Origin of the sequence: Massilia sp. 2TAF26, assembly GCF_052115005.1 — a bacterium.
Classification (GTDB): domain Bacteria; phylum Pseudomonadota; class Gammaproteobacteria; order Burkholderiales; family Burkholderiaceae_D; genus Telluria.
Genome location: NZ_JBFRFV010000020.1, coordinates 1 through 54,597 on the forward strand (window position 1 = coordinate 1; position 54,597 = coordinate 54,597).

The 54,597-nt window shown below is 65.6% G+C and carries 54 protein-coding genes and 1 pseudogene (1 of these 55 only partly in view); 30 read left to right on the forward strand and 25 right to left on the reverse strand.

Features of this window, described 5'->3' with window-relative positions:
- From AB4Z32_RS19095 to AB4Z32_RS19105, 3 genes and pseudogenes are all read left to right on the forward strand, one after another.
- Positions 1 to 258, forward strand: a pseudogene (locus tag AB4Z32_RS19095) (hypothetical protein); the annotation flags it as partial.
- 83 nt (positions 259 to 341) lie between these two features.
- The gene (locus AB4Z32_RS19100; RefSeq protein WP_442123444.1) at positions 342 to 977 is read left to right on the forward strand and encodes an SAM-dependent methyltransferase; all 636 of its coding nucleotides are present in this window, start codon (positions 342 to 344) and stop codon (positions 975 to 977) included.
- Between the two features lie 184 nt (positions 978 to 1,161).
- Entirely contained in the window at positions 1,162 to 1,416 is a 255-nt protein-coding gene (locus AB4Z32_RS19105) for a hypothetical protein (protein ID WP_442123445.1), read from the forward strand.
- A gap of 35 nt (positions 1,417 to 1,451) precedes the next feature.
- Here the strand turns inward: AB4Z32_RS19105 and trhA are convergent, their stop codons facing one another.
- Positions 1,452 to 2,069 (reverse strand): PAQR family membrane homeostasis protein TrhA, encoded by a 618-nt coding sequence (gene trhA, locus AB4Z32_RS19110; protein ID WP_442123446.1) that lies wholly within the window; start codon positions 2,067 to 2,069, stop codon positions 1,452 to 1,454.
- Positions 2,070 to 2,336: 267 nt separating this feature from the next.
- Between trhA and imuA the strand changes: the two genes are divergently transcribed.
- From imuA to AB4Z32_RS19135, 5 genes are all read left to right on the forward strand, one after another.
- Positions 2,337 to 3,077 (forward strand): translesion DNA synthesis-associated protein ImuA, encoded by a 741-nt coding sequence (gene imuA, locus AB4Z32_RS19115; RefSeq protein WP_442123447.1) that lies wholly within the window; start codon positions 2,337 to 2,339, stop codon positions 3,075 to 3,077.
- On the forward strand, positions 3,007 to 4,494 hold the full coding sequence (locus AB4Z32_RS19120) for a Y-family DNA polymerase (RefSeq protein WP_442123448.1): 1,488 nt from the start codon (positions 3,007 to 3,009) through the stop codon (positions 4,492 to 4,494). Before imuA ends, AB4Z32_RS19120 begins: the two co-directional genes overlap by 71 nt.
- A gap of 102 nt (positions 4,495 to 4,596) precedes the next feature.
- Positions 4,597 to 4,947, forward strand: coding sequence for a hypothetical protein (locus tag AB4Z32_RS19125; RefSeq protein WP_442123449.1), 351 nt, complete (start codon positions 4,597 to 4,599; stop codon positions 4,945 to 4,947).
- A gap of 255 nt (positions 4,948 to 5,202) precedes the next feature.
- Positions 5,203 to 5,835 (forward strand): phasin family protein, encoded by a 633-nt coding sequence (locus tag AB4Z32_RS19130; protein ID WP_442123450.1) that lies wholly within the window; start codon positions 5,203 to 5,205, stop codon positions 5,833 to 5,835.
- Between the two features lie 119 nt (positions 5,836 to 5,954).
- On the forward strand, positions 5,955 to 6,911 hold the full coding sequence (locus tag AB4Z32_RS19135) for an extracellular catalytic domain type 1 short-chain-length polyhydroxyalkanoate depolymerase (protein WP_442123451.1): 957 nt from the start codon (positions 5,955 to 5,957) through the stop codon (positions 6,909 to 6,911).
- On the opposite strand, the gene AB4Z32_RS19140 is transcribed toward AB4Z32_RS19135, so the two are convergent.
- Genes AB4Z32_RS19140 through AB4Z32_RS19155 form a run of 4 tightly spaced genes read right to left on the reverse strand, consistent with a single transcriptional unit; the run spans position 6,908 to position 9,440 of the window.
- Positions 6,908 to 8,074 (reverse strand): SGNH/GDSL hydrolase family protein, encoded by a 1,167-nt coding sequence (locus AB4Z32_RS19140; protein ID WP_442123452.1) that lies wholly within the window; start codon positions 8,072 to 8,074, stop codon positions 6,908 to 6,910. The genes AB4Z32_RS19135 and AB4Z32_RS19140 overlap by 4 nt on opposite strands.
- Before the next feature lie 42 nt (positions 8,075 to 8,116).
- Positions 8,117 to 8,467, reverse strand: coding sequence for a DUF3147 family protein (locus tag AB4Z32_RS19145; protein ID WP_442123453.1), 351 nt, complete (start codon positions 8,465 to 8,467; stop codon positions 8,117 to 8,119).
- On the reverse strand, positions 8,464 to 9,231 hold the full coding sequence (map, locus tag AB4Z32_RS19150; protein ID WP_442123454.1) for a type I methionyl aminopeptidase: 768 nt from the start codon (positions 9,229 to 9,231) through the stop codon (positions 8,464 to 8,466). Before map ends, AB4Z32_RS19145 begins: the two co-directional genes overlap by 4 nt.
- The gene (locus tag AB4Z32_RS19155; protein WP_442123455.1) at positions 9,228 to 9,440 is read right to left on the reverse strand and encodes a ParD-like family protein; all 213 of its coding nucleotides are present in this window, start codon (positions 9,438 to 9,440) and stop codon (positions 9,228 to 9,230) included. The genes map and AB4Z32_RS19155 overlap by 4 nt, the downstream gene beginning before the upstream one ends.
- A 111-nt stretch (positions 9,441 to 9,551) precedes the next feature.
- Here AB4Z32_RS19155 and AB4Z32_RS19160 point away from each other — a divergent pair, with 111 nt between their 5' ends.
- A complete protein-coding gene (locus AB4Z32_RS19160) occupies positions 9,552 to 10,307 on the forward strand; it encodes an alpha/beta hydrolase family protein (RefSeq protein ID WP_442123456.1) in 756 nt (251 codons plus the stop codon).
- Positions 10,308 to 10,331: 24 nt separating this feature from the next.
- Positions 10,332 to 10,973, forward strand: a complete 642-nt coding sequence (locus AB4Z32_RS19165; protein WP_442123457.1) for a CatA-like O-acetyltransferase — start codon at positions 10,332 to 10,334, stop codon at positions 10,971 to 10,973.
- On the opposite strand, the gene AB4Z32_RS19170 is transcribed toward AB4Z32_RS19165, so the two are convergent.
- Positions 10,970 to 11,491 (reverse strand): hypothetical protein, encoded by a 522-nt coding sequence (locus AB4Z32_RS19170; RefSeq protein ID WP_442123458.1) that lies wholly within the window; start codon positions 11,489 to 11,491, stop codon positions 10,970 to 10,972. The two genes, AB4Z32_RS19165 and AB4Z32_RS19170, sit on opposite strands and share 4 nt — an antisense overlap.
- 26 nt (positions 11,492 to 11,517) lie before the next feature.
- Positions 11,518 to 13,455, reverse strand: a complete 1,938-nt coding sequence (locus AB4Z32_RS19175) for a M61 family metallopeptidase (protein WP_442123459.1) — start codon at positions 13,453 to 13,455, stop codon at positions 11,518 to 11,520.
- Positions 13,456 to 13,686: 231 nt separating this feature from the next.
- On the opposite strand from AB4Z32_RS19175, the gene AB4Z32_RS19180 reads away from it, so the two are divergent.
- The 6 genes from AB4Z32_RS19180 (at position 13,687) to AB4Z32_RS19205 (ending at position 19,580) form a co-directional block, all read left to right on the forward strand.
- Positions 13,687 to 14,157: an Hsp20 family protein gene (locus AB4Z32_RS19180; RefSeq protein ID WP_442123460.1), complete on the forward strand. Its 471-nt coding sequence runs from the start codon at positions 13,687 to 13,689 to the stop codon at positions 14,155 to 14,157.
- Positions 14,158 to 14,340: 183 nt separating this feature from the next.
- Positions 14,341 to 15,867, forward strand: coding sequence for a Do family serine endopeptidase (locus AB4Z32_RS19185; RefSeq protein WP_442123461.1), 1,527 nt, complete (start codon positions 14,341 to 14,343; stop codon positions 15,865 to 15,867).
- 93 nt (positions 15,868 to 15,960) lie between these two features.
- Positions 15,961 to 16,623 carry a response regulator gene (locus tag AB4Z32_RS19190; RefSeq protein WP_442123462.1) on the forward strand — a complete coding sequence of 221 codons (663 nt, stop codon included), beginning with the start codon at positions 15,961 to 15,963 and terminating at the stop codon, positions 16,621 to 16,623.
- Positions 16,620 to 17,981 carry an ATP-binding protein gene (locus AB4Z32_RS19195; RefSeq protein ID WP_442123463.1) on the forward strand — a complete coding sequence of 454 codons (1,362 nt, stop codon included), beginning with the start codon at positions 16,620 to 16,622 and terminating at the stop codon, positions 17,979 to 17,981. Before AB4Z32_RS19190 ends, AB4Z32_RS19195 begins: the two co-directional genes overlap by 4 nt.
- A complete protein-coding gene (locus AB4Z32_RS19200; RefSeq protein ID WP_442123464.1) occupies positions 17,978 to 19,003 on the forward strand; it encodes an MBL fold metallo-hydrolase in 1,026 nt (341 codons plus the stop codon). The genes AB4Z32_RS19195 and AB4Z32_RS19200 overlap by 4 nt, the downstream gene beginning before the upstream one ends.
- A 103-nt stretch (positions 19,004 to 19,106) precedes the next feature.
- Entirely contained in the window at positions 19,107 to 19,580 is a 474-nt protein-coding gene (locus tag AB4Z32_RS19205; RefSeq protein WP_442123465.1) for a GNAT family N-acetyltransferase, read from the forward strand.
- Here AB4Z32_RS19205 and AB4Z32_RS19210 read toward each other — a convergent pair whose 3' ends face one another.
- The 4 genes from AB4Z32_RS19210 to AB4Z32_RS19225 form a co-directional block, all read right to left on the reverse strand.
- The gene (locus AB4Z32_RS19210; RefSeq protein ID WP_442123466.1) at positions 19,581 to 20,456 is read right to left on the reverse strand and encodes a class I SAM-dependent methyltransferase; all 876 of its coding nucleotides are present in this window, start codon (positions 20,454 to 20,456) and stop codon (positions 19,581 to 19,583) included.
- Complete coding sequence (locus tag AB4Z32_RS19215; RefSeq protein WP_442123467.1) at positions 20,453 to 21,877, reverse strand: FAD-binding oxidoreductase; 1,425 nt, start codon at positions 21,875 to 21,877, stop codon at positions 20,453 to 20,455. The genes AB4Z32_RS19210 and AB4Z32_RS19215 overlap by 4 nt, the downstream gene beginning before the upstream one ends.
- A gap of 126 nt (positions 21,878 to 22,003) precedes the next feature.
- Positions 22,004 to 22,270: a hypothetical protein gene (locus AB4Z32_RS19220; protein ID WP_442123468.1), complete on the reverse strand. Its 267-nt coding sequence runs from the start codon at positions 22,268 to 22,270 to the stop codon at positions 22,004 to 22,006.
- Between the two features lie 167 nt (positions 22,271 to 22,437).
- Complete coding sequence (locus tag AB4Z32_RS19225) at positions 22,438 to 24,765, reverse strand: TonB-dependent receptor plug domain-containing protein (protein WP_442123539.1); 2,328 nt, start codon at positions 24,763 to 24,765, stop codon at positions 22,438 to 22,440.
- A gap of 250 nt (positions 24,766 to 25,015) precedes the next feature.
- On the opposite strand from AB4Z32_RS19225, the gene AB4Z32_RS19230 reads away from it, so the two are divergent.
- The 3 genes from AB4Z32_RS19230 to AB4Z32_RS19240 all read left to right on the forward strand — a co-directional run bounded on the left by AB4Z32_RS19230 (position 25,016) and on the right by AB4Z32_RS19240 (position 26,532).
- Positions 25,016 to 25,411 carry a hypothetical protein gene (locus tag AB4Z32_RS19230; RefSeq protein WP_442123469.1) on the forward strand — a complete coding sequence of 132 codons (396 nt, stop codon included), beginning with the start codon at positions 25,016 to 25,018 and terminating at the stop codon, positions 25,409 to 25,411.
- A complete protein-coding gene (locus AB4Z32_RS19235) occupies positions 25,404 to 25,664 on the forward strand; it encodes a hypothetical protein (RefSeq protein WP_442123470.1) in 261 nt (86 codons plus the stop codon). Before AB4Z32_RS19230 ends, AB4Z32_RS19235 begins: the two co-directional genes overlap by 8 nt.
- Before the next feature lie 277 nt (positions 25,665 to 25,941).
- Positions 25,942 to 26,532: a PEP-CTERM sorting domain-containing protein gene (locus AB4Z32_RS19240; protein ID WP_442123471.1), complete on the forward strand. Its 591-nt coding sequence runs from the start codon at positions 25,942 to 25,944 to the stop codon at positions 26,530 to 26,532.
- Positions 26,533 to 26,899: 367 nt separating this feature from the next.
- On the opposite strand, the gene AB4Z32_RS19245 is transcribed toward AB4Z32_RS19240, so the two are convergent.
- From AB4Z32_RS19245 to AB4Z32_RS19255, 3 genes are all read right to left on the reverse strand, one after another.
- A complete protein-coding gene (locus AB4Z32_RS19245) occupies positions 26,900 to 27,970 on the reverse strand; it encodes an AI-2E family transporter (RefSeq protein ID WP_442123472.1) in 1,071 nt (356 codons plus the stop codon).
- A gap of 4 nt (positions 27,971 to 27,974) precedes the next feature.
- A complete protein-coding gene (locus AB4Z32_RS19250) occupies positions 27,975 to 31,241 on the reverse strand; it encodes an EAL domain-containing protein (RefSeq protein WP_442123473.1) in 3,267 nt (1,088 codons plus the stop codon).
- Positions 31,242 to 31,359: 118 nt separating this feature from the next.
- A complete protein-coding gene (locus AB4Z32_RS19255; RefSeq protein WP_442123474.1) occupies positions 31,360 to 32,136 on the reverse strand; it encodes a type 1 glutamine amidotransferase domain-containing protein in 777 nt (258 codons plus the stop codon).
- A gap of 124 nt (positions 32,137 to 32,260) precedes the next feature.
- Between AB4Z32_RS19255 and AB4Z32_RS19260 the strand changes: the two genes are divergently transcribed.
- The 3 genes from AB4Z32_RS19260 to AB4Z32_RS19270 are packed head-to-tail and all read left to right on the forward strand — an operon-like array spanning position 32,261 to position 33,428.
- On the forward strand, positions 32,261 to 32,593 hold the full coding sequence (locus AB4Z32_RS19260) for an ArsR/SmtB family transcription factor (RefSeq protein ID WP_442123475.1): 333 nt from the start codon (positions 32,261 to 32,263) through the stop codon (positions 32,591 to 32,593).
- Positions 32,593 to 33,021, forward strand: a complete 429-nt coding sequence (locus AB4Z32_RS19265; protein ID WP_442123540.1) for an SRPBCC family protein — start codon at positions 32,593 to 32,595, stop codon at positions 33,019 to 33,021. The genes AB4Z32_RS19260 and AB4Z32_RS19265 overlap by 1 nt, the downstream gene beginning before the upstream one ends.
- Positions 33,018 to 33,428: a DUF1801 domain-containing protein gene (locus AB4Z32_RS19270; protein WP_442123476.1), complete on the forward strand. Its 411-nt coding sequence runs from the start codon at positions 33,018 to 33,020 to the stop codon at positions 33,426 to 33,428. The genes AB4Z32_RS19265 and AB4Z32_RS19270 overlap by 4 nt, the downstream gene beginning before the upstream one ends.
- Here AB4Z32_RS19270 and AB4Z32_RS19275 read toward each other — a convergent pair.
- Entirely contained in the window at positions 33,367 to 33,915 is a 549-nt protein-coding gene (locus AB4Z32_RS19275) for a hypothetical protein (RefSeq protein ID WP_442123477.1), read from the reverse strand. The two genes, AB4Z32_RS19270 and AB4Z32_RS19275, sit on opposite strands and share 62 nt — an antisense overlap.
- Before the next feature lies 1 nt (position 33,916).
- Positions 33,917 to 34,684, reverse strand: coding sequence for a PhzF family phenazine biosynthesis protein (locus tag AB4Z32_RS19280; RefSeq protein WP_442123478.1), 768 nt, complete (start codon positions 34,682 to 34,684; stop codon positions 33,917 to 33,919).
- A gap of 93 nt (positions 34,685 to 34,777) precedes the next feature.
- Here AB4Z32_RS19280 and AB4Z32_RS19285 point away from each other — a divergent pair, with 93 nt between their 5' ends.
- Complete coding sequence (locus AB4Z32_RS19285) at positions 34,778 to 37,939, forward strand: error-prone DNA polymerase (RefSeq protein WP_442123479.1); 3,162 nt, start codon at positions 34,778 to 34,780, stop codon at positions 37,937 to 37,939.
- Between the two features lie 133 nt (positions 37,940 to 38,072).
- Here AB4Z32_RS19285 and AB4Z32_RS19290 read toward each other — a convergent pair whose 3' ends face one another.
- Positions 38,073 to 39,779: a methyl-accepting chemotaxis protein gene (locus AB4Z32_RS19290; protein ID WP_442123480.1), complete on the reverse strand. Its 1,707-nt coding sequence runs from the start codon at positions 39,777 to 39,779 to the stop codon at positions 38,073 to 38,075.
- 305 nt (positions 39,780 to 40,084) lie between these two features.
- Here AB4Z32_RS19290 and AB4Z32_RS19295 point away from each other — a divergent pair, with 305 nt between their 5' ends.
- A complete protein-coding gene (locus AB4Z32_RS19295; protein ID WP_442123481.1) occupies positions 40,085 to 41,410 on the forward strand; it encodes an amidohydrolase in 1,326 nt (441 codons plus the stop codon).
- 70 nt (positions 41,411 to 41,480) lie between these two features.
- On the opposite strand, the gene AB4Z32_RS19300 is transcribed toward AB4Z32_RS19295, so the two are convergent.
- The 3 genes from AB4Z32_RS19300 to AB4Z32_RS19310 form a co-directional block, all read right to left on the reverse strand.
- A complete protein-coding gene (locus AB4Z32_RS19300) occupies positions 41,481 to 41,894 on the reverse strand; it encodes a PRC-barrel domain-containing protein (protein WP_442123482.1) in 414 nt (137 codons plus the stop codon).
- A gap of 114 nt (positions 41,895 to 42,008) precedes the next feature.
- A complete protein-coding gene (locus AB4Z32_RS19305) occupies positions 42,009 to 43,697 on the reverse strand; it encodes a methyl-accepting chemotaxis protein (protein WP_442123483.1) in 1,689 nt (562 codons plus the stop codon).
- Between the two features lie 150 nt (positions 43,698 to 43,847).
- Positions 43,848 to 45,452, reverse strand: a complete 1,605-nt coding sequence (locus AB4Z32_RS19310) for a methyl-accepting chemotaxis protein (protein WP_442123484.1) — start codon at positions 45,450 to 45,452, stop codon at positions 43,848 to 43,850.
- A gap of 235 nt (positions 45,453 to 45,687) precedes the next feature.
- Here AB4Z32_RS19310 and AB4Z32_RS19315 point away from each other — a divergent pair, with 235 nt between their 5' ends.
- The 6 genes from AB4Z32_RS19315 to AB4Z32_RS19340 all read left to right on the forward strand — a co-directional run bounded on the left by AB4Z32_RS19315 (position 45,688) and on the right by AB4Z32_RS19340 (position 51,269).
- Complete coding sequence (locus tag AB4Z32_RS19315) at positions 45,688 to 47,361, forward strand: CTP synthase (RefSeq protein WP_442123485.1); 1,674 nt, start codon at positions 45,688 to 45,690, stop codon at positions 47,359 to 47,361.
- The gene (kdsA, locus tag AB4Z32_RS19320; RefSeq protein WP_442123486.1) at positions 47,358 to 48,209 is read left to right on the forward strand and encodes a 3-deoxy-8-phosphooctulonate synthase; all 852 of its coding nucleotides are present in this window, start codon (positions 47,358 to 47,360) and stop codon (positions 48,207 to 48,209) included. Before AB4Z32_RS19315 ends, kdsA begins: the two co-directional genes overlap by 4 nt.
- Before the next feature lie 161 nt (positions 48,210 to 48,370).
- The gene (gene eno / locus AB4Z32_RS19325) at positions 48,371 to 49,657 is read left to right on the forward strand and encodes a phosphopyruvate hydratase (protein ID WP_442123487.1); all 1,287 of its coding nucleotides are present in this window, start codon (positions 48,371 to 48,373) and stop codon (positions 49,655 to 49,657) included.
- A gap of 91 nt (positions 49,658 to 49,748) precedes the next feature.
- On the forward strand, positions 49,749 to 50,114 hold the full coding sequence (ftsB, locus tag AB4Z32_RS19330; RefSeq protein ID WP_442123488.1) for a cell division protein FtsB: 366 nt from the start codon (positions 49,749 to 49,751) through the stop codon (positions 50,112 to 50,114).
- 4 nt (positions 50,115 to 50,118) lie between these two features.
- Complete coding sequence (locus AB4Z32_RS19335; protein ID WP_442123489.1) at positions 50,119 to 50,361, forward strand: hypothetical protein; 243 nt, start codon at positions 50,119 to 50,121, stop codon at positions 50,359 to 50,361.
- Between the two features lie 104 nt (positions 50,362 to 50,465).
- The gene (locus AB4Z32_RS19340; RefSeq protein WP_442123490.1) at positions 50,466 to 51,269 is read left to right on the forward strand and encodes a hypothetical protein; all 804 of its coding nucleotides are present in this window, start codon (positions 50,466 to 50,468) and stop codon (positions 51,267 to 51,269) included.
- Positions 51,270 to 51,313: 44 nt separating this feature from the next.
- Here AB4Z32_RS19340 and AB4Z32_RS19345 read toward each other — a convergent pair whose 3' ends face one another.
- From AB4Z32_RS19345 to AB4Z32_RS19365, 5 genes are all read right to left on the reverse strand, one after another.
- The gene (locus AB4Z32_RS19345) at positions 51,314 to 51,739 is read right to left on the reverse strand and encodes a PAAR domain-containing protein (protein WP_442123491.1); all 426 of its coding nucleotides are present in this window, start codon (positions 51,737 to 51,739) and stop codon (positions 51,314 to 51,316) included.
- A 362-nt stretch (positions 51,740 to 52,101) separates the two neighbouring features.
- On the reverse strand, positions 52,102 to 52,875 hold the full coding sequence (locus tag AB4Z32_RS19350) for a DUF3108 domain-containing protein (RefSeq protein WP_442123492.1): 774 nt from the start codon (positions 52,873 to 52,875) through the stop codon (positions 52,102 to 52,104).
- A gap of 105 nt (positions 52,876 to 52,980) precedes the next feature.
- Positions 52,981 to 53,403 carry an acyl-CoA thioesterase gene (locus AB4Z32_RS19355; protein ID WP_442123493.1) on the reverse strand — a complete coding sequence of 141 codons (423 nt, stop codon included), beginning with the start codon at positions 53,401 to 53,403 and terminating at the stop codon, positions 52,981 to 52,983.
- A 9-nt stretch (positions 53,404 to 53,412) separates the two neighbouring features.
- The gene (gene hslO, locus AB4Z32_RS19360; RefSeq protein ID WP_442123494.1) at positions 53,413 to 54,369 is read right to left on the reverse strand and encodes an Hsp33 family molecular chaperone HslO; all 957 of its coding nucleotides are present in this window, start codon (positions 54,367 to 54,369) and stop codon (positions 53,413 to 53,415) included.
- A gap of 3 nt (positions 54,370 to 54,372) precedes the next feature.
- Positions 54,373 to 54,597, reverse strand: partial view of a gamma carbonic anhydrase family protein gene (locus AB4Z32_RS19365; RefSeq protein WP_442123495.1) — the 3' portion only. It continues 300 nt past the right edge of the window; only the last 225 of its 525 coding nucleotides appear in the window; the start codon falls outside the window, past its right edge — the gene reads right to left on this strand; its stop codon occupies positions 54,373 to 54,375.

The following is a 54,597-nucleotide window of genomic DNA, read 5'->3' on the forward strand; positions in this document are numbered from 1 at the left end:
TACCCGGCATTCGCGCGGGAGGTCGGGATTTCGCATGAAGCCATCAACGCGAGCGCCGGCGAACGAAAGCGCGGTGCGCTGCACATCCAGAACGTGAACGCCTATCACAGCCGGATGCGCACCTGGCTGCTGCCTTTCCGCGGCGTCGCGAGCCGATACCTGGACCACTACTTCGGCTGGCGCTGGGCGCTGGATGGCCAGCGCATTGCCAGTCCAGACGCCTTTTTGAGAGCGGCGCTCGGCAGATTCAACACTTAGCGCGAACAGCGCCAATTGATTGGCCGGCCTGGGGGCGACAAAGCCTTGCTGTATCATTCGGCTTCTGAAAACGAAGCCTTCATATGCTCATCATCACCATCAAACAAGGCAAGGAAACAGGCCTGCTGTCCGGCGATCCGTGGATTTACCTTTCGGCCATCGCCAAGGTCGAGGGGCGGCCCCAGGAACGCAACAAGGCCGGCGCCACGGCGCTCGTGCAGTCGTCGTCGCGCCGGTTTCTGGCGCGCGCGGCGTACAACGCCAGGTCGCAGATCGCAGCCCGCGTCTGGACCCTGCGCGAGGACGAGCCGGTCGACCACGCAATGATCAAGCGTCGGGTGCAGGCCGCGGTCTCGCGGCGCGCCGCTGCCGTGCAGGGCGCCGATCCACAAGCCTTGGCGCTGGTGATCGATGGCGAAAAAGACGGCTTGCCGGGCCTGCTGGTGCACAGCTATGGCGGGACCGGCGGTTACCTGGTATGCCAGTTCAATGCTGCCGGTGTCGACTTGTGGAAGGTGACCATCGTGCAGGCGCTGCTGGCCGCCACGGGTTGTCTCAACGTATTCGAACGCAGCGACGAGCTGTTGCGCAAGGGCGAAGGGCTGCCCGTGATATGGCGTGCGCTGGCCGGCGACGAGCCGCCCCAGCGCCTGATGGTACGCGATGGCAAGCGCCTGCTGCCGACCGATATCCGCACCGGCTTCGTGTATCCGCGCTGAGATTCGTGCGTGAATTCATAAGGCGCGTAAAATCGTCCTGCGTGTGAAACTACTTCATTGTTTTTCTGATGATCCACGGCAGGTAAGCCGGCCGCCTCGACGACCGGCGCAAGATTCGAAACAAGTCGCCTGAGACAGCCTGCCACGACCCGACTGCGATGAAGCATGGAAAAGTGGGAGTCATATGATGGAATATGTGGAAGTGGTCGAGCCCTTGCTGCTCTCCAAAATGCCGGCCGGAAAATCGAATATCCGTCTCCATGCGGGTCGGGCTGGTGAAACACGATGTGCGTCGTCGAACCGGTTTCACGAAGTCGATGAAACAAGTCCGAAGCACAAGAATGAATTGCTGGATGAAGGACTGGAAGAATCGTTTCCGGCAAGCGATCCGCCTGCCATCAGCATCACACGGATCGTCAAGGACATGGAAGGCTGCTGAGTAGAAGAGCGCCGGAGTACGTGGCAGGCCGGGTTTCAGGCGACGTAAAAGAAAACGGCGATGTAGTGGCAAATGCTGCCGCCGAGGACGAACAAGTGCCAGATGCCGTGGCCATGGCGCACTTTGTGGTCGGTAGCGTAAAAGACGATGCCGATTGTGTAAAACAAGCCTCCACCTGCCAGCCAGGCAAAGCCCTGCCAGCCCAGGACTCTAATCAGGGGCATGATGCCAAACGCAGCAAGCCAGCCCATCATCAAATAGATGACGAGCGACAGAATACGCGCGCCCTTGGCATACCAGATTTCCTGGACAATACCGAATACAGCCAATCCCCAGACCACGCCGAACATCGACCAACCGTAGATTCCACGCAGCGTGACTAAAGTGAATGGCGTATAGCTGCCTGCGATTAAGAGATAGATGGCGCAATGGTCCATCTTTCGCAGTACGTTCTTGGCTGCGCCCCGAGTGCTGTGATATAGGGTGGACGTCAGGTACAGGATCAGCAGCATGGCGGCGTAGATGCTGAAGCTGGCGATTTTCCAGGGATCGCCGCCACGCGCCGCCACCACGATCAACAGCGCGCCGCTGGCCGCAGCCAGGACCGCGCCAATGGTATGCGTGACACTGTTGAGGCGTTCGCCGTAATACATAAGTCAGCACTCGCGAAATTCCTGCCGGCCAGCAGCGAAATAGTGATGATCCGACCAGGCGGTCGCTGATTCGTCACTGTGCCGAAGTTCAGCTCTTCGCACAGTATCGCATGCAGTAAAACTGAAACGCTTGGATTGTCGCGCGTGGGCGGGTTTGGTTTACAACAATGGCTTTTGAAGCCGGCAGCGCGTTCCAAAAGATAAACCTTGCCAAAACCTGAAGAGAATAGTACTGTATAAACATACAGTATTTCTTCGCATCACCCTATGATCAACTGCTCAGATTCCACCTCAGCAGCGCCGGAATCCTTGCATCCGTCGCTCTGGCGCGCCTCGCAGCTGGCGCGTTCTTCAAGCCGCTGCGTGGATACCGGCCACGCGGCCCTGTCGGCGCAGCTGCCGGGCGGCGGCTGGCCGGCCGGCGCCCTGGTCGACCTGCTGCTGCAGCAGCCCGGCATCGGCGAGATGCGCCTGCTGCGTCCGGCCCTGGCGGAGGTGGCGGCGCGCCGCATCGTGCTGCTGCAGCCGCCCCATCCGCCGCAGGCGCTGGCCCTGGCCGCGCTGGGCGTGCCGCCTTCGCAGCTGATCTGGCTGCGCACCAGCCGCATGGCCGATGCGCTATGGGCGGCCGAACAGGTGCTGCGCAGCGGCAGTTGCGGCGCGCTGCTGTTCTGGCCGGGCTTCGAGCGGCAGAGCCAGGTGCGCGGCGACAGCCTGCGCCGCCTGCACCTGGCGGCGCAGGGCGGCGAGACCCTGTTCTTCATGATGCGCCCGCTGGCCTCCCGGCAGGACGCCTCGCCCGCGCCGCTGCGCCTGGCGCTGCGGCCCCAGGCCGGCGGCCTCGAGATCGACTTCGTCAAGCGCCGGGGACCGCAGCGCGATGCGCCGCTGTTCCTGCCGCTTTCCTCCCACCTGGTACAAACTCAACCGCAACGTCATGCGCCTGTGGATCGGCCTGTCCCTGCCCCGGCTGCCGCTCGAGGTCTTCAGCCCCAGCTGGTGCACTGACGCCGGCAGCGTCGTGCTCGAGCAGGAGCGCGTGCTGGCGTTGTCCGCCACGGCGCGCGCCGCCGGCGTCCAGCCCGGCATGCGCCGTGGCGGCGTGCTGATGCTGATGCCCGATGCCAGGGTCCACGAGCGCTCGCCGCCGCGTGAAGCCGAGGCCCTGTATGCGGTGGCGCTGGCGATGTTGCAGTACACGCCGCAGGTGGCCGAGGCCGAGGAGGGGACCTTGCTGATGGACGTCGGCGCCAGCCTGCGCCTGTTCGGCGGCGTGCGCGCACTGTGCCGGCGCGTGCGCGCGGACGTGCGCGCGCTGGGCTTCACGGCCTCGCTCGCCTGCGCCCCGACCGCGCGCGGCGCCTGGCTGCTGGCGCGCGCCGGCGGTCACAGGAGCATGCGGCGCACGCTCAAGATGCCGACCCTGGTGCGCCGCCTCGACCTGCTGGACCTGCTGCTGGCGCCGCCGGCGCGGCCCTTCGCGGCCTGGTTCGAAGGCATCGGCTGCGCCAGCCTGGGCGAGCTGCGGCGCCTGCCGCGTCCCGGCCTGCAGCGGCGCTGCGGGCGCGCATTGCTCGACCTGCTGGACGCCGCCTACGGCCTGAGTCCGGAACTGTACGAGTGGATCGCCGCCCCCGAAACCTTTGCCGCGCGTATCGAACTGTTCGACCGCATCGACGATGCCGAGCTGCTGCTGGCGGGCGCCCGCCGCCTGCTGCTGCAGCTGACCGGCTGGCTGTGCGCGCGCCAGCTGGCGGTCGAGCGCATCGTGCTCAGGCTCGAACACGAGCGGGGCAGGGAAGCGCGGCCGCCGACCTGCGTCGAGGTGGCGCTGGCCGAGCCGGCCTGGCGCGACGAGCATCTGGTGCGCCTGCTGAAGGAACGCCTGGCCAAGCTGGTGCTGGAGGCGCCGGTGATCGGCCTCGGCCTGGAGGCGAAGCAGCTGCAGCCGATGGCGCCCTTGAGCGACTCCCTGTTCCCGGAGCCGGGCGGCAGCGAGGAAGACCGCATGCGCATGCTGGAGCTGCTGGTGGCGCGCCTGGGCGCGGACAACGTGCTGCAGGCGCGGCCGATGGCCGATTACCGTCCGGAGCAGGCGAATGTCTGGGTGCCGGTGCAGCAGAAGGTCAGCGACCGCGCGCGCAATGCGCAGATGCCGCCCGACGTGATGAGCCTGCCGCGTCCGACCTGGCTGCTGGCCAAGCCGATCGCGCTGCTGATGCGCGAACACCGGCCCTTCTATGGATCGCCGCTGCGCATGGCCTCGAACCCGGAGCGGATCGAGGCAGGCTGGTGGAATGGACCCGAGACCCGCGACTACTTCATCGCCGAGGGGCAGGATCACGCTCTGTACTGGGTGTACCGGGAAAGGATCGGGGCAGACGAGTCCGAGCCGCGCTGGTTCCTGCACGGCCTGTTCGGATAAGTCCGCGGTGGCAGTCCAAAAATGCTAGGTGAAGCAAGGGCCGCGGGTGTATTGTTATTTTCCCCGCCAGCTTCGTGCGCGACGACTTCCTGTGAGGACATCGTGGACTCATCATCTGTTCTGCCACCGGCCGCGGCCGCTGTCGGCATCTGCTTCGACGGACGGACGTACCACTACCGGGAGTACAGCTACGACCGGCTCGAGGACGCGTTCGGCTACGCAAAGCTGGACCGGGCCAGACCCGGTTTCCGCGAAGACCAGACGCCGCGCCACTGGAAGCAATGGGTCGGACCGACGCCGCAAGATCGGCTGCAAATGGCGGCGCATGGCATCGTGTACGAGCGCGGCCACTACTTGTACGGTCCTTACCGCTACGATCTGCTGTCTGCCGCACTCGAGTATGCAAAGCACGAACCGGGACTCGTAGGGACGGAAGGCAGGCAGGAAAGCTAGAAGCGCCGCTGCCTGACCGTCGCCGGAAGGCGCGCCCGGAGCCTGCTTTTTCCGGCAACCAATACACAAAAATACTCCTGCACGTTTTCGGCACACGTGTCGAAAAGAGCGCATAGTATGTCTTCTGCACGCGGTCTTCAGGATCGCGATCCCTCCAGGCAGTCTGTGCTGCCCTGTCCATGAATCCCCCAGGCGCATCGGCCCATCCCATCCGGGATGTTCCGTACTCCATGTATGTTTTTCTAAAGGTACTCCATGTATCCATTCCCGCAATCCGTCAATCCCGCCCTCCGCTTGCACATCGATGCCCAGGTCGCATTCTTCAACGAGCTGTCCCAGGCCATGTCGCGCTCTTTCCAGCAGATCGGCCAACTGAACATGCAGCTGACCCAGTCTCTGTTCGAGCAAGCCACCAAGGCCGGCCAGCATTTGCTGACGACCGAGCATCCGACCGAAGCGATGTCGTTGGCGGCAGCGCGCGCCCAGCCGGCCACCGAAACGCTGCGCGTCTACCAGCAGCATCTTTCCCAGATCGCTTCCGCCACCCAGGTCGACCTGACCCAAGTCTCCGAACGGCATGTGCCGGAGACGTCGCGTACCGCCCGCGCGCTGGCGGACGACGTGACGCGTGCCGCCGTCGAAGAAACGAGCAAGAGCATGCGCCAGCAAGAAGAAGCCGCGAAAGACTTTCGCGACCTTTTCAAGCAGGAAGGCAAGCGCGGTGAAAGGGCTGGCGCTCAGTTCCAGGGCAATCTGCAAAGCGGCGGACGCGATGCCGGTGTCCGCGTAGAGGCCGAGGGACCGGCCGGCAAAGTCAGCGCCCAGGGCAATATGCAGGGCAACCAGGCGCACGAATCCGTCAACAAGAATCCCGCCAAGCCGCGCTGACCTCCTTTTCCGGCCCTGCTTTTGCAGGGCCATCCCTCGCGGCGTCGATGACCACGCAGTCTCGCCGCCGCTTTTCATTTCTACAGGAGACTCGTATCAGCTCACCCAGGAATCAGCCCATGTTCAATACAGTATTCGACGCTTGGCCACCGTTCGCCATTTTCTCGGGGAACGGTCATGCGGCCCCGTCCCCGCCGGCCGGAGAATTCGCGTCCGGATACCACGAGGAGGAAGGGCAAACCCTCCGCTACCGACTGTTTATTCCCAGCGACGCGCGCAGCGAGCCGATGCCGCTGGTCGTGATGCTGCACGGCTGTGGGCAGGACGCCGCCGACTTCGCCCGCGGCACGGGCATGAACACGCTGGCCGAGGAATACGGTTGCCTGGTCCTGTATCCCGAGCAGTCCTGCAGCGCGCACTGGAACAGGTGCTGGAACTGGTACGATCAGGACCACCAGCGGCGCGGCGAAGGCGAGCCGGCGCTGATCGCAGGACTCACCCGGCGCATCATGGTCGAGCATGCGGTCGATGCCAGGCGCGTCGCGGTCGCCGGACTGTCATCGGGGGGCGCGATGGCTGTGATCCTGGGACGCACTTATCCCGATCTGTTCAGCGCGGTCGGCTGCCACTCCGGCCTGGCGCACGGCAGCGCGACCAGCGGCATCGGCGCGATGCTGGCCATGCGCGACGGTCACGATCCGGCCGCGCTGGCGCCGACCGTCCCGCACGCCAATCCGCCGGTGATCGTCTTTCACGGCGATGCCGACGCCACGGTGAATCGAAAGAACAGCAACGGCGTGGTGCGACAATCCGTCGACAGCGATCCGGCGCACAGGCGGGGCAAGCATGCCGACATCGCGATCGTGGAAGAAACCGGCTGCAGCGGCGGACGCAAGTTCACTCGCCAGATTCACCGCAAAAAAAACGGTAGCGTGCTGGCTGAGCAATGGACCGTGCACGGTACCGGTCACGTCTGGTCGGGCGGCAACCCGCATGGCAGCTACACCGATATCCAGGGCCCCAACGCCAGCGAGGAAATGCTGCGCTTCTTCATGAATCATCCGGCGGCTGCCTAGCGCAGCGAGGCGGACCGCAGCAGCCCGGCGAAGCGCTCGCCGATGAGCCGGTGGCTGGCCGCATCCGGATGCAGTTCGTCCGGCAGCGGCAGCCGCAGGTTGTCGTTCGGGCCGTACAGCTCGAGGCCATCGACGTAATGAAGATTCGGATCGCCGGCGCGGCGCTGCCCGACGATCGCGCGCAGCTGCTCGCGGATGACGCCGAGGGTCAGCTTGCCCTGCCGGCCCTCGTCGGCGCTGCCGCCCGCCTTGAACAGCAGGCGGCCTTCGGCCAGCGCATCCATGTCGTACACCGATGGCCCTGGCAGGGTTTCGTGGATGGGGCAGAAGATCGGCGAAACTACCAGCAGCGGCGTGTCCGGATGGCCTTCGCGTATCGTGTCGAGGAAGCCGTGCATGGCCGGGCCGAAGGCGCGCAGGCGCATCAGGTCCTTGTTGACCAGGTTGATGCCGATCTTGAGGCTGATGACGTCGGCCGGCAGCTCGCGGATGGCGCGGGCAACGAAAGGATCCAGCAGGGCATTGCCGCTGTAGCCGAGATTCAGCAGGTCGAAGCCGGTGCGCACGGCGGCGACCGCAGGCCAGGTGCCGGAAGGGTGGGTGGTATTCGAACCCTGGCTGATCGAGCTGCCGTGATGCACCCAGCGGCGCCTGCCCACGGCCGGCACCGGATCCAGCGGCGCGTCGGAACGCAGCGACACCAGCTCGGTCATCTCGTCGTGCGGCAGCCAGATCTCGATCGTCTTCTGCCCGGGAGGCAGGCCGCCGAAAAGCAGGGTCCGCGCCTCGCCGCCGGTGACGGTCGTCGCGCCGGTGCTCATGTCGATGTGCAGGATCCGGCCTCCCTGCACGCTGCCCTGGCGCGCCAGCTGGCCGCCGATGAACAGGTCGAAGATGCCGTCCGGGCGCGGGCCCAGGCCGCTGTAGACGCGCTTGGTCGCGAGCACGTCCAGCTCCACCGCGGTGGCCGCGGTCTGGAACACCAGGCGCACGCCGGACGGCTGCGATTCCGCCATCGCCAGCTGCGCGTCCGGGCATTGCACGCGCGCCCAGGCGGGCAGGCGGTGCGGCAGGATGCCGGCTTCGGTCTGCTCGACGTCGAGCGCGCCGTGGATGAAGTCGCGGGTCAGCGGGGTGCGGATCGGAAGAGTGGTTTCATGCATGAGCTGCATTCTACGCCGCATTCGGCGCCGCACTTCGCACGCTTACATGAGCGTGATGCCGAAGCGCCTGACGAACATCGCAAACAGCGCGAAGCAGACGATCGTGAGCACCACGCAGACCGCGAGCGTGGGCCAGAACCCAAGCCTGGCGAGCAGCGCGGGAAACGCCAGGAACATGGGCAGGGTCGGCACCACGTACCAGAAGGTGTACCAGGCATGGTTGGCGACCTTCGATGCCGGCTGCTTTTCCACGTGCAGCCAGATCAGGGTCAGCACCGTCACCATCGGCAGGGCGGCAATCAGGGCGCCCAGCTTGTCGCTGCGCTTTGCGAATTCCGATACCGCGACGACCACGGCGGCCGTGACCAGGTATTTCGTGACGATCCAGATCATGCGGGCATCTTCTCCCCGGCGCGCAAGGTCAGCACCCGCACGCCTTGCCGCGTCACGGCCACCGTATGCTCGAACTGCGCGGACAGCTTGCCGTCGCGCGTGACGACGGTCCAGCCATCGTCCTCGGTGAACACGTCGTCGCGGCCCTGGTTCAGCATCGGCTCGATGGTGAACACCATGCCTTCGCGCAGCATCAGGCCGGTTTGCGGCTTCCCCCAATGCAGCACCTGGGGCGGCTCATGCATTTCGCGGCCGATCCCGTGGCCGCAATATTCCCTGACCACCGAGTAGCCGTTGCGGCGCGCGTGGCGCTCGATCGCATGGCCGACGTCGCCGAGGCGGGCGCCCGGACGCACGGCCCTGATCCCCTTCCACATCGCCTCGTACGTCACCTGCACCAGCCGCCTGGCCGCCGGCGCCACCTCGCCGACCAGGTAGGTCTTGCTGGAATCGGCGATGTAGCCGTCCTTCTCCAGCGTGATATCGAAATTCACGATATCCCCGCTTTGCAGGATCTCGGCGGCCGAGGGCACGCCGTGGCACACCACGTTGTTGCGCGAGGAGTTCAGGGCGTAGGCATAGCCGTACTGGCCCTTGCTGGCCGGGCGCGCCGCGAGCGTCTCGACGATGAAGCGCTCGGCCAGATCGTTGACTTCCATCGTCGACATGCCGATCAGGTCCAGCTTGTCCAGGTGGCCGAACACTTCCGCCAGCAGCTTGCCCGCCGCCGCCATCAGGACGATTTCTTCGGGGCGCTTGGTCATGACACGGCCATTCTGGGCGCCATGGCCTCGACTCCCGCTTCGCGCAACTCCCGCACCACGATCTCGTTGAAGCTCTGGGTCGGGTGCATTTCGCACAGCATGCCGATCTTGATCCAGAATGCTGCCTGCGCATTGATCGAGCGGCACGAGACCGAGGTGGCCTTGCGTATCTGGTCGTGCAGCTCGTCGTCGATGTTTACGATGCCCATTGTATGTTCCATATATAGTCCATATACGAAGTATATACAAATACTCAGGCGCGTTGCAAGCATGGCCAATCCCGTGCACAGTGGCGCCATCTTCAGCAAGGACAGGAAGGTATGCTTACCGAACGTATGGATTTTCAGGGGCCGCACGGCAAGATCTCGGCCAAGCTCGATGCGCCCGACGGCACGCCGCGCGCCTATGGGCTGTTCGCCCACTGCTTCACCTGCAGCAAGGACGTGCTGGCGGCGACCCGCATCTCGCAGGGGCTGGCCGACCTCGGCGTGGCCGTGCTGCGCTTCGACTTCGCCGGCCTTGGCAACAGTCATGGCAAATTCGCCGACACCAATTTTTCGTCCAACGTGGAAGACCTGGTGGCCGCGGCGGATTTCCTGCGCCAGAAATTCGCCGCACCCAAACTACTGATCGGCCACAGCCTGGGCGGCACCGCGGTGCTGGCGGCCGCCCACCGCATTCCCGAATCGACCGCCGTGGTGACGATCGCGTCGCCCAGCGATCCGCACTACGTGGTCGACAAGCTGCTGTCCGAGCACGTCGACACCATCGAGCAGCTCGGTGAGGCGCGCGTGAAGCTGGCGGGGCGCGATTTCAATATCCGCCGCCATTTCGTCGAGGATGCGAGCCGGCACCAGCTGCATGAAAGGATCGCCAACCTGGGCCGCGCGCTGATGGTGATGCATGCGCCGCAGGATTCGACCGTCGACGTCGACAATGCCGGCCGCATCTTCGGCATCGCCCAGCATCCGAAGAGCTTCATCTCGCTCGACGGCATCGACCACCTGGTGACGGGCAGGATTGATGCGGCCTATGTGGCGGGCATCATCGCGGCCTGGAGCGCGCGTTACATCTGATCACTCATCATCATCATGATAGCTATGCAAGAGTTTGAACGGCGGCGCGACCGCTTCGAGTTTTTCGACCACATGGAGAGCCCGGCGGTCAACATCTGCTTCCGCATGGACCTGCCGGATTTCCGGCCCTGGTGCAAGGAGCAGGGCCTGGCGCCCTTCCACGTGCTGCTGTGCGCCGTGCTGCGCTCCATCCTGAAGGTCGAGAACTTCCGCTACCGCGTGCATGAGGGCGAGGTGATCCGCATCGAGCGCCTGCATCCCTCGTTCACGGTGGTCAACCAGCACTTCGACCTGAATTTCGCCCAGTTCGACTGGTCCGACGACGTGCGCGAATTCGTCGCCAACGGCCTGGCGGCGCGCGAGGAAGCGGGCAATATGCTGGAGCTGAACCGGAAGTACCGCGGCATGTCCCCGCGCGACGCCAAGGACCAGGTCTTCGTGACCTGCATGCCCTGGCTGGACTTCACCTCGATCCAGCATCCGATGGCCGCCCTGGCCACGCCGGACATTCCGTCGCTGGCCTGGGGCAGGTTCCGCGACGGCCAGGACGGCCGCCTGGAGCTGCCGTTCTCGGTGCAGGCCCACCACGGTTTCGTCGACGGCTACCACATCCACCTGCTGGCCCGGCAGATCGCCGCCGAGCTGCGGGAGATCATGGGCGCCTAGACGGTGTCGCCTTCGCAGCCGCTGACCGATCGACGACCCGGATCGACCCGGTACAGGTCCGTCAGCGCGCAGAACTCCTCGGCCAGGTCCTCGGCTTCGACGACGCGGGCCGCGAACCCGGCGAGGGTATAGCGGACCTCGTCCTGCTCCGGGTTGCAGGGCAGGGTGGAGGCATGGACGATCTCCTGCTGCATGTTGCGGAAGCCCCAGCAGCCTTCCGCGAAAGCCTTCCTCAGCTTGCGCAGGCCATGCGCCGCCGCGAACCAGCGCTGCCAGCGCGCCAGCAGCGCGGCATCGCCGGCATGGCGGCGCGCGACCTCGGCCTCGCATTCGCGCAGCTTCTCGTCGAAGGACAGACGCTCGATCCTGGCGGACGCTCGCCCGACTTCATCCGCCGGTCCCGTATGCACCAGGGCCAGCCCCAGGTTCAACTCCAGGCGGCCGAACACGAACAGCAGGCGCCCCAGGTGCAGGGCGGCTGTCGCTTCGACCTCGGTTTCCGGCAGAATCGGCATCATGTCCATCTCTGTCTCCTTTTTTACTTTTACTTCAGTGCGGAATAGATTCCCTCCAGACGGTCCTTGGTGCCCGGGATGCGCTCCAGGCGCGGATAACGCAGGCCGCCGTGGTAGTCGAGCGAAATCGTGCGCAGCACGTTGCCCTTCTTGACCAGCAGCTGGATCGGCTCCTTGCCGTCCTTGGCTTCCTTGATCGCCTTCTTCAGCAGCTCCGGCTTGAACACGCGGTTGTTGACGGCGACGATGCTGGTGTTGGCGGCCAGGCCGGCGCGGAAGCCCGGGCCGTCCCAGATCACGTTGCGCACGCTGCCGTCCGAGGTCACGGTGAAGCCCACCGAGTAGCTCAGGTCCGCGCCTTTCAGGCGGTCGTCGTAGCTCTTGATGGTGTCGGTCGGGGTGTCGGTGTAGACCAGCTTCCAGCCGGCGCGCGCCAGGCCGTCCAGCGGGGCGCCCGGACCGTGGCCGTCCACGCGTGCGCGCAGGAAGGCGGCCCAGTCGTAGGGCACGACCTTGTTCAGGGCCGCCACCACGTCGTCGAAGGTATAGAAGGCCGGCAGGAAGCTGCCGTCGTCGATGCCGTAGAAGAGGCGGGCGAAGTCGTCCAGCGATTTCTTGTCGCCCGATTTTTCGCGGATCAGGGTGTCGACGTCCAGCCAGATCAGCTGGCCTTCCGAATAGTAGTCCTCGCTGCGCTGCCAGTTGGCCCAGCCGAGCGGGCGGCGCGCGTTCAGGATCGGGTCGTTGACCGTGTCCTGCATGGCGCGCCAGGCGCGGCCGGCGACGTGGTCGTAGCGCGCGGCGGTGGCCGCCAGCGCATCGCGTGCGCCGGCCATCGACACCAGGGTGGAGCGGGCGCCCAGCACATTGCCCCAGTACTGGGTCTGGCCTTCGTAGACCCACAGCAGCTCGTTCTGCAGCGGGGTGTTGAAGTTGGGGACGTCCTGGCCGGCCGGGCGGCGGAACTTGCCGTCCCACGAGTGGGTGTACTCGTGCGGCAGCAGGTCGCGGCCGGCTTCGCCCTTGGCCCATTCCGTGAAGTAGCCCGGCTTGACGCCGTTCTCGCTCGACTGGTGGTGTTCGCGGCCGATGCCGCCGAATTCGTCCGACAGCGCGAACAGGAAATCGTAGTGCTTGTAGTGGTGCGAGCGGAACAGCTTATAGGCCTGCTGCACCAGCTTGCGGTGGGCTTCGATCTGTTCCGGCTTGGCTTCCAGGCTTTCCGGATTGTCGGCGAAGACGTTCAGGCGCACCGGCACCTTGGCGCCCGGATCGAGGTCGAACTGCTTGTAGTAGCGGCCGGCGAACAGCGGCGAGTCGATCAGGGTTTCGAGGTCGTGCGGCTCGAAGTGGACTTCGTCGCCCTGGCGGTTCGCGGTCTCCAGCGCGGTGGCGTACTGCCAGCCGGCGGGCAGCTTCAGGTTCGGCTGCACGGTGATGCGGCGCGCCACGTAGCCGGCCGGGTACAGGGTCATCGACACCCATTGCACGCCGAGGATCTCGTCGGTCATGGTGATGCGGCCCTGCGAGGTGTCGAGCGGCGACAGGTACTGGTACTCGGCTTCCAGTACGCTGGCGCCCTCGGGCACGTTCAGGTGGAAGGCGAACACCTGCACCGGATCGCGGGTCCATTCGACCGGCTTGCCGTTGGCCGTGAACTTCAGGCCGGCCAGCTGGGTGATCGGGCCGTTGGGGCCGTGGTTGGCCGGCAGCCATTGCGGGTACAGCAGGGTCAGCGGACCTGGCTTGACCGGGATGCTCATGCGCATGCGGAAGATCTGTTGCGACAGATTGGTCGCATCGACGTTCAGGACGATGGTGCCGGGATAGGGCTGGTCGACGGGCGCGGGGACGTCGGCGCGGGCCGGGCCGGCGAGTGTGAGCGCCAGGGCAGCAGTAGAGAGAAGCGCGGTGGCGGAACGGCTGGCCAGCGTCTTGAAACGGCGATGCGGATGGTGTGCGGTCATGGCTGAGAAAACGGTCGTGGGTGAATCAAAAATGCAACAAATGGCCGAGTGTAGCATCGCTCGCCAGGGGTAGATGCTCAGCCGCATCGATGCAAATAAAATTCGAAAAACAATATTAAAAACGATATTTTGTATGCCTTGAAAACGCATGCAGTGGGCATTAGATTGGTCCCAACGGATGCTCACGATGAGGTCCGGAAACTTATCGCTTACTTGAAAAGGATACTTGCCATGCGTACTTTTGACCTGACCCCCCTGTATCGTTCCGCCATCGGTTTCGACCGCCTGGTCAATATGCTCGAGCAGCGCGCCGAAGCCGCGCCGAGCTACCCGCCGTACAACGTCGAACTGGTCAGCGAAGACAAATACCGCATCGTGATGGCGCTCGCCGGCTTCAGCCGCAGCGAGATCGAGATCGTCTCCGAACGCGACACCCTGCACGTGACCGGCCGCAAGCAGAAGGACGAGGTCCAGCGCCACTACCTGCACCGCGGTATCGCCCAGCGCGATTTCGAGCAGCGCTTCCAGCTGGCCAACCACGTGAAGGTCGTCAGCGCCGCCTTCGACAATGGCATCCTCACCATCGAACTGGTGCGTGAAGTGCCCGAGGCCCTGAAGCCGCGCAAGATCGCGATCGCCGATGCGAACGGCAACACCGACAACGTGCAAGTGCTGGAGCAGCCGCAACAGCAAGCCGCATAAGCGTAAGGTGGGCACGGTGTGCCCACCATGAAAAATCGAGGCGCCACGAGCGCCTCTTTTTACGTCCGTCGATTTAAGCCCGTCCTAAGCTCAAGCTTAAGAGTGATTTAAGGGTATTGCGAGAAACTACTCGCATCAAAACAGCAGTCTCCACAAACCTCTTTTCCAATCCAGGAGTACGTAATGGCTAACGAAGGTGCAGTCACCGCCATCACCGCAAAACGTCTCACCCTGGCCCTGTGCGCGGCCGGTGTCATTGGCGGAGCGGTGGGCGCGGTCGCAGTCAACCATAACAATGCCACCGCCGCCGCGGAAGCCGCGGCCCTGGCGCAAAACCAGGCAGCCCCGGTGGCGGCCGCACCGGCGCCTGTCGCAGGCAATTCGTCGGCAGTGGGCCTGCCCGACTTTACCAGGATCGTCGCCCACAACGGCCCGGCCGTCGTGAACGTGCGCGTCGTCGGCACCACCAAGGTGGCCCAGCGCCAGATGCCGCAGTTCGACGAGGACGATCCTTTCTTTGAATTCTTCCGCCGCTTCCAGCCTACGCCTCCTCACGGCGGCAACGGAGGCGGACGCGAACTCGTTTACGGCGCCGGATCGGGCTTCATTGTGAGCCCGGACGGCGTCATCCTGACCAATGCGCACGTGGTGCGCGATGCCGACGAGGTCACGGTCAAGCTGCAGGACCGCCGCGAATACCGCGCCAAGGTCCTGGGCTCGGACCCGAAGACCGACGTCGCCGTGCTGAAGATCGATGCGAAGAACCTGCCGGTGGTCCCGCTCGGCAATACCCGTAACCTGCAGGTCGGCGAATGGGTGCTGGCGATCGGTTCGCCCTACGGCCTGGAAAGCAGCGTGACCGCCGGCGTGGTGAGCGCGAAAGGCCGCAACATCGATACCAACGGCGTGCAGTTCATCCAGACCGACGTCGCGGTCAACCCCGGCAACTCGGGCGGCCCGCTGTTCAACACGCGCGGCGAGGTGGTCGGCATCAACTCGCAGATCTACAGCCAGACCGGCGGCTACCAGGGCCTGTCGTTTGCGATCCCGATCGACGTCGCGGTCCGCATCAAGGACCAGATCGTCGCCACCGGCAAGGTGCAGCATGCGAAGCTGGGCATCGGCCTGCAGGACGTCGGCCAGGACTTCGCCGATTCCTTCAAGCTGGACTCGCCGGACGGCGCGCTGGTGCGGAACGTCGAGCGCGGCAGCGCGGCCGACAAGGCCGGGCTCAAGTCGGGCGACGTGATCCGCAAGGTCAACGGCCAGCCTATCGTCGGCGGCGGCGACCTGAGCTCCATCGTGGCGGTCGCCAAGCCGGGCGACAAGCTGGCGCTGGACGTCTGGCGCGACGGCCACGCCGTCCAGCTGAACGCGACCCTGGCGAACGCCAACGACAAGCCGGACCCGGCCAACCGCGACAACCTGGCCAGCACCGACAAGGGCGCCAAGCTGGGCCTGGCCCTGCGTCCGCTGGACCCGACCGAGCGCCGCCAGGCCGGCATTCCTTCCGGCCTGCTGGTCGAGGATGCGGGCGGTCCGGCCCAGGTGGCCGGCGTGCAGCCGGGCGACGTGCTGCTGTCGGTGAACGGCAAGCCGGTCAACAGCGTCGAGCAGGTGCGTGACGTGGTCGGCAAGTCCAGCAAGTCGGTTGCCTTGCTGATCCAGCGTGGAGATGACAAAATCTTTATTCCCGTGCGGATTGGCTAAGGATGGTTTAAGGGGAGTTTAAGCTCCCCTCGGTAAACTGAAAGCTCGAAAGATTCTTCTATCCGCATGGTTTTCTGAGAATCGGGGGATTTGATGCGGCTGTTGCTGGTGGAAGACGATACGATGATCGGCGAAGTGGTGCTCGACCTGTTGCGGGCCGAGCACTACGCCGTCGACTGGGTCAAGGACGGCGAGATGGCCGACACGGCCCTGATGCAGAACCAGAACTACGACCTGGTGCTGCTCGACCTGGGCCTGCCGCGCAAGGACGGGCTCGAAGTGCTGCGCTCCATGCGTTCCCGCAAGGACCGCACCCCGGTACTGGTCGCCACCGCGCGCGACTCGGTCGCCCAGCGCATCGCCGGGCTCGACGCCGGCGCCGACGACTACGTCCTCAAACCCTACGACCTCGACGAAATGCTGGCGCGCATCCGTGCGCTGCTGCGGCGTGCCGCCGGGCGTGCCGAACCCGTCTTCGAATACAAGAACATCTCCGTCAATCCCGCCACCCGCGAGACCCTGGTCGACGGCCAGCCGGTCGTGCTGTCGGCGCGCGAGTGGGCCGTGCTGGAAGCCCTGGTCGCCCGTCCGGGCGCGGTGCTGTCGCGCGCCCAGCTCGAGGAAAAGCTGTACAGCTGGCGCGATGAAGTCAGCAGCAACGCGGTGGAGGTCTACATCCACGGCCTGCGCAAGAAACTCGGCAGTGACCTGATCCAGAACGTGCGCGGCGTGGGTTACATGGTGCCGAAGGTATGAGTCCGAAAAAAGCGCGGCGCCGGCTCACGCACTCCCTGCGCGGCCGCCTGCTGTGGTACGTGCTGGCGGCCATTACCATCGCCGCCGTGGCCCAGGCCTCGATCGCCTACCGCACCGCGCTGGCCGACGCCGACCAGATCTTCGACTACCACATGCAGCAGATGGCGCTGTCGCTGCGCTCGCGCGTCCCGCTGGCCAACAGCGAGGAACCCGGCAACGTCGATACCCCGCTGAGCGGCAGCGACGACCTGGTGGTGCAGGTGTGGTCGCCGGACGGCGTGCAGGTGTTCCGCAGCGCCTCGCACGCGCGCCTGCCGCAGCGCGCGGTGCTCGGCTTTTCCAACGTGCGCGCCAACGGCACCACCTACCGCATCTTCTCGATCCAGACCAGCGCCCAGACCGTGCAGGTGGCCCAGGACCTGGCCGTGCGCAGGAGCATGGCCAGCAACCTGGCGCTGCGCACGCTGGGACCGATCGCGGTGATGATGCCGATCCTGATGCTGGTCGTGTGGTGGGTCATCAGTGGCTCGCTGGAGCCGGTGGCGCGGGTGCGCAAGCAGCTGGCTTCGCGCCAGGCCGACGACCTGTCGCCGGTGTCGGACGCCGGCCTGCCCGACGAGGTGAGGCCGCTGGTGCAGGAACTGAACCTGCTGTTCGGCCGCGTGCGCCAGGCCTTCGACACCCAGCAGACTTTTGTGGCCGACGCCGCCCACGAGCTGCGCACGCCGCTGGCCGCGCTCAAGCTGCAGGTGCAGAGCCTGGAGCGTTCCGACCAGCGCGTCGACAGTGCCGAAGCACGCAAGCTGGCGATCTCGCGCCTGTCGGCCGGCATCGAACGCGCCACCCGCCTGGTCGAGCAGCTGCTGGTGCTGGCGCGCCAGGAGGCCAGCGCCGCCCCGCACCAGCCGGTCATGCTGGCCGAGCTGGCGAAGCGCGCGGTGGCCGACCTGATCGGCGTCGCGCAGAACAAGCACATCGACCTCGGCCTGCAGCGCGCCGATCCCGGCGCAGTCGAAGGCCAGCCGGAATCCCTGATGATCCTGCTGCGTAACCTGGTCGACAACGCGATCAAGTACACCCCGGGCGGCGGCACGGTCGACGTGTCGGTGACGGCGGAGCAGGACGCGGCCGGCAAGCAGCTCTGCGTCAGGGTCGAGGACAGCGGCCCCGGCATCCCGGCGGAAGAGCGCGAGCGCGTGTTCGACCGCTTCTACCGCGTGCCCGGCAGCGAGGCCGCCGGCAGCGGCCTGGGCCTGGCCATCATCAAGGCGATCGCCGAGCGCCACGGCGCTACCCTGTCGCTGGGCGAGTCGGCCCGCCTGGGCGGGCTCGAGGCGGTGGTGCGCTTCCCGGCATGAACGACCTTTCCTCCCTTGACGCCATCGCGGCGGCGCAGGCCGGCTCGCTGCGCCGCGCCGACGGCGCCTACCGCAACGTGGTCCCGCGCCAGGCGATGGGCTTGCGTAAAACCCTGGGCCTGGTCTGGCGCATGCTGACCGCCAAGCCGGCGACGACGGTGCCGGACCGGCCGATCCCGGTGCGCAAGCTCGATGCGGCCACGCTCGAACGGGCGCCGGATGCGACCCTGTTCCGCCTCGGCCATTCGACCGTGCTGATCAAGCTGGACGGCGGCTGGTGGCTGACCGACCCGGTGTTCGCCGAGCGCGCCTCGCCGTTTTCCTTCGCCGGGCCGAAGCGCTTCCACGCGCCGCCGCTGGCGATCGACGACCTGCCGCCGCTGCGCGCCGTGATCCTCTCGCACGACCACTACGACCACCTCGACCACGACGCCATCCTGCGCCTGGCGCCGAAGGCCGGACTGTTCCTGGCGCCGCTGGGTGTCGGCGACCGCCTGGTCCGCTGGGGCGTCGATGCGGGCAAGGTGCGCCAGCTCGACTGGTGGCAGGAAACCCAGCTGGGCGGCGTGCGCCTGGCGGCCGTGCCGGCCCAGCATTTCTCGGGCCGCGGCCTGGGCGACAGCGACCGCAGCCTGTGGGTGTCGTGGGTCATCGACGCCGGCGACGTGCGCCTGTTCTTCAGCGGCGACACCGGCTATCACGCCGGCTTCAGGGAGATCGGCGAACGCTACGGTCCCTTCGATCTCACCATGCTGGAAACCGGCGGCTACGACCTGCAATGGGCCGACGTCCACATGCATCCCGAGCAGACCCTGCAGGCCCACCTCGAGCTGCGGGGAAAATGGCTGATGCCCATCCATAACGGCACCTTCGACCTGGCCTTCCACCCCTGGTATGAGCCGCTGGAGCGCATAGCGGCGCTGGCCGGGGTTGCCGGCGTGCCGCTGGCGACGCCGGAGATCGGCGCCGCCCTGGCGGTCGCGCGCCCGGAGGCCGGCCCGGCCTGGTGGCGCGAGCGATAGGCATCGGCGCCACACCACGCATGGGGGAAAGCCCGGCACCGCCGTTCGCGCCGCCTTTCGCGGCCGTAGAATCAGCGCTCCCGATCCCACCTGTGTGAGCGCCATGCAAATCCACCAATACCGCCGCGAACTCGGCCCATCCCTCGAGGAGCCCGTCTCCGTCTACCCGTATACGATGCGCAGCTTCCGGTCCGCCGCCGACGTGCCGGCCCTGCACGCGCTGTTGCAGGAGGCTTACGCCACCAATGGCGGCGCCATCGCGCCGCGCGAGGAATGGTGGCGCGTGCTGTCGACCGACCCGGAATTCGACGCCCGCCTGGTGCTGCTGGTCGAGACGCCGGTCGGCACCCTGGCCGCCGCCTGCATCGCCTGGACCTCCGGCTTCGTGAAGGATCTCGTCGTGCTGCCGGTCCACCGCCGCCTGGGCCTCGGCTCGGCCCTGATGGGCCACGCCTGCCAGGCCTTCCGCAAGCGCGGCGCGCATGCGGTGGCCCTGAAGGTCGACGCCGGCAACCACGCCGCGATCGCGCTGTACGAGGCGCTGGGGATGCGGCGGGTGGAGAGCGTGGCGGCCTAACTACCCGCCTGCCGGCGGGGCCGCCGAGGCCAGTGCGATGTACTCGCCTTCGATGGGGCGCGCGGCCATCTCCGCGCCGTCCAGCAGGTCGCCGCTGTCGTTCAGCTTTTCCAGCACGAAGCCGGCATCGGCCAGGAAGTCCGCCAGGCCGCCGCGCGCCTGGCTCGACAGGAAGGGCTCGCCCCGCCATCGCAGCCAGGCGTCGACCAGGCGGCTGCGGCGGCGGAATCCAGGACGCCCGTCCGGCAAGGGATCGAGCCAGGTGAAAGCCACCCGGCTGCGCGGCGCGGCAGCCGCCATCTGCTTGAACAGCCCGCGCACCGCTTCCATCGGCATGTACATCAGCAGTCCTTCCGCGACGAACAGGGTAGGGGCATCCGCGCGAAAGCCCGGATGGCTTGCCAGCAGCGCACCCAGCTCTTCCCGCGCCAGGTCGGCCGCGATGTAGCCGATGCCGCTGCCGGCCGCGGCCCGCTTTGCCGATTGCGTGGCGGCTTGATCGATCTCGATGCAGCACAGGTCCGGCCGGATCGCTTTCAATTCCGTGCACAGGGTGTCGAAGCCCGCGCCGAGCACGATCACTTGCGTGCAGCTGGCGGCCAGCAGTTCCTGCGCGTGCCGGCGCAGCAGCCGCTTGCGCAGCGCGAAATGCAGGCAAATGCCGGGCAGGGTGGCGGCTTCCAGCAGGCCGCACAGGCCGCGGAACCATGCCTGGCRCAGCAGGCCGGCCAGGCGCGGACAGGCGCTGCGCAGCACCCGTTCGCCGTGGCGCAGCGCAGCGAGCGGCGCGGCGGCGGGCAGCCCCGGGCGTGCGCCGGCCAGCTGCAGTCCGCCGGCGACGACCAGCGCGGTCCTGCTGGGGCGGCCCGGCTTCATGCCGCCAGCTCCGCCGGCACCCTGCCGAACAGCGCCGCATAATGACGATACCAGTTGCTCTGGAAGCGCAATTGCGGGTCGAAGCGGCGTTTCGCTTCCAGGAACTGCGCGAAGCGCGGATGGCAGGCGCTGACCTGGGCCGCGCTCGCGGCTCTCGCGTAAGTCAGGTAGAAGCTGCCGTCGCGCGCGATCGCCATGTCGATCAGGCGGCGGAAGGCCTGGTGCGTCGCCTCGATGCCGTCCGCGGTGTGCGGCGTGTGCAGGTTGAAGATGACGCAGGCGTAGTCCCGGCGCGCCCATGGCAGGAAGCTTTCCGTATCGCGCTCGATCAGGCGGACGGTCCCGTAAATCAGATCGACGCCATGGTGCCTGAAATCGGCCGCCGCGGCGCGCATGAAGTCCGCCAGGCGTTCGCGCGGCACGTAGATCTCGCCGATCACCTCCGAGCCGCAATGGCCGAGCGCATGGTCGATCCCGGCATGGTAGCCGTCCAGATAGGTACTCTGCTGCAGCCGGTCGCTCCAGTCGTGACGGCCGTCCGTCGCCAGGTAATGGCGTGCGTAGTGCTCGAAGGCCGCGCTCTTGTCGGTGTGCGCCAGCCGCAGCAGCGCGCGCCAGTCCCGTTCGGACAGCTCCTTCGTCGCGGCGCCGGACGGCGTGTCGTCGTCGACCGGCAGGTAACAGGAAAACACGCCGCGCTGCATGAAGTCGCGGCTGTCCGGATCGATGGCGAACTGGAAGTCGCCGAAGACATAGCCGGCGGCGATGCGTTCCGCAAAGGCCGGCATCAGTTCGTCCAGCTGGAGCAGCCTGACGTCGCGCCGCATCTTCCGGCGCGGCGCGAGGCGCAGCGTCACGCTGGCGATGATGCCGAACAGGCCGTAGCCGCCGATCGCCAACGAGAACAGTTCGGGGTTGGCGGTGCGGCTGCAGTGCTGCACGCTGCCGTTCGCATCGACCAGTGTGAAAGCCTCGACGTCGCCGATGAAGGGGCGCAAGCGCAGGCCGCGTCCGTGTATGTTCGCGGACAGGCAGCCGCCCAGCGACAGCCGGTCGGCCCCAGTCTGCTTCTGGCGAATGCCCCAGCGTGGGCCGTCGGGCTTCGATGCGCTGTCGAGATAATCGATCAGTTCCGGCCACTCGATGCCGGCTTCAGCCTCGATCAGGCCGGCGTCGGCGTCGAAGGCCAGCACGCGGCGCATGTGCCGCATGTCGAGCAGGACGCCATCGGCGGCGAACTGCTGGCCGCCCATCGCATGCCGCCCGCCACAGACCGCCACCGGCAAGCCGCGCCGCGCCGCATCCGCAACGATGGCGCGGATGCCGGCAATGCTGTCCGGCTGGTGGATGCCCGCGACCCGTGTCGGGTTCAGGGCGGAATGGATATCGTTGACGAGCGAGGGGCTGTAACGTGGGGGCATGGCGCGCTTCCGGAGTTGGAAATGCAGCCATTATTGGCAGGCTTGCGCACCGGCGTCAGCGCTTTCCCTTGGGGGCTGCGTGCCGCCACCTTGGGTATCGCGCGATGCGCCGGGGTGCCGGGAGTGTCAGGCGGACAGGCCTTTTTGCAGCAGCTCCGCCACCAGTTGGTTCAACTCGACCCCGCGTTCCTTGCTCAGCGTCTGCAACTGCTGTACCAGGCCGCTGTTCAGCTTGACGGCAAATGGTACCAGTCCCAGGGCGCGCTCACGCTCGCGCTGTTCGCGGCGGTCGGGCGCAGGTCCGGATGCGGCTGCGCCGAAAGTAGCGCCCTTGGCAGCCATCTGGTTCATCAATTTCTTTGCATCGCTCTTTGCCAGGTCTGTCTTTTTCATCGCTTCCCTTTGTAGTTCGTGAATTGAAAACGGATTCTACTCGTGAAAGGCGCTCGCCTCGTTGGCGCGCAGCGAAAGGCAGCCGCGCCGGAATGGCGCGGCTTGCAAGCTTGGTCCCCGCCTGCACGGGAAGCCGGGTCGGGCAATGCCCGGCTCGACGGGTGGATTTAGAACTTGTGCGCCACGCGCGCAAAGTAAGCCGCGCCGTTCAGGCCGAACTGCACGCTCTCGTACTTGAAGCCGTTGTCGGTCTCGTCCGGATTCTGCACGGTCGGATGCACGTTGAAGATATTCGTGCCGCCGACGGTCAGCTTGGTCTTGTCCGTGAACGACCAGGTGAAGGACAGGTCGGCCGAGGTCTTGGCTTCGTAGTGCTGGTTCGGCACCGGCGGGCCCGAGAAAGTGCCCAGGGTCTGCGGACCATAGTGGACGATGCGGAAGTCGGTTTCCAGCTTGCCCTTGGTGTAGTCGAAGTCCAGGGTGGCCTTGCGGCGCGGGCCGCCCTGTTCGATGAACAGGCGCTCGCGCTCGGACAGCAGCACGTCTTCGAAGCCGGCCAGCGCGCTCGGTGCGTGCACGCCGGTGACTTCGGTGCGGCTGAAGTTCATCGCCAGGTAGGTGGCCAGCTTGCCGCCGCCGATGTCCATGCGGTGCGAGGCGGTCAGGTCCAGGCCCTGGGTGCGGGTGTCGATCGAGTTCACGAAGAACTGCGCCTGGCCCACGCCCAGCGCCTGGAGGGTCGTGCCCAGCGCCGGGTAGTTGTCGGCGTCGAAGCGGCCCGACAGCACGATGCGGCCGTCGATGTCGATGTGGTACAGGTCGGCCGTCACCGAGACCGATTTGCTCGGGGTCCAGGTCAGGCCCAGGGTGTAGCTCTTCGATTTCTCTTCCTTCAGCTGCGGGATGCCGGCCGCGTTGGCGACCTTGCCGCCGTTCGGCGCCAGCACCACGTCCATCGGCACGCCGCTGATGAAGTCGGTGAAGGTCGACGAGAAGTAGACCTGCTGCAGCGACGGCGCGCGGAAGCCGGTGCTGGCCGAGGCGCGCAGCAGGACATCGTCGGTGGCCTTGAAGGAGCCGGCCAGCTTGCCGGTGGTGGTCGAGCCGAAGTCCGAATAGCGCTCGTGGCGGACGGCGGCCTGCAGCTTGGTGCGGGCGTTCAGGTCGGCCTCGAAGTCGAGGTAGGCGGCGCTGCTGTGGCGGTCGCGGTTGGTGGCGTCGCCGGGCTGGAAGCCCGGGAAGCCCTGGCTGCCGGCATTGCCGCCCACGCCCACGCCGTCGGCGTCGACGTAAGAGCCCGGCTCGCCGGCGAAGATCTGGTAGTTCTCGGCGCGGTATTCGAAGCCGAAGGCAGCGTTCAGGCCACCCAGGACTTCAGGATAGAAGCGGCTGAAGTCGGCGTTGGTGGTCAGCTGGCGGAAGGAGAAGCCGCCGGCGTCGAACTGCGAGGGGCTGATGCCCTTGCCGCCCTTGCTGAGGTCGAGATTCGCGATCGAGGCGTTCAGCGTGTGCGCGATGTTGTAGCGCATGCGGTTGTAGCCATAGGTCTGCGAGAAGTCGCCGGCCCATTCTCCGATGCGGGTGCGGTAGCCGAGGATGCCGTAGCGGTCGTCGATGTCGCCGTTGATGTAGGGGACGAAGCCGTTCGGGTACATGGCGGCCGAGTTACGCGAGGGGATGTCGTCGGAACCGATGCCGCCGCGCGCCCAAGCGGCCGAGGAGGCGTCGCGGGTCTGGGCGCCGGCCGTCAGGTAGAGCTTGCCCGGTCCCATCGGGAATTCGCCGTTCACGTAGACGGTCTGGTTCTTGACCTTGGTGTCGCCGATGGTGCGCGGGTTGTCCGGTTCGGCGCGGTTGGAGCGGCCGCGGTCATAGTATTCGCCGGTGATGCCGAGCACGCCATCGGCGACCGCGATGCCGCAGTAGGCCGAGGCCAGCCAGTTCTTGCCGTCGTGCTTCGAGTACTCGCCGAAGCCGGCGATCGATTCGCAGCCCAGGTTCTTCTTGAGTTCGACGTTGATCACGCCGGCGATGGCGTCGGATCCGTACTGCGCGGCGGCGCCGTCGCGCAGCACCTGCACGTCCTTGATCGCCAGCAGCGGCAGCGCGTTCATGTCGGTGCCGGTATTGCCGCGGTTGCGCGCGCCGAACAGGTTGACCAGGGCGGTGGTGTGGCGGCGCTTGCCGTTCACCAGCACCAGGGTCTGGTCCGAGCCGAGGCCGCGCAGGGCCGCCGAGTCGACCAGGTCGGCGCCGTCAGCACCGGTCTGGCGGGTCGAGTTGAACGAGGGCGAGATGTTCGCCAGGGTCTGGGCCAGGTCGAACTGGCCGCCTTGCTCGGCACTCTTGGTCAGCGGGATGTAGTCGACCGGGACCGTGGTATCGGTGGCCGAGGTGTTGCCGACGCGGCGCGAGCCGACGATGTTCACGCTCTGGATATTGGTGGCGTCGGCAGCGGCCGGCGCCGTGCTCTGGGCCAGTGCGGCGGACGGCATGGCGGCGAGGGCGGCGCTGCCGTAAAAGGCGAGCAGAAGGGATTGACGAATCGCGTTGGGTTTCAAGTGCTGGCTCCTTGGAAAATATTGCATTTCCATGAATTTACCAGCTGGCAACCTGAGGCAATAAGTTAAACGTCTCATAACTACAACAGTGATGCTTATAAGTTGAACTCATATTGTAGGGCAGTCTCATATTGACGCTATTTTGGTACATTGGTAACATGATTGACCATTTTTGGAGGCAGCCATGACCGATCAGGAATTCATCGCCGCGTTCGTCGCCGGGCGTCTCGCGCCGGCGGGATTCGACCACCGCGCCCACCTGCGCGCCGCCTTCCTGCTGCTGCGTTCACGTCCCTTCCTCGAAGCCTGTATCGCGATGCGCGACGGCCTGCAGGCGCTGGCCGGCAAGCTGGGCAAGCCGGACCTCTACCACGAGACCGTGACGGTGGCCTTCATGGCCTTGGTGGCGGAACGGTCGTCCGGTGCGGGCGACTGGGAGGGCTTCATCGCCGCCCACCCGGAGCTGTGCCGGCGCGGGCTGTTGGACAGCTATTATTCGGCGGCGCTGCTGGCCTCCGGCGCCGCGCGCAAGACCTTCGCCATGCCGGACCTCGTCAACGCTGGAGGCAGGCATGGCTGAGAAAGTGACGGTGGAGCGGGTCCAGACCGGCCTGCGCATCGAGAAGCGGATGCTGAAGGTGTTGAAGGGGCTGGCCGAATACCACGACATGAGCCTCGGCGACCTGGTGGAGGGCATCGTCCTGCATGCCTTCGAGGGGAAGAGCGCGTTTGGCGAGGAGAGCCTGTCCCGCATCCAGGATTTGAAACGGATCTACGGGATGACGCTGGAGGCGAAGGATGCGCACCGTTTGCAGGAGGCGGATCCGGATTGAGTTGGGTTAAACGAGCGCACCTGCACCGAATTATCGACGCCGCAGGATTTTTACTGAAGACCAAACGAAGTGCGAATCGAGAGGCAGCTTCTGGCCCGGCTCGGGCTGATTTGGCTATGAATATCCGATTTTCATAACTGGAAGTCGTCGAATTATTTTACACTTATGGTTTTCATTTGCGCCGAATTGATATATCTTTTTGATTTAACTGGTTTTTTTTATTTGGCATGGATATTGCTGAGCACTTTTCGCAACATTCATTCACTTAGGAGATCAAATGAAAACCAGGGCAAACGGGGAATTTTTGAAAGCAAAGATCGCAAAGGCGATACTCGCCGCTTCGATGCTTGCCTGCGTAAGCGGTGCAGCGTCTGCGGCAGTTATGACCTTCGTCGGCATTCCGGGTAATCAGGTAACGCTGGCGAGTTACAATGAAGACGGCATAACGGCAGTATCGACTAACGGTGGCGTTTTCTGGGGCTACCCCAGCGCCGGGCAACTCCATCTGGATCCGGCCGGGTTCGGCGATTCCGACTATGACTTTACGTTCGGTGGCCAGGCTTTCAACCTCGTATCCGTCGATGTATCGTTTGCCAGCTCCAGCGCAATTGGCACCTGGACGGCCTATGATGCTGCGAACAATCTCGTCGCCAGCTATGCCATGTCTGGCACTACGCTTCATACCGACACCGGCTTCGCGGGTTTCGATGGCATTTATCGCGTACATCTGACGAATACCGGAAGTCATTTCAGCATTGATAATCTTACCGTCGCTGCTGCCGATACCAGTGAGGTTCCAGAGCCCTTTAGCCTGGCCTTGCTTGGCATTGGCGCACTGGGCATCGCAAGCAGCCGCCGTAAAAAATAGTCAGCGAATTGCAGGTTGCCCGGCAGGGTGAACGGACCCCGAAAAGTCGAGTGTCACTTTTTGGGGTTTTTCATATAAAACACACGCAGAAGTTCAAACCGGGTCTCAATGACCCTGCATTACCCCATTTGCGAATCCTCTGCCAAAATCATACAAAAAACTCGATGTGGGGAACAGGTAGACAAACGAATCGAACCGGGATTTATTTGCCTGTAACCGGTTCCTGTCTTGCCTTCAAATTTCTGAATTCGGCGAGCAAGGATATGGGATCGGAACCGAACCAGTGCTCGCCAGAGCAAACAAGAAGATTGCAAGTATCCTTTTCACAGGATCTCGTTTTTGATGGCCCAATCTCGTACAGACGCTCTTATTCCTGATGGAATTCTTCCGCTGTCGAGAACAAATCCCAGGCGGCGATGAACAGCGCCGCGATCACCGGTCCGATCACGAAACCGTTCAGGCCGAACAGGGCCATGCCGCCCACCGTGGACAGCAGCACCACGTAATCCGGCATCTTGGTGTCCTTGCCGACCAGGATGGGGCGCAGGAAATTGTCGACCAGGCCGATCACGAACACGCAGAAGAGGATCAGCACCACGCCCTGCCAGATCGCGCCGGTCACCAGGAAGTACACGGCCACCGGCGCCCACACGATGGCGGCGCCGACCGCCGGCAGCAGCGACAGGAAGGCCATCACCACGGCCCACAGCAATGGCGCCTGCACGTGCAGGATCCAGAAGATCAGGCCGCCCAGCGCGCCCTGCGCCATCGCGACCAGCACATTGCCCTTGACGGTGGCGCGGATCACGGTGGTGAAATGGGTGAACAGGCGCTGCTTGTACTTGCGGCTCAGCGGCACCGCGGTCCTGATGCGGCCCGCCAGTGAATGGCCGTCGCGCAGCAGGAAGAACAGCAGGTAGAGCATGATGGTCAGGCTGACCAGGAAGTCGAGGGTATTGCTGGCGAAGTTGAGCGTGTACTTGGCCGCGATCTGGCTGGCCTGGGCGGCGACGCTCGACAGCTTTTCCTGGATGGTGGCCAGGTTGGTGAGGTCGAAGCGTTCCAGCAGGCCGGTCAACCAGTCGGGCAGCACGCCGATGATCTGGCGGAAGTAGGTGCCGAAGTCGATGTGGCCGGTACTGATCATGTTGTACAGCCCGACCGCCTGCTGGACCAGCGAGGCGCTGATCAGGGCCACCGGGATGATCACCATCACCACGATCGAACCCAGCGTGAGCAGGGCGGCCAGGTTGGCTTTCTGGCCGGTGGCGCGCAACAGGCGGCGGTACAGGGGAATGAACAGGATCGCCAGTACCACGCCCCAGAACACCGCGCCCGAATAGGGCGTCAGGATCCAGACGAAGCCGATGGTGACGACGGCCAGGAGGGAAAGGAAGACTTTTTGCTGGAGGGTGTATTGGCTGGCAGGTGGGTTCATACTCTTATGATAACGCCATATGCCGTTCCAGGTAGTCTTCGAAGGCCTCGCGCGGCAGGGCTTTCGCATGGAACCAGCCCTGGATGTAGTCGCAGCCGAAGGCGGCCAGCAGGTCGCGCTGGACGCCGGTCTCGACGCCCTCGGCGATCACTTCGATGCCGAGGCGGTGGGCGAGGCCGACGATGGCCTCCGTCAGCGCCTTGTCGCCGTCGTCGTCGGCCAGCTGGTCGATGAAGGATTTGTCGATCTTCAGGTAGTCGACGTCGAAATGCTTCAGGTAGGCGAGCGAGGAAAAGCCGGTGCCGAAATCGTCGATCGAGACCCTGGCGCCGGCCTCGTGCAGGGCGCCCAGGCAGCGCGAGACCTGGCCGGTGTCGCTCACCAGCACCCCTTCGGTGATCTCCACGGTAATACAGGACGGCAGCTCGGACCGCAGGATGCGCTCCAGCCATGGCAGCGGACCCTGGCGCTCGAACTGCAGCGGCGAGATGTTCACGCTCAGCTCGATCGTGCAATCGTATTTCCGGCGCCAGCGCTCGATGTCGGCGATGGCTTCGCCCAGCACCCAGTCGCCGATCTCGCCGATCAGGCCGGTCTCCTCGGCCAGCGGGATGAAGGTGGCCGGGCTGACCGCGCCGAACTCCGGATGCTCCCAGCGCAGCAGGGCCTCGGCCTTGCGCACGCGCCCGGTGGTGGTCTCGACGATGGGCTGGTAGTGCACGTGCAGCTGGCGCCGCGCCAGCGCCATGCGCAGCTCGTTGGTCAGCCTGAGCTTGAAGGAGGCCTGCTGCTGCAGGGAGGCGGTGAAATACTGGAAGTGGCCGCGCCCGGCGCGCTTGGCCAGGTACATCGCGTGCTCGGCATTCGCCAGCAGGGTGGAGGGGTCGCAGGCGTCGTCGGGATAGACGCTGATGCCGATGCTGGCCGACAGGTAGGCCAGTTCGTCGCTGCCGAGGCCGAGCGGCGCCGCCACCGCGTCGATCAGGGCGCCGGCGACGGTCTCGAGGTGCAGCTGCTGGTCGCCCTGGCCGAGCGCGATGGCGAACATGCCGCCGCCCAGGCGCGCGATGCCGGCGTCGGCCGGGACGCGGCGCACCATGCGCCGGGTCAGCTGGATCAGGGCCTCGTCGCCCCTGGCATAGCCGTAGGCGTCGTTGATGTCCTTGAAGCGGTCGATGTCGAGCAGCAGCACGCCCAGCCGCTGCCCGGCGCCCTGGGCCTTGCGCATCTCTTGCCCCAGGCGGTCGAGGAAGAGGCGCCGGTTCGGCAGGCCGGTCAACGGATCGAAGTTGGTCTGGCGCCAGATGACTTCATCCTTCTGCTTCTGCTCGCCGATGTCCCGGAACTGGATCACATGGCGGTAGATGCGGCCGTCCGGATGGCGGATCACGCGGATGTTGACGAACTTCGGCGTGACGCTGCCGTCCTTGTTGCGGTCCTGGATCTCGCCCTGCCAGTGGTCGCGGGCGGCCAGGGTCCCGCGCAGGCAGGCATAGAAGTCCTGGTCGTGCATGCTCGACTCGAACAGCTGGGGTTCGCGGCCGGCCACCTCGTCCAGCGTGTAGCCGGTCTGCTGCGTGAAGGCCGGGTTGGCGTCGACGATGCGGTTGGCTTCGTCGGTGACCAGCACCGCTTCCGAACTGGTCTGGTAGATCAGGTTCGCCATGCGCATCGATTCTTCGAGGTCGCGCTGGTGGGTCACGTCCTGCACGGTGCCGCTCAGGATCGTGCGGCCGTCCGCCGTGATCGGACTGCACAGCACGCGTATCCATTTGCGGGTGCCGGCGGGGGTGACGATCCGCAGCTCCAGGTCGAAAGGCTTGCCCTCGGTCTCGGCCTCGGCGAGCGCGCGCTCGGCCTGGATCCGGTCGTCCACGACGCAGCAGGCCAGGCAGGCTTCGAGCGTCACCGGGCGGCCGGCGGGCAGCTCGTAGATGCGGATCACCTCGTCGGTCCATTCCAGGTGGCCGGTCGCCGGTTCGAGCTCCCAGGCGCCGATCCGGGCCAGGGAACTCATCTCCGTGAGCAGGCGTTCCTGCCGGCGGATGGTGCGTTCGTGTTCGATGCGCATGGTCACGTCGCGCGCGAAGCCCAGTACGCCCAGGACCTTGCCGTCCGCCTCGACGATGGGGGTCTTGATGGTTTCGTAGGTATGTTCTTTCGCATCCTTCGCCGAGGTCACGTGGGTGTCGTGGGCGAGCGGCTTGCCGTAATCGAGGGAGGCGAGGTCGGTGCTGCGCATGTATTCGGCCGAGGCCGGCGGGAACAGGTCCTCGTCGCGCCTGCCGATGACCTCCTCGCGCGGCTTGCCCACCAATTCTTCGAAACGCGCATTGCAGGCCAGGTAGGTGCCGGCCTGGTCCTTCAGCCAGATCACGTCGGGACTGCTCTCGACCAGGGTGCGCAGCAGTGCCTTCTCGCGTTCGAGTTCGGCGGTGCGGACGCGCACCGCCTTGCGCACCGAGCGCAGCCAGAAGCCCAGCATCAGCACCAGCACGCCCAGCGCCAGCAGGGCCGCCAGCAGCCGTTCGGCGATGCGCATGAAGGGCAGGGGCTTGCCCATCCACTTGTCGTGCAGGGCGCCGAGTTCGGCCGGCGTGATCTTCGCCATGCCGTCTTCGACCATGGCGAGGGTGGCGCCGTCGCCCTTCCTGACGGCGCGCCGCAGGCCGTTGCGCCTGACCTCGAAGGCCCTCACGTACTGGCGCTGCAGGCCGAGCTGGTAGAGCCGGTAGTCGGCCGAGTATTCGTCCATGCACAGCAGCTTGATCGACTGGCGGGCGGCGGCGTCGACCAGGGCCCGGTAGGTCGGGTAGATCCGCACGCCGGTGACGCCCTCGCGCAGCAGCTCCTCGGCGCAGGCGTCGTTGGCCTGTACTCCCACCTCGAAACCCTTGAGGCTGGCGATGTCGTGGATGCCGCCGATCGAGGCGTCGGCGTAGATGGCGGTGGCGACCGTCGCGTAGGCCTTCGAGAAGTCGAGGGTGGCGGTGCGGGCGTCGGTGCGGAAGATGGTGTCGATCACGTCGGCGCGGCCGGCTTCCAGCATCGGCTGGGCCTGGGCCCAGTTGACGGCGACCAGCTCGGCCTTCCTGCCGGTCTTGCGCTCCCACAGGCGCCACAGGTCGACCGTGTAACCTTCCAGCGAGCCGTCGGGATTGCGGTGGACGAAGGGGGGATAGTTTTCGTCCAGCACGACACGAACCGGCGCCGCGCAAACGAGGCCTGGAAGACACAGCACGGCAAGCACGATGACGCGCACGACCCGCATGAACACGCTCCTGGAGAGGCGGGCCAGCTCCGATGGATGGGCTAGCCAGCTTTTGCGAAGATATCATGAAGGACGGTGCCTGCTCCAGAAGCGCGTGACGGCAATCCGCGGCCGGGTCTCAGCCGTCCGGGCCGGCCGGGGGCGAGGGCGGCACGGACGCCGCTTCGCGGGCTTCGCGCTTGCGCAGGCTGCGGTTGGCGGCGACCACGCCGACGCCGACGATCGCCAGGCTCAGCATGGCGCCGAGCGAGGGCGCGGCCAGCCAGCGCAGCGACTGGTCGGGCAGTTCGGACGGCGCCTGCTGGGGCGGATCGGAATCGGTGGGCGTGGCGATAGGAACGGGCGCGGCCTCGCCGGCCAGGAAGGGCGCCAGCTCATGGGCGAAGGCGATCGCGTCCTGCGGCGTCCGGCTCGTCAGGAGGCGGCCGTCGCGCACGGCCTGCTGGTTGCGCCAGATGGCGCCGGCATTCACCAGGTCGTCGCGCACGCCCGGCCAGGAGGTCAGGGTGCGCCCGGCCGCCAGCCCGCAGGAGACCAGCAGCAGGGCCGCGTGCGACATCGCCGCGATCGGCTTGCCGGCGGCATCGAAGGCGCGCACGAACTCGCGCGCGGAGAGAGATTGGCGCAGCAGGTCGGGCGCGATGTAGCCACCGGGAATCAGCAGGCCGTCGTAGTCGTCCGCGCGGACCGCGTCGATGGTCCGGTCGACCCGCACCAGCTCGGCGGGCTGGTGCCCGTTCATGCCGCGGATCCGGCCGGCGCGCAGGGCCACCAGTGCGGATTGCGCGCCCGCGTTCTTCAGCGCCATCAGCGCGGCATCGAGTTCCGCCTGTTCGACACCGTCCGCCGCCAGCACGGCAATCCGCTTGCCGGCGAGTTTTCCGGATCCGTTCATCGTGAGCTCCTCCTTGTCCATCGTCCCTTGTTAGCAGAGTTGGCAGACATGGCTTTAGTTCCGCTTGACCTATTCATAACCGCGTGGTTATACTTAATCCATAACCATGCAGTTATGAATTCAGATGGAACAGACACCCGACACCCCCGACGCCATTTTCAGGACCCTCGCCGACCCCACCCGCCGGGCCCTGTTCGAACGGCTGTGCCGCGAAGGGGAGCAGACCGTCGGGGCCTTGACGGCCCAGGCCGGGATCTCGCAGCCGGCCGTGTCGAAGCACCTCGGCATCCTCAAGCAGGCCGGACTCGTCAGCGACCGGCACGAGGGACGCCAGACCCATTATTCCGCCCGGTTGAAAGCGCTCGCCCCGCTGGTCGACTGGACGCAGCAGATGTCCCGGTTCTGGGAAGACCGGTTCGATGACCTCGATGACCTTTTGAAAAGGATGGACCAATGATGAATGCTTCGCCGCAGCTTGCTCCTGAACTCCGCACCGTCACCGTCGAACGCGAGTTCGCGCATGCGCCCGAGAAGATCTGGCGCGCGCTCACCCAGCCGCACCTGATCGAGGCCTGGCTGATGAAGAACGACTTCGTGCCGGCCGCGAACCACCGCTTCAGCCTGCACGGCGACTGGGGCTCGGTCGACTGCCAAGTGCTCGAGATCGAAGCGCAGCGCAGCCTGTCCTATACCTGGGCCGCGATGGGCCTGGACAGCGTGGTCACCTGGACCCTCACGCCCAGCGGCGCCGGCACCCGCCTGCGCATGGAACAGAGCGGCTTCCGTCCGGACCAGGACCAGGCCTACCACGGCGCCCGGTACGGCTGGAACAAGTTCTTCGCGTCGCTCGACCAGGTGCTGGCGGGGCTGGGAGCGGCGGCATGAGCGAGGCCTCCGTACTGATCGACGGACGCATCGCCAGCCTGCGGGACTGGCGCGGCGCCACCCTGGCGCGGATGCGCGCGCTGATCCACGAAGCCATCCCCGATGTGGTGGAGAGCTGGAAGTGGATGGGCACGCCGGTCTGGGAACACGGCGGCATTCTCTGCACCGGCGAGTCCTACAAGTCCTGGGTGAAGCTGACCTTCCTGAAGGGGGCCTCGCTGGACGATCCCGCGAAGCTGTTCAATTCCAGCCTGGACGGCAATGCGCGGCGCGCGATCGACATCCGCGAAGGCGAGGAGGTCGATGCCGAGGCCTTCAAGGCGCTGATCCGCGCCGCGGCCGCGCTCAATGCGTCGGCGAAGACGAAGACGAAGCCGAAGCGGGCGAAGGCGCCGGCCTGCGCATGAAGGCGCAGCGCTGCGAGGCGGCCAGGCCTTTCAGGTAGGCGCGGCGCACCGACCCTGCCGTGATGCAGGCGGACACGTGCTTCGAATGCCGCTCGGCGCCGCTGAGCTTGCGCACCCAGCTGCGGAAGGGGATCAGGCCTTCGGCGGTCCGCTGGACCGCGCCGACGGCCTGGTCCTCCGCCACGTCGGACGCCTTGTTCATGAAAGTGTCCTCGTCTTTTGCCGAGGGCGGCGCATCGTAGTCGGGACCGAGCGCCTCGTCGAGTTCGCGGATCTCGCGCGCGATGGCGGTGCAGCTGCGGTTCTCCGGCGGCCGGTAGGGATTTTCCTTGGCTTTCTCGAGCACGGCCGGCACATCCTGTTTCGTGATGCCGAGATCGTTGAGCGGGGCGGCGGCGGCGCTGCCCATCCGCGACACCGTCTTCGAGGCGCAGGCACCCAGGGCGAGCAGGGCGGCAAGCGAGATGAACCTGATGGCCGGATGCATGCTAGCCCTCGGCCGCTCCGCCGACCAGGATGGCCCCATCCTCGACCCGCGCCTGGATCAGGCAATCCCGTCCCGTCGCCCGGCCCTGGCGCAGCACCAGGCCATGCCCCAGCGCCGCGGCCAGCGCGCCGGCCGCGACCCCGGTCGCGCTGTCTTCCAGCGCCGCATCGAGGTGGTTGAAATTGCGGCCTTCATAAACGCCTTCCTCCAAGCGGCAGTAGACATACAGGCCGTTCACGCCGTTCGCCTTGCCCCAGGCCGCGATGCCGGCCAGGTCGGGCGCCAGGCCGTACAGCGTGTCCGCATCCTCCACTTCGACCAGCAGCTTGGGGCTGCCGACCGAGGCCACCCGCGGCCGCGAGGCCAGGACCAGGCCGGGTGCGTTCAGCAGGGCCGCGATCCCGTCGCCGCCGATGGCGGCCTGCGGCACCGTCTGCGGCGCCAGCTTCACGAAATAGCGCCCGTCCTCGCGCGACAGTTCCAGTGCCTGGCCCTTCATGGCGGTGCGCACGGTGATCGCCTGCGCGTCCTGCTCGCGTTCGAGCAGGACGGCGGCCACCGCCAGTGTCGCATGCAGGCAGAGCGGACTGCGCATGTGCGGATAGAAGTAGTCGACCTCCCGGTCCCGGGACAGGAAGACGCAGGTGGTGTTGCGCGCGGCGGCAAAGGCCTGGCGTGCGGCCGGGGCCATGCCGTCGTCTTCGATCACCAGCGCCGGGTTGCCGTCGCCGGGGTGGGCCCCGAAGCAAATCAATTCGTGTACGTGCATGTTCGCAAATGCTGAAGTCGTCAGTTATACTGTGTTTTTATACAGTATTGTCTTTTTCCAAGACCATTGTAGATCTATTTGCCCAGACACACGATGCCATCCGAGCCATCTTCCCAATTTGGCCTGCACCTTGGCCTGCCCCAGTATGCGGAGCTGTTCTGCCTGTCGAACTTCTCCTTCCTGCAGGGCGCATCGCACGCGGAAGAACTGGTGGCGCGCGCCGTGCAGCTGGGCTATGCGGCGCTGGCCATCACCGACGAGTGCTCGCTGGCCGGCGTGGTGCGCGCGCATGCGGAGGCGAAGGGCGCAAAACTGCCGCTCATCATCGGCGCCCATTTCCACCTGAAGCACGCGGACGGCGCCGATGCGCTGTCCCTCATTTTGCTGGCCCGGAACCGCAACGGCTACGGCAACCTGTCGGAACTGATCACGCTCGGGCGCACCCGCAGCGGGAAAGGAACTTACCTGCTGCATCCCGCCGACCTGGAAAACGGCATGCCGGACTGCCTGGCGATCCTGCTGCCGGCCTATCCGGGCCACGACCAGCAAGGCGTCGACCGCCTGCACGCCCAGGCGGCCTGGATGGCGCTGACCTTTCCGGGCCGCGCCTGGATCGGCCTGAACCTGCTGCACCGCGCCTTCGACGACGCCCACCGCGCCACCGTCGAGGAAGTCGGCTGGCAGCACGGCCTGCCGATCGTCGCCGTCGGCCACGTGGTGATGCACGTACGTTCCCGCAAGCCCTTGCAGGATCTACTTACCGCGACGCGGATCGGCAAGCCGGTTGCCGAATGCGGCTACCAGCTGGCCCAGAACGCCGAGCAGCACCTGCGTTCGCGGGTACGCCTCGCCAACATCTATCCGCGCGCGGCGCTGCAGGAAACCCTGCGCATCGCCGGCCTGTGCACCTTCTCGCTGGAGGAGCTGCGCTACGAATACCCGGACGAAGTGGTCCCGCCCGGCCACACGGCCACCAGCTACCTGCGCAGCGAAACCTGGATCGGCGCGCACCGGCGCTTCCGCGACGGCATCCCGGCCAGGGTGCAGGCCCAGATCGAGCACGAGCTGCAGCTGATCTCCGAGATGCGCTACGAGCACTACTTCCTGACCGTGTACGACATCGTGCGCTTCGCTCGCTCCCGGCACATCCTCTGCCAGGGCCGCGGTTCGGCCGCCAATTCGGCGGTCTGCTACTGCCTCGGCATCACCGAGGTCGACCCGGCGCGGGCCAGCCTGCTGTTCGAACGCTTCATCTCGAAGGAGCGCAACGAGCCGCCCGACATCGACGTCGACTTCGAACACCAGCGCCGCGAAGAAGTCATCCAGTACATCTACCAGAAATACGGGCGCACCCGTGCCGCGCTGGCGGCGGTGGTGATCAGCTACCGTCCGAAAAGCGCGCTGCGCGACAGCGGGCGGGCGCTCGGCATCGACCTCGCCATCATCGAGAAGGTCTGCAAGCAGCACCACTGGTTCGACGGCAAGGCGGACCTGCTGAACCGCCTGGCCGAGAGCGGCCTCGATCCGGAAGCGACGCTGTCGCAGCAGTGGGCTTCGCTGGCCCAGCGCCTGCTCGGATTTCCGCGGCATCTCTCGCAGCACCCGGGCGGCTTCGTGATGGCGCGCGGGAAGCTCTCGCGCCTGGTGCCGATCGAGAATGCGACGATGGCGGAGCGCAGCGTGATCCAGTGGGACAAGGACGACCTCGAGGAGCTGGGCCTGATGAAAGTCGACGTGCTGGCGCTGGGCATGCTGTCGATGCTGAGACGCTGCCTGGAGCTGGTCGGCCGGCGCCACGGCATGGTGTTCGAACTGCAGGACATCCCGCACGACGACCCGGCCACCTACCGCATGATCCGCGCGGCCGATACCGTGGGCGTATTCCAGATCGAGTCGCGTGCCCAGATGAGCATGCTGCCGCGGATGAAGCCGCGGCAGTTCTACGACCTGGTGATCCAGGTGGCCATCGTGCGTCCGGGGCCGATCCAGGGCGGCATGGTGCACCCCTACCTGAAGCGGCGCGAGGATCCGTCGCTGGTGACTTACCCGAGTCCGCAAATGAAGGTGGCGCTGGAGCGCACGCTGGGCGTGCCGATCTTCCAGGAGCAGGTGATGCAGGTGGCGATCCTGGCGGCCGGCTTCACGCCCGGCGAAGCCGACCAGCTGCGCCGCGCGATGGCGGCCTGGAAGCGCAAGGGAGGGCTCGAGAAGTATTACGAGCGCATCGTCGGCGGCATGCTGAAGCGCGGCTACGACCTGACGTTCGCCGAGCAGATCTTCAGCCAGATCCAGGGCTTCGGCGAATACGGCTTCCCGGAGTCGCACGCCGCCAGCTTCGCGCTGCTGGCCTATGCCAGCTCCTGGCTGAAGTGCCACGAGCCGGCGGCCTTCCTGTGCGCCTTGTTGAACAGCCAGCCGATGGGCTTCTACAGTCCCTCGCAGCTGGTGCAGGACGCGCGCCGCCACGGCATCGAGGTGCGCCCGGTGGACGTCGCCGTCAGCGGCTGGGAGTCGGCGCTGGAAGAAAGGGGCGAGGCCTCGTCCACCCAGCCGGCGGTGCGCCTCGGCCTGCACCTGCTGAGGGGAATGGGCAAGGAGGCGGCCGAGCGCATCGAGCTGGCGCGCGCGATCCGCCCCTTCCTTGACACGGCCGACCTGGCGCGGCGCGCGAACCTGGACCGCGGCGACCTGCAGGTGCTGGCCGGCGGGAATGCGCTGCAGGCGCTGGCCGGACACCGGCGCCAGGCCCTGTGGCAGGCGGTGGGGTCGGTGCCGGACAAGGACCTGCTGCGACCCGCCTCGCTGGAAGAAGACGTGCCGGTGCTGGCGGCGCCCAGCGAGGGACAGGAGATCGTCGGCGACTACCGCGCCCAGGGACTCACGCTGGGCCGCCATCCGCTCGCGCTGCTGCGGCCGCAATTACTGGCGAAGCGCTTCCTGCCGGCCGAGGTGCTGATGGACTTCGCCAACGGCCAGCTGGCGCGCGCCTGCGGCATCGTCACCGTGCGCCAGCGCCCGGGCACGGCCAAGGGCGTGCTCTTCCTAACCATCGAGGACGAGACCGGAAACGTGAACGTGATCGTGTGGGCCAGCCTGGTCGAACGGCAGCGCCGCGAGGTGCTGAATGCGCACCTGCTGGGCGTGTACGGGATCTGGCAGAGGGAAGGGGAGGTACGCCACCTGGTAGCCAAGCGGCTGGTGGATATGTCGCACCTGCTGGGGAATCTGGATACGCGCAGCCGGGATTTTTGTTAGCGTGTAGCCGTCATTCCCGCGAAACTCCACCGTCGTCCCCGCGAAGGCGGGGACCCAAGTTTGTTCGCGTTTCGACTGCGCCGGCAGAACCTGGACCCCCGCCTTCGCGGGGGCGACGTTTACAAGCTAACGCTTAAAACTCTTCCCAATCCGCCTCAACCGCCTGCTTCGACGTCCTCGCCGGTCTGGCGGACGCAGCCTTCACCACCTGGGTGCTTGCGCGCGGCAGGGCCGGCCGCGCCGGCACGGCCTTGACCGGCGCCGCAGCCACCGCGCCGAAGTCGTGCGAGCGATCCAGCTTGAACACGCTGACCACTTCGGCCAGCTTGGCGGCCTGGTCCTGCATCGAGGCGGCGGCGGCCGCCGCTTCTTCGACCAGGGCCGCGTTTTGCTGGGTCACCTGGTCCATCTGGCCGATGGCCTGGTTGACCTGTTCGATACCGCCGGTCTGTTCCTGGCTGGCGCTGGTGATCTCGCCCATGATGTCGGTCACGCGGCGGATGCTGGTCACCACCTGTTCCATGGTGGCGCCGGCCTGGTCGACCAGCCTGGCGCCGGTGTCGACCTTGGCCACCGAGGCCGTGATCAGTTCCTTGATTTCCTTGGCGGCCGCAGCCGAGCGCTGGGCCAGGGTGCGCACTTCGCCCGCCACGACCGCGAAGCCGCGGCCCTGTTCGCCGGCGCGGGCCGCTTCCACGGCCGCGTTCAGCGCCAGGATATTGGTCTGGAAGGCGATGCCGTCGATGACGCTGATGATGTCGACGATCTTGTTGGCCGAATCGTTGATCTCGCCCATGGTGGTAACGACTTCGCCGACCACGGCGCCGCCCTGGGTCGCCACCTGGGAGGCGGCGATGGCGAGCTGGTTGGCCTGGCGTGCGTTGTCGGCGTTCTGGCGCACGGTGGTGGTCAGCTCTTCCATCGAGGCCGCCGTCTCTTCCAGCGCGCCCGCCTGCTGCTCGGTGCGCGAGGAGAGATCGAGGTTGCCGGCGCTGATCTCGCGCGAAGCGGTGGCGATGGTGTCGGTGCCGCCGCGGACCTGGCCGACGATGCCCACCAGGCTGTCGTTCATGTGGCGCAGGGCGCGCAGCAGGGCGCCGGTTTCGTCCTTGGTGTTGGCCACGATGTCGTGGGTCAGGTCGCCGCTTGCCACGGTTTCGGCCACGCCGACCGCCTGGCGGATCGGCAGCACGATGCCGCGGGTGAGCACCCAGGAGATCACGCCGCCCAGCAGCACCGCGCAGCCGCACAGGATCATGATCAGCCAGGTGGCCTTGTCGGCATTGCCGTCGATGCCGCTGGCGGTGGCGTCCATGCTGTTACGCTGCATGGTGACCAGTTGCAGCAGCAGGTCCTGGTACTTCTGCGCCGCCGGGGTGAATTCCTTGTCGAGGATGCGTGCCGCTTCTTCCGCGTTGCCGTCGGCCTTGGCCTTGACGGTGCCGTCGCGCGAGGCGCTGTACACCTTGCGCTGTTCCAGGATCTTCGCGAACAGCTCCTTTTCCGGACCGCTGGCGGCGATCAGCGGCTCGATCTGCTTGAGCAGCTCGGCGGCTTTCTTCACCGAGGCGGCCGAGTCTTCCTTGAAGTAGGCGCCCAGCGACGGATCGGAGCTCTTGGCGATGGCCGCGGTACGGCGGATCGACGCGAAGTTCAGCGTGTACCAGTCGGTAATCAAACGTTCCTTGGCCAGCGGCACGGCCATCATGTTCTTGGTCGCGTCGGCCACCTGGGCCATGCGCCAGGCGCCGACGGCGGAAATGACCACCGTCATCGCGAGAATGACGGCAAAGCCGAGTCCAAGGCGTTTGCCGATCTTGATGTTTGCAACGAATCCCATCGATATTCCTTTGTACGAATTGCGGCCGGCCACGCGTGAAGGAAGCAGCTCGAACTGGAGCGTGGACACGTGTCTTGGGGGCTGGGCCGGAGAAGACTGAATTGTACTGACGGAAATTTCTTTCAGGAATGAAAAAATTCTTTATGGAAAAATTTTTGCAACATTTTGTAGGGAATATCCGACACTTTACCCGTGGGATTGTTAAATTGAACATTGTTACATCCTGAATGATCTGTTAGCGTAAAAAAGAAGGCCGGGCTCGTCCGCCGCTTTTTTTGTCTCATCACGCAAAGAGTAAATACGCAATGAAGTCATCCAGCATCCTCCGTAACACCCTGTTCCTGGCCGGACTCATCGGCGGCAGCGCCGGCGCCGCAACGCTGCCCGCACCGTTCGCGGAACAGCTGAACGCCAACTACCCGGCGATCGAAAGCCTGTACCAGGACCTGCACCGCAACCCGGAAATCGGCTTCGCCGAACACCAGACCGCCGCCAAGCTGGCCAAGCTGGCCAAGGACCTGGGCTTCGAGGTCACCACCGGCGTCGGCGGCACCGGCGTGGTGGCGATCCTGAGGAACGGCCCCGGCCCGACCGTGATGCTGCGCACCGAAATGGACGCGCTGCCGGTCCAGGAAAAGACCGGCCTGCCGTTCGCCAGCAAGGCGACCACCAAGAACGCCGCCGGCGAGACCGTCGCCCTGGCCCACGCCTGCGGCCACGACCTGCACATGTCGGCCTGGTACGGCACCGCCAAGCTGATGGCGGAAAACCGCAAGGCCTGGAGCGGCACCCTGATGCTGATCGGCCAGCCGTCGGAAGAAACCGTGCACGGCGCCGAAGCGATGCTGAAGGACGGCCTGTTCAAGCGCTTCCCGAAGCCTGACTACGCACTGTCCTTCCACGACGACGCCACCATGCCGTCGGGTACGATCATGTACCACGCCGGCCCGTTCCGTGCTTCGTCGGACGTGGTCACCATCACCGTCAATGGCCAGGGCGGCCATGGCGCCGTGCCGCACGAGGCGCGCGACCCGATCGTGATCGCCGCGCGCATCGTGATGGCGCTGCAGACCCTGGTCTCGCGCGAGAACAACCCGATCGATCCGGCCGTCATCACCGTGGGCAGCATCCACGGCGGCACCGTGGCCAACATCATTCCGGACCAGGTCAAGCTGCAGCTGTCGGTGCGTACCTTCAAGCCGGAAGTGCGCAAGCGCATCCTGGCGAGCATCGCGCGCGAAGCCAAGGGCGAAGCCATGGCCGCCGGCGCGCCGAAGGAGCCGCTGGTGGTAGTCGAGCCGGGCACCGATTCGGTCTACAACGATCCGGAGCTGATCGGCCGCATGGTGAAGGTGGTGCAGGGCGCCGTCGGCCCCGAGTTCGTGAAGGAGATGCCGGCCAAGATGACCTCGGAAGACTTCTCGCAGTACGGCCTGCAGCCGGGCGTGAAGGCGATCCTGCTGCACGTCGGCGCGGTCGATGGCAAGCGCCTGGAAGCCGCCAGGAAGGCCGGCGAACCGCTGCCGGGCACCCACTCGCCGCAATGGGCGCCGGACTTCAAGCCGACCGTGGTGAATACCATCAAGGCCGAGACTGCGATTCTGCTGGATCTGATGGCGCCGAAGAAGTAATCGTCAGCACCGTTAGCGTTTGATCCGTCGTCCCCGCCTTCGCGGGGATGACGTTTTTCATGCGACGTTTTTATGCGCCGGTTTCCACCGGCTGCGTACCGAAGTAGTCATGCACCGCGCCGACCCATTCGAGGTCGGCCATGTCCGGCCAGTGGTCGGTATCGAATCCGGGCGCGTTCTCGATGCGCTCTTTTGGAATGTCCATCGTGAAGCGCTTGTGCCGCGTATCGAGCGTGAGGGCCTGCCAGGGCACCGCGAACAGTTTTTCGCCCAGGCCCAGGAAGCGGCCGGTGGACATCACCGCGTAGGCGATGGCACCGCTGCGCATGTCGACCATGAACTCCTTGATGACGCCCAGGTGCTCGTTCTGCAGGTTATGGACATGGTCGCCGATCAGGGTATTCGCGCCCATCATTTCCGGGCCCGGTCCCTTGCCGTGCTTGTTCTTGTACATGCCGTAGTCGTCTCTTTCCTCGTAGGACATCTCCACCTCCTTGATCTGGAAGCGCAAGGATAACCCGAGTCGGGACAAACTCCGTTCGGAGGCGCACGGTCCAGAGATCGAAGTAGGGTGGACACCCTGTGCCCACCCTAGGAATCAGAACTCTTCCCAGCCGTCGCCGACGGTGGCGCTGGCGGCAGGGCGTTTGGCGGCTGCGGCGCGCGCCGGCTTCGGCGCCGGCTGCGGGCGCACGGCGGGCAGGCTGGCTGCCGGTTCGATTCGCGACGGCGCGGCCTGGCGCTCGACCTTGAACACGTCAACGGCGTGGGCCAGCTTGGCCGCCTGGTCCTGCAGCGAGCCGGCGGCCGCCGCCGATTCCTCGACCAGGGCCGCGTTCTGCTGGGTGGTTTCGTCCATCTGGGTGATGGCCTGGTTCACCTGCTCGATGCCGTCGGTCTGTTCCTGGCTGGCGGATGCGATTTCGGCCATGATGTCGGTGACGCGCTGGATCGCGTCCACCACCTGGCCCATCGTGTCGCCGGCCTGGTCGACCAGCCTTGCGCCGGCATCGACCTTGCCGACCGAGTCGTCGATCAGGGCCTTGATTTCCTTGGCCGCCGCCGCCGAACGCTGGGCCAGGGTGCGCACTTCGCTCGCCACCACGGCAAAGCCGCGGCCCTGCTCGCCGGCGCGCGCCGCTTCCACGGCCGCGTTCAGGGCCAGGATATTGGTCTGGAAGGCGATGCCGTCGATGACGCCGATGATGTCGACGACCTTCTTCGACGATTCGTTGATCGAACCCATGGTCAGGATCACCTGGCCGACCACGTCGCCGCCCTTGGTGGCGACGCTGGAGGCGCTGATCGCCAGCTGGTTGGCCTGGCGCGCGTTGTCCGCGTTCTGGCGCACGGTGTCGGTCAGGTGCGCCATCGAGGCCGCGGTTTCTTCCAGCGCGGCGGCCTGCTGCTCGGTGCGCGAGGAGAGGTCGAGGTTGCCGGCCGAGATTTCGCCGGCCGCGCCGTGGATTGCCGAGGTGCCGCCGCGGACTTCGCTGACGATGCCGACCAGGCTGTCGTTCATGTGGCGCAGTGCGCGCAGCAGGGCGCCGGTTTCGTCCTTCGCGCTCGATTCGATGTGGCGGGTGAGGTCGCCGGAAGCCACCGTCTCGGCCACTTCCACCGCTTCGCGGATCGGGCCGACGATGCCGCGGGTGAGCAGGATCGAGCTGATCGCGCCGAGTGCGACGGCGCACACGGACAGCACGGTGATCAGGCGTTCGCTGGCGCCGGCGCCGGCCTGGATGTCGACCTTGGCGGCATCGATGCGCGCGTTCTGCATCGCCACCAGCTGCTGCACGGCTTCCTGGTAAGCCTTGGCGGTCGGGGAGAATTTCTCGTCGAGGATCCGAGCTGCCAGTTCGGTGTCGCGGTCGGCCTTGGCCTTGACCGCGGCATCGCGCGCCGCCGAATAGCCCTTGCGCAGTTCGCCGATGCGGTCCCACAGCGCCTTTTCTTCGCCGGCGGCGATCAGCGGTTCGATCTGCTTGACCAGGTCGGCCGCGCGCTTGCCGGTGGCGGCCGCGTCTTCCTTGAAGTAGTCGCCCAGCGAGGGATCGCTGCTCTTGACGATGGCGGCGGTGCGGCGCACGGCGGCGAAGATCTGCACATACCACTCGCCCACCAGGCGCTCCTTGGTCAGGGGGACGGTGAGTACCTCGGCGGACTCGTTGGCCACCTTGGTCAGGCGCGACATGCCGACGCCCGCGATCAGCACGGCCATCGCCAGGGTCAGCGAGAAGCCAATGGCGAGCCGTTTACCGATATTGAATTGACTGAAAAAACCCATGACTGTCCTCGAAAGCGAAACCTTTAGTGAATATTCACAAAAGATTGTACTTTCGATGCAGTAATCTCTGTTGCTTTTGGGAACATTTTTGCAACATTGTGCGGCGCCGGCCCAACAGCCGATAAAAATCTGTCAAGCCGGAGGAGGGTCTCAGGCGGTCAATGCCGGACGCCTGGCTGACGCCGCCGGCCCCGTATTGCGCTGTGCGTGCTCCAGCCTGAACACGCTGACCACCTCGGCCAGCCTGGCGGCCTGGTCCTGCATCGAGGCGGCCGCCGCCGCCGCTTCTTCGACCAGGGCCGCGTTTTGCTGGGTCACCTGGTCCATCTGGCCGATGGCCTGGTTGACGTGCTCGATGCCACCGGTCTGTTCCTGGCTGGCGCTGGTGATCTCGCCCATGATGTCGGTCACGCGGCGGATGCTGCTCACCACCTGTTCCATGGTGGCACCGGCCTGGTCGACCAGCCTGGCGCCGGTGTCGACCTTGGCCACCGAGGCCGTGATCAGTTCCTTGATTTCCCTGGCGGCCGCAGCCGAGCGCTGGGCCAGGTTGCGCACCTCCGAGGCCACGACCGCAAAACCGCGGCCCTGTTCGCCTGCGCGGGCCGCTTCCACGGCCGCGTTCAGCGCCAGGATATTGGTCTGGAAGGCGATGCCGTCGATGACGCCGATGATGTCGACGATGCGCTTGGCCGAATCATTGATCTCGCCCATGGTGGTGACGACTTCGCCGACCACGGCGCCGCCCTGGGTCGCGACTTCGGAAGCCGTGATCGCAAGGTGGTTGGCCTGGCGCGCGTTGTCGGCGTTCCGGCGCACGGTGGTGGTCAGCTCTTCCATCGAGGCCGCCGTTTCTTCCAGGGAGCCGGCCTGCTGTTCGGTGCGGGCCGAGAGGTCGAGATTGCCGGCGCTGATCTCGCGCGAGGCGGTGGCGATGGTGTCGGTGCCGCCGCGGACCTGGCTGACGATGCCCACCAGGCTGTCGTTCATGTGGCGCAGGGCGCGCAGCAGGGCGCCGGTCTCGTCGTTCGAGCGGCTTTCGATATGCTGGGTCAGGTCGCCGGCGGCAACCAGTTCGGCCACGCCGACCGCCTGGCGGATCGGCAGCACGATGCCGCGGGTGAGCAGCGAGGAACAGATCGCGCCAAGCGCCACCACCACCGCGGTGAGGATGACGATCATGCGGATGCCGCCCTGGTTGTCGGCCTTGATGTCCGCGGCGATGGCATCGATGCGCTGCTGCTGCATCTTGACCAGGTCGGCCAGGGCGCCCTCATACGCATCGGCGGCGGGCACGTATTCCTGGTTCAGGATCCGGTCCGCGCCATCGGCATCGCCGGCCCCGCGCAACTTGATCGCCTTGTCCTTTGCCGCCGTATAAGCCTTGCGCAGTGCGTTGATGTGATCGAACAGGGCATGTTCCTTCTCGCCTTCGAGCAGCGGTTCGATCTGCTTGATCAGCTCGGTCGTACGGCCGGCGGTCTTGGCGCCATCGGCCTTGAAGAACTCGACCAGGCTGGGGTCGTTGCTCTTGACGATCGCCGCCGTCCGGCGCACCGCAGCAAAGGTCTGGGTGTGCCATTCCGACATCATGCGCTCCTTGGCCAGCGGCGCCGCCATCATGGCGTTGGTCGCGTCGGCGACCGTATTCAGGCGCCAGATGCCGGCAACGGCGATCAGGACAGCCAGTCCGATCACCAGGGAAAACCCGGCGCCGAGGCGCTTGCCGATATTTAAGTTAGTAAAGAAATCCACTGCAATCCTTGATTTGGTTATTTATTGGCGGAAATTTTACCTGCCACAAGGTTACAAAAGGCTTTCACCAGGCGGTATTGATGTTGCTTTGCAACACGCAGGAACGACGAGCTGGATGCAAGTTGAACGCTGCAGCGTGGTTTTACCGAAGTTGCCAAGTTGTATTGAAGAAGTATTTGCAGGATTAAGGTATAATTTCAATTTCCCGCGCGTGCCGTTCGGCACCTTCTGCACAATGACCAAATTCGTATTCGTCACTGGCGGCGTCGTGTCTTCCCTGGGTAAAGGGATCGCGGCCGCTTCCCTCGCCGCGATCCTCGAATCGCGCGGTCTCAAAGTCACCCTCCTGAAGCTCGACCCGTACATCAACGTGGACCCGGGCACGATGAGCCCGACCCAGCACGGCGAAGTGTTCGTCACCGACGATGGCGCCGAGACCGACCTCGACCTCGGCCACTACGAGCGCTTCATCAGCACCCGCATGCGCAAGGTGAACAACTTCACCACCGGCCAGATCTATGAATCGGTGATCCGCAAGGAACGCCGCGGCGAGTATCTCGGCAAGACCGTGCAGGTGATCCCGCACATCACCAACGAGATCCAGGACTTCATCCGCCGCGGCGCCGAAGGCGTGGACGTGGCGCTGGTCGAGATCGGCGGCACCGTCGGCGACATCGAGTCGCTGCCCTTCCTGGAAGCCGCGCGCCAGCTGTCGCTGCGCTCGGGCCGCAAGGGCGCGGCCTTCGTCCACCTGACCCTGGTGCCCTGGATCGCCTCCGCCGGCGAACTCAAGACCAAGCCGACCCAGCACTCGGTACAGAAACTGCGCGAGATCGGCATTTCGCCGAACGCGCTGCTGTGCCGCGCCGACCGCCGCATCCCGGACGACGAGCGTGCGAAGATCTCGCTGTTCGCCAACGTCGAAGAGCAGGCCGTCATTTCCGTGTGGGACGTCGACACCATCTACAAGGTGCCGCAGGTGCTGTGCGACCAGGGCCTGGACGACATCATCCTGGAAGCGCTGGGCATCGATGCGCCGCCGGCCGACCTGTCGATGTGGACCAAGCTGATCCACACGCTGGAAAACCCGAAGCACGAAGTGACCATCGGCATGGTCGGCAAGTACGTCGACCTGATCGAGTCCTATAAATCGCTGACCGAGGCGCTGCGCCACGCCGGCATCCACACCGAGAGCCGCGTCAACATCGAGTACATCGACTCGGAAGAGATCGAGAGCACCGGCTGCGCCCACCTGGCCAAGTACGACGCCATCCTGGTGCCGGGCGGCTTCGGCAAGCGCGGCGTGGAAGGCAAGATCATGGCCGCGCGCTATGCCCGCGAGAACAAGATCCCTTACCTCGGCATCTGCCTGGGCATGCAGGTTGCGCTGATCGAATACGCGCGCCATGTGGCCGGCCTGCCGAACGCCAACTCGACCGAGTTCGATCCGGAAACCGACCAGCCGGTCGTCGCCTTGATTACCGAGTGGCAGAACCACGACGGCAAGGTCGAGAAGCGCGACGTGAATTCGGACCTGGGCGGCACCATGCGCCTGGGCGCCCAGACCTGCGCGGTGAATCCGGGCACGCTGGCCGCCGAGATCTACGGCAACGTCGTGACCGAGCGCCACCGTCACCGCTACGAAGGCAACAACTACTACCTGCCGAAGATCGAAGCGGCCGGCCTGGTGGTGTCGGCCCGTACGCCGAACGAAGACCTGCTGGAGATCATGGAACTCTCGCGCGAAAACCACCCGTGGTACATCGGCGTGCAGTTCCACCCGGAATTCAAGTCGACCCCGCGTAACGGCCACCCGCTGTTCACCTCGTTCATCAAGGCGGCCCTGGTCCACCAGGCCGACAACAAACAGGCCGCGAACACCCCGGCCGTGCAAGGAGAAGTGGCATGAAGCTTTGCGGATTCGAAGTCGGCCTCGACCAGCCGATCTTCCTGATTGCCGGTACCTGCGTGATCGAATCGCGCCAGATGGCGATGGACGTCGCCGGCCAGCTCAAGGAAATCACCAGCGCGCTGGGTATCCCGTACATCTATAAATCGTCGTTCGACAAGGCCAACCGCTCGTCCGGTAAATCGTTCCGCGGTCCGGGCATGGAGAAGGGCCTGGAGATCCTGGCCGACGTGCGCAAGGAGATCGGCGTGCCGGTCCTGACCGACGTCCACACCGAGGAAGAGATTCCGATGGTGGCCAGCGTGGTCGACGTCCTGCAGACCCCGGCCTTCCTGTGCCGCCAGACCGACTTCATCAACGCCGTCGCGCGTTCGGGCAAGCCGGTCAACATCAAGAAGGGCCAGTTCCTGGCGCCGGGCGACATGAAGAACGTGATCGACAAGGCGCGCGCGGCGGCTGCGGAAGTGGGCCTGCCGGACCAGTTCATGGCCTGCGAACGCGGCGTCTCGTTCGGCTACAACAACCTGGTGTCGGACATGCGCTCGCTCGCCATCATGCGCGAATCGAACTGCCCGATCGTGTTCGACGCGACCCACTCGGTGCAGCTGCCGGGCGGCCAGGGCACCTCGTCCGGCGGCCAGCGCGAGCACGTGCCGGTGCTGGCGCGCGCCGCGGTGGCCGCCGGCGTGTCGGGCCTGTTCATGGAGACCCACCCGAACCCGGCCTGCGCGCTGTCGGACGGTCCGAATGCGGTGCCGCTGGGACGCATGAAGGAATTGCTGACGACCCTGGTCGAGATCGATCGTATCGTTAAAAAAGCTGGCTTTATCGAATCCAACTTCGAATAAGCTGCTGCACGTATTAAGAACACGCACGTATAAATTACGTCGCCCCCGCGAAGGCGGGGGGCCAGGTTCTGCTTGCATCTCGACTGCTCTTGCAAACTTGGGTTCCCGCCTCCGCGGGAACGACGGGTAACGATTTCTTTACTTTCTGGAGACTGAGAACCATGAGTGCTATCGTTGATATCATCGGCCGCGAAATCATCGACTCGCGCGGCAATCCGACCGTCGAGTGCGATGTGCTGCTGGAATCTGGCGTGATGGGCCGCGCCGCCGTGCCGTCGGGCGCATCGACCGGTTCGCGCGAAGCGATCGAGCTGCGTGACGGCGATCCGAAGCGTTACTTCGGCAAGGGCGTGCTGCAGGCCTGCGAGAACATCAACACCGAGATCAGCGAAGCCATCATGGGCCTGGACGCCAACGAACAGGCATTCCTGGACCGCACCCTGATCGACCTGGACGGCACCGAGAACAAGAGCCGCCTGGGCGCGAACGCGATGCTGGCCGTCTCCATGGCCGTGGCCAAGGCAGCCGCCGAAGAAGCCGGCCTGCCGCTGTACCGCTACTTCGGCGGTTCGGGCGCGATGCAGATGCCGGTGCCGATGATGAACGTCATCAACGGCGGCGCCCACGCCGACAACAACCTGGACATCCAGGAATTCATGATCATCCCGGTGGGCGCCCCGTCCTTCAAGGAAGCGGTCCGCTACGGCGCCGAGGTGTTCCACACCCTGAAGAAGATCCTGCACTCGAAGGGCCTGAACACCGCCGTCGGCGACGAAGGCGGCTTCGCTCCGTCGGTCGCCAACCATGAAGAAGCGATCAAGCTGATCATGCAGGCGATCGAGCAGGCCGGCTACGAAGCCGGCACCCAGATCGCGATCGGCCTGGACTGCGCCGCCAGCGAGTTCTACAAGGACGGCAAGTACGTGCTGGAAGGCGAAGGCGGCCTGCAGCTTTCGGCAACCGACTTCACCAACATGCTGGCCACCTGGTGCGACAAGTACCCGATCATCTCGATCGAGGACGCGATGGCCGAAGGCGACTGGGACGGCTGGAAGATCCTGACCGACCGCCTGGGCAAGCAGGTGCAGCTGGTGGGCGACGACCTGTACGTCACCAACACCAAGATCCTGAAAGAGGGCATCCAGAAGGGCATCGCCAACTCGATCCTCATCAAGATCAACCAGATCGGCACCCTGACCGAGACCTTCGCCGCCATCGAGATGGCCAAGCGCGCAGGCTACACCGCCGTGATCTCGCACCGTTCGGGCGAGACCGAAGACTCGACCATCGCCGACATCGCGGTTGGCCTGAACGCCCTGCAGATCAAGACCGGCTCGATGTCGCGTTCGGACCGCATGGCCAAGTACAACCAGTTGCTGCGCATCGAGGAAGACCTGGGCGACATCGCCAGCTACCCGGGCCGCGACGCGTTCTACAACCTGAAGTAATCGGGTCATGCAGTAGCCGAAGATTCGGGAGCCATTCCGCACGGCCAAAGGCCGGCCGGATTGTCTTCCGAATTTTTACATCATCCTCACCATGCGCATTATTACCCTTGCCCTTGCCGCTTTGCTGCTGCTGATTCAGTACCCGCTCTGGCTGGGAAAAGGGGGCTGGCTCGACGTCGGCGAGCTGGAACGCACACTCGCCGCCAGCCGCGCCCGCACCGACCAGCTGAAGGCGCGCAACGCCAAGCTCGAGTCCGAAGTACGCGACCTGAAGGACGGCACCGAAGCCGTCGAAGAGCGTGCCCGCTACGAACTCGGCATGATCAAGCAGAACGAGATCTTCGTGCAGGTGCTGCGCAAGGACGAGAAGCCGGCGGTCATGATGACCCCGCCGCCGCCGCCGCGCGAACCCAAGGGCGCCAAGGGCGCCAAACCGCAAAAGCCGCCCGACGACTGAACCCATGTCCGACACCCTGAACACACTGGAATCCGTCGCCGCCTGCCTGGCCGCCGCCTTCGAAAGCGGGGATGCCGACGCCATGAGTGCGGCGCTGGCCAAGGTGGCCGACTCCGACGGCCTGCCGCTGCTTGCAGCCGCCGCCAGCCTGCCGCGCGCCCAGCTCGCGGACGCCATGCGCGCAGGCGAGATGAGCCTCGACACCACGCTGGCGATCATGAAGGTGATCGACCTGCACATGCCGTGACAGAGCTGGCTTTTAAGCCGCCCGCTTTTAAGTCGCCAATAAGTGACGTTTAAATCATTCTAAAATACAATAGTTTCCTTTAAGCCAATTGCTTAGGAGACCTTTTGCATTTCGTCCCCCTCTGGACACTTCCCCGTCTCGTGTGCGGCATCCTGGCCTGCCTGGGCGCCGCCCATGGCGCGGCCCAGGAGCATGAGCCATCCCCGCAAGCGCCCGCGCCCGAGGCCGAGGCCAAGCCCGCGTTCACGGTCACGATCAAGGAATCGAGGAAATTCGGCGAGCTGCCCTACCGTCCCTTCATCGACAGCTTCCGGCTGCTGCAGTCCTACCAGCCGCCGGAACCGCGGCTGGTCGACGTGCTGGTGCGGGCACGCTATCCGTCGATGTCCGACGTCGAACAGGACGCCTACCTGCCCAAGAAGTGGGGCGTGGCCATCGTCAGCCGCTCGGTGGACGTGACGGTGCCGGTGCGCCGCGGCGGCTATTTCGTGCCGCCCGACCTGGAGGCCGCATATACGGAGGAGGGAAGCATCCTGTTCAGGGAGCCGACCACCAAGCCCCTGTACCTGTATTTTTCGCTGCGCGTCGGCGCCGGCCAGCGCATCCGCTACGCCGACCTCGGCAAGGCCTCTCAGCAGATCGATACGCTGCTGGGGAAGATTTCCTACTTCAACCAGCGCCTGCGTCACCTCAAGCGCGACAAGCACGACGCCATTAAAGCCTGCTTCCTCGACGCCGGCGGCGACATCCTCATCGACGGCAAATCGGTGGCCGACGCCACCATCGGCAACTGCAAGGTCCTCAGGATCGATCCGGAGCGCGTGAAGGGCGGCGACGTGATCGAGTTTTCCGGCGCACTCGACATCGTCACCTTTGCCGAGATCAGCAGAAAGGCGAATCCGGCCTGAGCCGCCGACGCCGCTCCGGCGACGGCAGCCCGGGCGCCGGATGCTCAGGCGGCGCTGCCCGCCAGCGGCGGCACGTAGCCGGGTTCCAGCAGGCCGGGCACCGGCTCACCTTCCAGGACGACGATTTCGCCGATGCTCTGGGCGCGGGTGACGATGCGGTCGCCGTTGGCGACATGGCTGCCGACCAGGGCGATCGGGCGGTTGGCGAAGGTCGATGCGTGGCCGGCGCCCGAGGTGATCACGCTTTCGCTGCCGTCCGGGTAGCGTACGCGGTCGCCGACGCAGGCGATGCGGTAATCGTCGGCGACCTGGTCGTTCGATGCCAGTACCACCTCGCCGCCGCGGCTGGTGCGCGAGCCGATGGTCGCGATCGGGTAGCGGGCGACGACCTTGCGCGGCAGCGGGGCGGCGCCGTACGGTGTCTGCGAGAGCAAAATATGCGAAGTGTCCTTGAGTGCTGCCTTGTTCATCCTGATCTCCAAAACGACGGATTCGACTGACCGGGCCAATGCCGCCTTTGTAAAAAAGCGACATTGTCCCGGCACGGTGTGCACGGGTTCGTACACTGGCCGCCATTGGACCGCATTGTTGATTCAAACCAATTGATGTTGCTCAACTTGTCCGGAATCACGTTCTTGATTCAGGGAATTCCGACACAGCGCTTTCTGGTTCTTAGAACCAATCCCAGTAGGGAGGGCGAAGTTGATGACGAAGCATGGCAAGCGCGGGCAAGGCGCGAGGAGGCCGCATGGCGCGCCATGCAACGACGAGCAACGCAGCACCCGCTTGTCAGGCGCGTCAGCAACGACTCATTCCCTGCTGGGATTGGTTCTTAGTCGATCAGGGCCTTGACCATCACCTTGCCGTCGCGCGGCGCGCTTTCCTGGCGCACCATCACCTGGCTGCCCTTGGCGAACCAGAACTTCGCATCGGCGCCGGGCGTGCCGTAATCGGTCGTCACCACCCAGCAGTCGATCGGGCCGCCCGGTCCGGCGATGCGCTCGGAGCCCGCCACCTTGAAGTTGTAGCGTTTCGGCGCCGGCCCGCCCGGATGGTAGAAATTGATGCTGGCTTCATAGCCTTCGGCCAGCGGCAGCGCCTGCAGGAATTCGATGTCGGTCTCGAAGTTGAAGGTCGGCTCGCCCGATGCGACCGACAGCGCCTTTTGCGTGTTCTCGGCCAGGTCCTGCATGCCGCTCACGCGGTCCGGCGCGAACAGGAAGCCTTCGACCACCTTCTTGCCCTCCTTCTCGGTGACGCGCACGTGGCTCAGCGGACGGAAGGTGGCGGTGTCGAACCAGGAGTCGAGCTTCCTGACATAGCCTGGCGAGGCCGGTGCAGCGGCCGCGCCATCCCAGCGCTGCACGATGTGCAGTTGCCGCTTGCCGTCGCGCTCATCGAAACGCACTTCGCGCGCCCAGATGTCCACCGGCGTGTTGGCGCCGTCCAGCGTCCTGACGTAGCGGAGATAGTGGTGGGTGCCGGGCTTGAGCAGGTCGAAGCGCGGCAGCGGCGTGCCGACGTCGACCTGGTGGACGGCGGCCTGGGAAGACAGGGACAGGCCCGCGAGCAGGGCGGGCAGGATGAGGTGGCGCAGGGACGGCATGGCAGCTCCTTGGTGATGGATTGCTGCCAAGTATGGGGATTATGTATGTGTCAATGCAACAACAAATGGATATGCATGCGTTCGCGTGGGCTCGCAGAGCCCGCCCTAGGAAAGCGTGCCGAGCAGTGCCCTGGTTTCTTCCGGAATCGGCACCGGCCGGTTGCTCTCCCGATCCACATAAACATGCACGAAATGCCCGGCCGCCGCCGGCAGCTCGTCGTCGTTGCGGTACAGGCCGATCTCGTAGCGCACGCTGGAGTTGCCCAGCCTGGCCACGCGCACGCCCACGTGGACGGTGTCCGGGAAGGCGATCGAGCGGAAATAGGAACAGCCGGTCTCGACCACGAAACCGACCGTCTTGCCGCCACGGATGTCGAGCACGCCCCGTTCGATCAGGAAGCGGTTCACCGCCGTATCGAAGTAGCTGTAGTAATGGACGTTGTTGACGTGGCCGTAGACGTCGTTGTCCATCCAGCGGGTAGCGATCTCGCAAAAATGCGGGAAGGCGGAGCGGGGCGTGTCGCGCATGCGGACCTTTTAGTGCTTCACATCGGAGGCCGGCGCGATCGCGTCGGCAGTCAGGTCGGCTGCGAACAGCTGGGCGCAGTCGACCGCATCGAACTCGTAGTGCTTGCCGCAGAAGTCGCAGTTGATGGCCAGCTGGCCGAGGTCGTGCAGGGCCGAATCGACTTCTTCCTTGCCCAGCATCTTCAGCATATTGCCGACCTTTTCGCGCGAGCAGCTGCAGTGGAATTCCGGATGCAGCGGATCGAACACGCGGATCGTCTCTTCCCAGAACAGGCGCTTCAACAGGGTCTCCACGTCAACGCTCAGCAGCTCCTCCTGCTTCAGGGTGCCGCCCAGGGCCAGCGCGCGGTTCCAGGTCTCGATGTCTTCTTCCTCGGTCGCCTGGGCCACCTGGCCTTCGACCTCGCTGTTGCGCGGCAGCTTCTGCAGCAGCAGGCCGCGTGCGACCTTGTCGTCGGCCGCCAGCCACAGCTTGGTGTCCATCTGTTCCGAGCGCAGCATGTAGTTCTCGATCACGGTGGCGATGTCCTCGCCGTGCAGCGGCACCACGCCCTGGTAGGGCTGCTGGCCCGGCACCTTGTCCTTCGGATCGAGGGTGATCACGAAGCGGCCCTGGCCGCCGACGTTCAGCAGCTCGGTGACCGAAGCCGTGTCCGGTACCACGGCGCCCGGGCTCAGCTTGGCGGTGGCGCGCAGGTGCAGCTCGGCGTCGCACTCGACCACCAGCAGCTTGACCGGGCCGTCGCCGAAGATCTGCATCACGATTGAACCGTTGAACTTCAGGTTGGCCGACAGCAGCGCGCTGGCTGCGACCATCTCGCCCAGCAGACTCTTCACTGCCTTAGGGTAGGTGTGGCGCGACTGGATCTCGGCCCAGGCCTTGGAAACCTCGACCAGCTCGCCGCGCACGGCGGCGTTGTCGAAGATGAATTTTTGCAGGATGTCCTTGCTGGTATCAGTCGTCATTCTTTATCCGATTTTCTTGAGCTCCGCCTTGAAGCGCTGGCCGCGTTCGACATAGCTGGCGGCATTGCCTTGCAGGCGGAGCAGGTCTTCTTCCGTGAGGGTACGCACTACCTTGGCCGGGGTCCCGAGGATCAGCGAGTGGTCCGGGAATTCCTTCCCTTCGGTGACCAGGGCGCCCGCACCGACCAGGCAAGCCTTGCCGATCCTGGCGCCATTCAGGATGACCGC

Bases quoted from the DNA above. Each gene is read 5' to 3' on its own strand.
- AB4Z32_RS19350 (WP_442123492.1), bottom strand. From the start codon at position 52,875: ATGCCGTCCCTGCGCCACCTCATCCTGCCCGCCCTGCTCGCGGGCCTG.
- hslO (WP_442123494.1), bottom strand. From the start codon at position 54,369: ATGACGACTGATACCAGCAAGGACATCCTGCAAAAATTCATCTTCGAC.
- AB4Z32_RS19100 (WP_442123444.1), top strand. From the start codon at position 342: ATGCTCATCATCACCATCAAACAAGGCAAGGAAACAGGCCTGCTGTCC.
- AB4Z32_RS19215 (WP_442123467.1), bottom strand. From the start codon at position 21,877: ATGCCCCCACGTTACAGCCCCTCGCTCGTCAACGATATCCATTCCGCC.
- AB4Z32_RS19295 (WP_442123481.1), top strand. From the start codon at position 40,085: ATGAAGTCATCCAGCATCCTCCGTAACACCCTGTTCCTGGCCGGACTC.
- AB4Z32_RS19220 (WP_442123468.1), bottom strand. From the start codon at position 22,270: ATGAAAAAGACAGACCTGGCAAAGAGCGATGCAAAGAAATTGATGAAC.
- AB4Z32_RS19190 (WP_442123462.1), top strand. From the start codon at position 15,961: ATGCGGCTGTTGCTGGTGGAAGACGATACGATGATCGGCGAAGTGGTG.
- AB4Z32_RS19130 (WP_442123450.1), top strand. From the start codon at position 5,203: ATGTATCCATTCCCGCAATCCGTCAATCCCGCCCTCCGCTTGCACATC.
- AB4Z32_RS19335 (WP_442123489.1), top strand. From the start codon at position 50,119: ATGTCCGACACCCTGAACACACTGGAATCCGTCGCCGCCTGCCTGGCC.
- AB4Z32_RS19290 (WP_442123480.1), bottom strand. From the start codon at position 39,779: ATGGGATTCGTTGCAAACATCAAGATCGGCAAACGCCTTGGACTCGGC.
- AB4Z32_RS19250 (WP_442123473.1), bottom strand. From the start codon at position 31,241: ATGCGGGTCGTGCGCGTCATCGTGCTTGCCGTGCTGTGTCTTCCAGGC.
- AB4Z32_RS19205 (WP_442123465.1), top strand. From the start codon at position 19,107: ATGCAAATCCACCAATACCGCCGCGAACTCGGCCCATCCCTCGAGGAG.
- AB4Z32_RS19180 (WP_442123460.1), top strand. From the start codon at position 13,687: ATGCGTACTTTTGACCTGACCCCCCTGTATCGTTCCGCCATCGGTTTC.
- imuA (WP_442123447.1), top strand. From the start codon at position 2,337: ATGATCAACTGCTCAGATTCCACCTCAGCAGCGCCGGAATCCTTGCAT.
- map (WP_442123454.1), bottom strand. From the start codon at position 9,231: ATGACCAAGCGCCCCGAAGAAATCGTCCTGATGGCGGCGGCGGGCAAG.
- AB4Z32_RS19260 (WP_442123475.1), top strand. From the start codon at position 32,261: ATGGAACAGACACCCGACACCCCCGACGCCATTTTCAGGACCCTCGCC.
- AB4Z32_RS19355 (WP_442123493.1), bottom strand. From the start codon at position 53,403: ATGCGCGACACGCCCCGCTCCGCCTTCCCGCATTTTTGCGAGATCGCT.
- AB4Z32_RS19195 (WP_442123463.1), top strand. From the start codon at position 16,620: ATGAGTCCGAAAAAAGCGCGGCGCCGGCTCACGCACTCCCTGCGCGGC.
- AB4Z32_RS19285 (WP_442123479.1), top strand. From the start codon at position 34,778: ATGCCATCCGAGCCATCTTCCCAATTTGGCCTGCACCTTGGCCTGCCC.
- AB4Z32_RS19230 (WP_442123469.1), top strand. From the start codon at position 25,016: ATGACCGATCAGGAATTCATCGCCGCGTTCGTCGCCGGGCGTCTCGCG.
- AB4Z32_RS19280 (WP_442123478.1), bottom strand. From the start codon at position 34,684: ATGCACGTACACGAATTGATTTGCTTCGGGGCCCACCCCGGCGACGGC.
- AB4Z32_RS19175 (WP_442123459.1), bottom strand. From the start codon at position 13,455: ATGACCGCACACCATCCGCATCGCCGTTTCAAGACGCTGGCCAGCCGT.
- AB4Z32_RS19245 (WP_442123472.1), bottom strand. From the start codon at position 27,970: ATGAACCCACCTGCCAGCCAATACACCCTCCAGCAAAAAGTCTTCCTT.
- ftsB (WP_442123488.1), top strand. From the start codon at position 49,749: ATGCGCATTATTACCCTTGCCCTTGCCGCTTTGCTGCTGCTGATTCAG.
- AB4Z32_RS19145 (WP_442123453.1), bottom strand. From the start codon at position 8,467: ATGATCTGGATCGTCACGAAATACCTGGTCACGGCCGCCGTGGTCGTC.
- AB4Z32_RS19300 (WP_442123482.1), bottom strand. From the start codon at position 41,894: ATGTCCTACGAGGAAAGAGACGACTACGGCATGTACAAGAACAAGCAC.
- AB4Z32_RS19265 (WP_442123540.1), top strand. From the start codon at position 32,593: ATGAATGCTTCGCCGCAGCTTGCTCCTGAACTCCGCACCGTCACCGTC.
- AB4Z32_RS19160 (WP_442123456.1), top strand. From the start codon at position 9,552: ATGCTTACCGAACGTATGGATTTTCAGGGGCCGCACGGCAAGATCTCG.
- trhA (WP_442123446.1), bottom strand. From the start codon at position 2,069: ATGTATTACGGCGAACGCCTCAACAGTGTCACGCATACCATTGGCGCG.
- AB4Z32_RS19140 (WP_442123452.1), bottom strand. From the start codon at position 8,074: ATGCATGAAACCACTCTTCCGATCCGCACCCCGCTGACCCGCGACTTC.
- AB4Z32_RS19255 (WP_442123474.1), bottom strand. From the start codon at position 32,136: ATGAACGGATCCGGAAAACTCGCCGGCAAGCGGATTGCCGTGCTGGCG.
- AB4Z32_RS19155 (WP_442123455.1), bottom strand. From the start codon at position 9,440: ATGGGCATCGTAAACATCGACGACGAGCTGCACGACCAGATACGCAAG.
- AB4Z32_RS19270 (WP_442123476.1), top strand. From the start codon at position 33,018: ATGAGCGAGGCCTCCGTACTGATCGACGGACGCATCGCCAGCCTGCGG.
- AB4Z32_RS19225 (WP_442123539.1), bottom strand. From the start codon at position 24,765: ATGCCGTCCGCCGCACTGGCCCAGAGCACGGCGCCGGCCGCTGCCGAC.
- eno (WP_442123487.1), top strand. From the start codon at position 48,371: ATGAGTGCTATCGTTGATATCATCGGCCGCGAAATCATCGACTCGCGC.
- AB4Z32_RS19235 (WP_442123470.1), top strand. From the start codon at position 25,404: ATGGCTGAGAAAGTGACGGTGGAGCGGGTCCAGACCGGCCTGCGCATC.
- AB4Z32_RS19135 (WP_442123451.1), top strand. From the start codon at position 5,955: ATGTTCAATACAGTATTCGACGCTTGGCCACCGTTCGCCATTTTCTCG.
- AB4Z32_RS19275 (WP_442123477.1), bottom strand. From the start codon at position 33,915: ATGCATCCGGCCATCAGGTTCATCTCGCTTGCCGCCCTGCTCGCCCTG.
- AB4Z32_RS19240 (WP_442123471.1), top strand. From the start codon at position 25,942: ATGAAAACCAGGGCAAACGGGGAATTTTTGAAAGCAAAGATCGCAAAG.
- AB4Z32_RS19315 (WP_442123485.1), top strand. From the start codon at position 45,688: ATGACCAAATTCGTATTCGTCACTGGCGGCGTCGTGTCTTCCCTGGGT.
- AB4Z32_RS19105 (WP_442123445.1), top strand. From the start codon at position 1,162: ATGATGGAATATGTGGAAGTGGTCGAGCCCTTGCTGCTCTCCAAAATG.
- AB4Z32_RS19185 (WP_442123461.1), top strand. From the start codon at position 14,341: ATGGCTAACGAAGGTGCAGTCACCGCCATCACCGCAAAACGTCTCACC.
- AB4Z32_RS19345 (WP_442123491.1), bottom strand. From the start codon at position 51,739: ATGAACAAGGCAGCACTCAAGGACACTTCGCATATTTTGCTCTCGCAG.
- kdsA (WP_442123486.1), top strand. From the start codon at position 47,358: ATGAAGCTTTGCGGATTCGAAGTCGGCCTCGACCAGCCGATCTTCCTG.
- AB4Z32_RS19170 (WP_442123458.1), bottom strand. From the start codon at position 11,491: ATGATGCCGATTCTGCCGGAAACCGAGGTCGAAGCGACAGCCGCCCTG.
- AB4Z32_RS19305 (WP_442123483.1), bottom strand. From the start codon at position 43,697: ATGGGTTTTTTCAGTCAATTCAATATCGGTAAACGGCTCGCCATTGGC.
- AB4Z32_RS19200 (WP_442123464.1), top strand. From the start codon at position 17,978: ATGAACGACCTTTCCTCCCTTGACGCCATCGCGGCGGCGCAGGCCGGC.
- AB4Z32_RS19120 (WP_442123448.1), top strand. From the start codon at position 3,007: ATGCGCCTGTGGATCGGCCTGTCCCTGCCCCGGCTGCCGCTCGAGGTC.
- AB4Z32_RS19165 (WP_442123457.1), top strand. From the start codon at position 10,332: ATGCAAGAGTTTGAACGGCGGCGCGACCGCTTCGAGTTTTTCGACCAC.